Source organism: Pseudomonas sp. 3A(2025) (assembly GCF_054589175.1).
Genome location: NZ_BAAILM010000048.1, coordinates 1 through 46,137, shown reverse-complemented (window position 1 = coordinate 46,137; position 46,137 = coordinate 1). Strand labels below are relative to the sequence as shown.

At 60.9% G+C, this 46,137-nt stretch carries 40 protein-coding genes; 13 read left to right on the top strand and 27 right to left on the bottom strand.

Annotated elements, in window-relative coordinates; translation table 11 throughout:
• Positions 1 to 124: 124 nt before the first annotated feature.
• The 8 genes from ACYP2A_RS18015 to msuE all read right to left on the bottom strand — a co-directional run bounded on the left by ACYP2A_RS18015 (position 125) and on the right by msuE (position 7,860).
• On the bottom strand, positions 125 to 865 hold the full coding sequence (locus tag ACYP2A_RS18015; RefSeq protein WP_459747014.1) for an ABC transporter ATP-binding protein: 741 nt from the start codon (positions 863 to 865) through the stop codon (positions 125 to 127).
• A 52-nt stretch (positions 866 to 917) separates the two neighbouring features.
• Entirely contained in the window at positions 918 to 2,240 is a 1,323-nt protein-coding gene (locus tag ACYP2A_RS18010) for an ABC transporter substrate-binding protein (RefSeq protein WP_459747013.1), read from the bottom strand.
• A 73-nt stretch (positions 2,241 to 2,313) separates the two neighbouring features.
• On the bottom strand, positions 2,314 to 3,381 hold the full coding sequence (locus ACYP2A_RS18005; RefSeq protein WP_459747012.1) for a branched-chain amino acid ABC transporter permease: 1,068 nt from the start codon (positions 3,379 to 3,381) through the stop codon (positions 2,314 to 2,316).
• A 12-nt stretch (positions 3,382 to 3,393) separates the two neighbouring features.
• Positions 3,394 to 4,275 (bottom strand): branched-chain amino acid ABC transporter permease, encoded by an 882-nt coding sequence (locus tag ACYP2A_RS18000; RefSeq protein WP_459747010.1) that lies wholly within the window; start codon positions 4,273 to 4,275, stop codon positions 3,394 to 3,396.
• Between the two features lie 13 nt (positions 4,276 to 4,288).
• The gene (locus tag ACYP2A_RS17995) at positions 4,289 to 5,062 is read right to left on the bottom strand and encodes an ABC transporter ATP-binding protein (RefSeq protein ID WP_459747008.1); all 774 of its coding nucleotides are present in this window, start codon (positions 5,060 to 5,062) and stop codon (positions 4,289 to 4,291) included.
• Entirely contained in the window at positions 5,059 to 6,183 is a 1,125-nt protein-coding gene (locus ACYP2A_RS17990; RefSeq protein WP_459747006.1) for an AMP-binding protein, read from the bottom strand. The genes ACYP2A_RS17995 and ACYP2A_RS17990 overlap by 4 nt, the downstream gene beginning before the upstream one ends.
• The gene (gene sfnG / locus ACYP2A_RS17985) at positions 6,183 to 7,283 is read right to left on the bottom strand and encodes a dimethylsulfone monooxygenase SfnG (protein ID WP_459747355.1); all 1,101 of its coding nucleotides are present in this window, start codon (positions 7,281 to 7,283) and stop codon (positions 6,183 to 6,185) included. Before sfnG ends, ACYP2A_RS17990 begins: the two co-directional genes overlap by 1 nt.
• Before the next feature lie 22 nt (positions 7,284 to 7,305).
• Positions 7,306 to 7,860: an FMN reductase gene (msuE, locus tag ACYP2A_RS17980; protein WP_459747005.1), complete on the bottom strand. Its 555-nt coding sequence runs from the start codon at positions 7,858 to 7,860 to the stop codon at positions 7,306 to 7,308.
• Between the two features lie 352 nt (positions 7,861 to 8,212).
• Here msuE and ACYP2A_RS17975 point away from each other — a divergent pair, with 352 nt between their 5' ends.
• A complete protein-coding gene (locus ACYP2A_RS17975) occupies positions 8,213 to 9,469 on the top strand; it encodes an acyl-CoA dehydrogenase family protein (protein WP_459747004.1) in 1,257 nt (418 codons plus the stop codon).
• A gap of 36 nt (positions 9,470 to 9,505) precedes the next feature.
• On the opposite strand, the gene ACYP2A_RS17970 is transcribed toward ACYP2A_RS17975, so the two are convergent.
• Positions 9,506 to 10,864, bottom strand: coding sequence for an MFS transporter (locus tag ACYP2A_RS17970; RefSeq protein WP_459747003.1), 1,359 nt, complete (start codon positions 10,862 to 10,864; stop codon positions 9,506 to 9,508).
• A gap of 69 nt (positions 10,865 to 10,933) precedes the next feature.
• On the bottom strand, positions 10,934 to 12,214 hold the full coding sequence (gene salA / locus ACYP2A_RS17965; RefSeq protein WP_459747001.1) for a salicylate 1-monooxygenase: 1,281 nt from the start codon (positions 12,212 to 12,214) through the stop codon (positions 10,934 to 10,936).
• A 124-nt stretch (positions 12,215 to 12,338) separates the two neighbouring features.
• On the opposite strand from salA, the gene ACYP2A_RS17960 reads away from it, so the two are divergent.
• From ACYP2A_RS17960 to ACYP2A_RS17950, 3 genes are all read left to right on the top strand, one after another.
• Positions 12,339 to 13,238, top strand: coding sequence for a LysR family transcriptional regulator (locus tag ACYP2A_RS17960; protein WP_459747000.1), 900 nt, complete (start codon positions 12,339 to 12,341; stop codon positions 13,236 to 13,238).
• Positions 13,239 to 13,360: 122 nt separating this feature from the next.
• The gene (lldD, locus tag ACYP2A_RS17955) at positions 13,361 to 14,497 is read left to right on the top strand and encodes an FMN-dependent L-lactate dehydrogenase LldD (protein WP_459746999.1); all 1,137 of its coding nucleotides are present in this window, start codon (positions 13,361 to 13,363) and stop codon (positions 14,495 to 14,497) included.
• Positions 14,498 to 14,566: 69 nt separating this feature from the next.
• Positions 14,567 to 15,253, top strand: coding sequence for a hypothetical protein (locus tag ACYP2A_RS17950; RefSeq protein WP_459746998.1), 687 nt, complete (start codon positions 14,567 to 14,569; stop codon positions 15,251 to 15,253).
• A 33-nt stretch (positions 15,254 to 15,286) separates the two neighbouring features.
• On the opposite strand, the gene ACYP2A_RS17945 is transcribed toward ACYP2A_RS17950, so the two are convergent.
• The 9 genes from ACYP2A_RS17945 to ACYP2A_RS17905 form a co-directional block, all read right to left on the bottom strand.
• Entirely contained in the window at positions 15,287 to 16,222 is a 936-nt protein-coding gene (locus ACYP2A_RS17945) for a LysR family transcriptional regulator (RefSeq protein ID WP_459746997.1), read from the bottom strand.
• Between the two features lie 84 nt (positions 16,223 to 16,306).
• Positions 16,307 to 17,647: a CitMHS family transporter gene (locus tag ACYP2A_RS17940; RefSeq protein WP_459746996.1), complete on the bottom strand. Its 1,341-nt coding sequence runs from the start codon at positions 17,645 to 17,647 to the stop codon at positions 16,307 to 16,309.
• A 58-nt stretch (positions 17,648 to 17,705) separates the two neighbouring features.
• Positions 17,706 to 18,449: an acetoacetyl-CoA reductase gene (phbB, locus tag ACYP2A_RS17935; RefSeq protein ID WP_459746995.1), complete on the bottom strand. Its 744-nt coding sequence runs from the start codon at positions 18,447 to 18,449 to the stop codon at positions 17,706 to 17,708.
• Positions 18,450 to 18,619: 170 nt separating this feature from the next.
• A complete protein-coding gene (locus ACYP2A_RS17930; RefSeq protein ID WP_459746994.1) occupies positions 18,620 to 19,345 on the bottom strand; it encodes a transporter substrate-binding domain-containing protein in 726 nt (241 codons plus the stop codon).
• Between the two features lie 21 nt (positions 19,346 to 19,366).
• Positions 19,367 to 20,620 (bottom strand): OprD family porin, encoded by a 1,254-nt coding sequence (locus ACYP2A_RS17925; protein ID WP_459746992.1) that lies wholly within the window; start codon positions 20,618 to 20,620, stop codon positions 19,367 to 19,369.
• A 92-nt stretch (positions 20,621 to 20,712) separates the two neighbouring features.
• The gene (locus ACYP2A_RS17920) at positions 20,713 to 22,038 is read right to left on the bottom strand and encodes an MFS transporter (protein WP_459746991.1); all 1,326 of its coding nucleotides are present in this window, start codon (positions 22,036 to 22,038) and stop codon (positions 20,713 to 20,715) included.
• Between the two features lie 61 nt (positions 22,039 to 22,099).
• Positions 22,100 to 23,152 (bottom strand): lactonase family protein, encoded by a 1,053-nt coding sequence (locus ACYP2A_RS17915; protein ID WP_459746990.1) that lies wholly within the window; start codon positions 23,150 to 23,152, stop codon positions 22,100 to 22,102.
• A gap of 47 nt (positions 23,153 to 23,199) precedes the next feature.
• Positions 23,200 to 25,878 (bottom strand): aconitate hydratase AcnA, encoded by a 2,679-nt coding sequence (acnA, locus tag ACYP2A_RS17910; RefSeq protein ID WP_459746989.1) that lies wholly within the window; start codon positions 25,876 to 25,878, stop codon positions 23,200 to 23,202.
• A 140-nt stretch (positions 25,879 to 26,018) separates the two neighbouring features.
• The gene (locus ACYP2A_RS17905; RefSeq protein ID WP_459746988.1) at positions 26,019 to 26,915 is read right to left on the bottom strand and encodes a LysR substrate-binding domain-containing protein; all 897 of its coding nucleotides are present in this window, start codon (positions 26,913 to 26,915) and stop codon (positions 26,019 to 26,021) included.
• 152 nt (positions 26,916 to 27,067) lie between these two features.
• Between ACYP2A_RS17905 and ACYP2A_RS17900 the strand changes: the two genes are divergently transcribed.
• The gene (locus ACYP2A_RS17900) at positions 27,068 to 28,138 is read left to right on the top strand and encodes an isocitrate/isopropylmalate dehydrogenase family protein (protein WP_459746987.1); all 1,071 of its coding nucleotides are present in this window, start codon (positions 27,068 to 27,070) and stop codon (positions 28,136 to 28,138) included.
• A gap of 14 nt (positions 28,139 to 28,152) precedes the next feature.
• On the opposite strand, the gene ACYP2A_RS17895 is transcribed toward ACYP2A_RS17900, so the two are convergent.
• Positions 28,153 to 29,094, bottom strand: coding sequence for a GntR family transcriptional regulator (locus ACYP2A_RS17895; protein ID WP_459746986.1), 942 nt, complete (start codon positions 29,092 to 29,094; stop codon positions 28,153 to 28,155).
• Between the two features lie 273 nt (positions 29,095 to 29,367).
• On the opposite strand from ACYP2A_RS17895, the gene ACYP2A_RS17890 reads away from it, so the two are divergent.
• The 6 genes from ACYP2A_RS17890 (at position 29,368) to ACYP2A_RS17865 (ending at position 34,877) form a co-directional block, all read left to right on the top strand.
• On the top strand, positions 29,368 to 30,666 hold the full coding sequence (locus ACYP2A_RS17890; protein ID WP_459746985.1) for an MFS transporter: 1,299 nt from the start codon (positions 29,368 to 29,370) through the stop codon (positions 30,664 to 30,666).
• 17 nt (positions 30,667 to 30,683) lie between these two features.
• Positions 30,684 to 31,868 carry an L-rhamnonate dehydratase gene (gene rhmD / locus ACYP2A_RS17885; protein ID WP_459746984.1) on the top strand — a complete coding sequence of 395 codons (1,185 nt, stop codon included), beginning with the start codon at positions 30,684 to 30,686 and terminating at the stop codon, positions 31,866 to 31,868.
• Positions 31,869 to 31,903: 35 nt separating this feature from the next.
• Positions 31,904 to 32,704: an aldolase/citrate lyase family protein gene (locus tag ACYP2A_RS17880; protein ID WP_459746982.1), complete on the top strand. Its 801-nt coding sequence runs from the start codon at positions 31,904 to 31,906 to the stop codon at positions 32,702 to 32,704.
• Between the two features lie 16 nt (positions 32,705 to 32,720).
• Positions 32,721 to 34,145 carry an aldehyde dehydrogenase gene (aldA, locus tag ACYP2A_RS17875; protein ID WP_459746980.1) on the top strand — a complete coding sequence of 475 codons (1,425 nt, stop codon included), beginning with the start codon at positions 32,721 to 32,723 and terminating at the stop codon, positions 34,143 to 34,145.
• Between the two features lie 155 nt (positions 34,146 to 34,300).
• Positions 34,301 to 34,624, top strand: a complete 324-nt coding sequence (locus tag ACYP2A_RS17870) for a hypothetical protein (RefSeq protein WP_459746978.1) — start codon at positions 34,301 to 34,303, stop codon at positions 34,622 to 34,624.
• 4 nt (positions 34,625 to 34,628) lie between these two features.
• Complete coding sequence (locus ACYP2A_RS17865) at positions 34,629 to 34,877, top strand: hypothetical protein (protein ID WP_459746977.1); 249 nt, start codon at positions 34,629 to 34,631, stop codon at positions 34,875 to 34,877.
• Between the two features lie 20 nt (positions 34,878 to 34,897).
• Here the strand turns inward: ACYP2A_RS17865 and pgm are convergent, their stop codons facing one another.
• The 5 genes from pgm to ACYP2A_RS17840 form a co-directional block, all read right to left on the bottom strand.
• Positions 34,898 to 36,544 (bottom strand): phosphoglucomutase (alpha-D-glucose-1,6-bisphosphate-dependent), encoded by a 1,647-nt coding sequence (gene pgm / locus ACYP2A_RS17860; RefSeq protein WP_459746975.1) that lies wholly within the window; start codon positions 36,542 to 36,544, stop codon positions 34,898 to 34,900.
• A gap of 113 nt (positions 36,545 to 36,657) precedes the next feature.
• Positions 36,658 to 38,946 carry an ATP-dependent DNA helicase gene (locus tag ACYP2A_RS17855; RefSeq protein ID WP_459746974.1) on the bottom strand — a complete coding sequence of 763 codons (2,289 nt, stop codon included), beginning with the start codon at positions 38,944 to 38,946 and terminating at the stop codon, positions 36,658 to 36,660.
• Positions 38,947 to 39,038: 92 nt separating this feature from the next.
• The gene (locus ACYP2A_RS17850) at positions 39,039 to 40,433 is read right to left on the bottom strand and encodes an aminotransferase-like domain-containing protein (RefSeq protein ID WP_459746972.1); all 1,395 of its coding nucleotides are present in this window, start codon (positions 40,431 to 40,433) and stop codon (positions 39,039 to 39,041) included.
• A 93-nt stretch (positions 40,434 to 40,526) separates the two neighbouring features.
• Positions 40,527 to 42,029 (bottom strand): hypothetical protein, encoded by a 1,503-nt coding sequence (locus tag ACYP2A_RS17845; RefSeq protein WP_459746971.1) that lies wholly within the window; start codon positions 42,027 to 42,029, stop codon positions 40,527 to 40,529.
• A 546-nt stretch (positions 42,030 to 42,575) separates the two neighbouring features.
• Positions 42,576 to 43,598 (bottom strand): zinc-dependent alcohol dehydrogenase family protein, encoded by a 1,023-nt coding sequence (locus tag ACYP2A_RS17840; protein WP_459746970.1) that lies wholly within the window; start codon positions 43,596 to 43,598, stop codon positions 42,576 to 42,578.
• A 341-nt stretch (positions 43,599 to 43,939) separates the two neighbouring features.
• On the opposite strand from ACYP2A_RS17840, the gene ACYP2A_RS17835 reads away from it, so the two are divergent.
• Complete coding sequence (locus tag ACYP2A_RS17835) at positions 43,940 to 44,854, top strand: LysR family transcriptional regulator (RefSeq protein ID WP_459746967.1); 915 nt, start codon at positions 43,940 to 43,942, stop codon at positions 44,852 to 44,854.
• Between the two features lie 96 nt (positions 44,855 to 44,950).
• Positions 44,951 to 45,394: a DUF3224 domain-containing protein gene (locus ACYP2A_RS17830; protein ID WP_459746966.1), complete on the top strand. Its 444-nt coding sequence runs from the start codon at positions 44,951 to 44,953 to the stop codon at positions 45,392 to 45,394.
• On the opposite strand, the gene ACYP2A_RS17825 is transcribed toward ACYP2A_RS17830, so the two are convergent.
• Both ACYP2A_RS17825 and ACYP2A_RS17820 read right to left on the bottom strand, forming a co-directional pair.
• Positions 45,391 to 45,906 (bottom strand): DUF1697 domain-containing protein, encoded by a 516-nt coding sequence (locus ACYP2A_RS17825; protein WP_459746965.1) that lies wholly within the window; start codon positions 45,904 to 45,906, stop codon positions 45,391 to 45,393. The two genes, ACYP2A_RS17830 and ACYP2A_RS17825, sit on opposite strands and share 4 nt — an antisense overlap.
• A 139-nt stretch (positions 45,907 to 46,045) precedes the next feature.
• Positions 46,046 to 46,137: transposase domain-containing protein (locus tag ACYP2A_RS17820; protein WP_459743587.1), on the bottom strand; the 92-nt coding region annotated here is incomplete at its 5' end.

The following is a 46,137-nucleotide window of genomic DNA, read 5'->3' as shown; positions in this document are numbered from 1 at the left end:
GGCCCATTCGCCAGCAGAGCTGCCTCCTACAGGTTGACGTAGACCAATCAATCCTGTGCCTGCCACATCATCTGTAGGAGGCAGCTCTGCTGGCGATTGCTGGGGGGTACAAGCACCGCAGATGTTACGCAGCGCCGCCCAGATAAAAATCGTGCATGTCTTCGCGCGCGGCCATTTGCCGTGCTTCGCCCTGGTCCACCACACGCCCTCCTTCCATCACGTAGGCGTAATGCGCGTGACGCAAGGCGACGTCGATGTTCTGTTCAGCCAGCAGAAAGCTCACGCCTTCGCGGGTATTGAGTGCGGCGACGATGTCGAAGATCTCGTCGACCAGTTGCGGCGCCAGGCCCATGGACGGCTCGTCGAGCAGCACCAGCCGTGGGCGAGAGATGAGTGCGCGGCCCAGCGCGACCATTTGCTGTTCGCCGCCGGAGGTGTAGCCGGCCAGGCTCTTGCGCCGGGTTTGCAAGCGTGGAAACCAGTCGTAGATGCGCGCCAGTTCGTCGCGCAACTGGCCGCGTGACATGCGTGGCCCGGCGAAAGTGCCGGTCAGCAGGTTTTCTTCGACGGTCAGGTGCGCAAAGCAATGCCGGCCTTCGAGTACCTGCACCAGCCCGTCACCGGCCAGGGCCTGGGGCGAGCGGCGGGTGATATCGCTGCCCTGGTAATGCACGCTGCCGCGCACCACCTCGCCGCGTTCGGCACGCACCAGGCCAGTGATGGCCTTGAGCGTGCTGCTCTTGCCGGCGCCATTGGCGCCGAGCAAGGCGACTATCTGGCCTTGCCCGACCTTCAGCGACACACCGGCCACGGCGAGCATCACCTGTTCGTACACCACTTCAATATTGTCGACTTGCAGGATCATCCTCACCTCCAGCACAGGGGCCGGGAATAACGCTCGGCCGGTTAAACGGCGATCAGCCTTCCTTGCTGCAATCGCGCGGGGTGATGCCCTTTTCCTGGGCGTACTTGTGCGACGAGGCCTCGATGATCGGCCGCAGCAGCGCGCGGTCAGCCTGTACCCAGTCGCTGATCAGGTTCCATTTCTCGCCGTCCCACTGCTGAAAGCGCACCGCGCCACCGCCTTCATGGTCGGCGCACGACAGTTGCAGCGGCTGTACCAGGCCCTTGGCGCCCAGCGCTTCGAGGCGTGCATCGTCGAGTTTCAGGTGCTCGAAGCCCCAGCGAACCTGCTCGCCGGTCAGCGGCTGTTTACCGAACTTCTCTTGGGCGATGCGCAGCGCTTCGATATTGAGAATGCCGTTGACCACGCCAAGGTTGTAATACACGGTGCCGAAGCGCTTGGGGTCGGCCAGATCGCCCTGCCCTTTATCGACCACTTGCTGCTTGATGCCTTGCAGCACCGGGAAGGCGGTGCCGGACGGGTGCGTGGTGATCGCGATAAAGCCTTTGGCCGCGCCGCCCGCTGGCGTGGCGTCTTCTTCGGAGTTGCTCCAGATATTGCCGATGATGTGATCGGCCGGGTAACCGACCTTTTGCGCGGTTTTCAGCGCTACCGGGTTCATCACGCCCCAGCCGCGCAGGATCACCCAGTCGGGCTTGATACGGCGGATGTTCAACCACTGCGATTGCTGCTCGTTACCGGGGTGCGGCACCTCCAGCAAGGTCAGCTCGAAGCCGTACTTGTCGGCCAGGGTCTGCAACACTTCGTTGGTTTCCTTGCCGTACGGCGAGCCGTGGTACAGCGTGACGATCTTCTTGCCCTTGAGCCCGGCCAGTCCGCCGCTCTTGTCGGCGATCCAGTTGATGATCGCCGACACCTCGGAGTACGGGTTCAACTGCAACGGGAAGGCATAAGGGAAAACGCTGCCATCGGTGGAGTCGGTACGCCCGTGGTTGATGGTGATCAGCGGCAGTCTGTCGGCGGTCGAGCGCTCCAGCGTGGCATAGGCGATGCCCACCGACAGCGGGTTGGTGGCGGCAGCGGGCGCGCCATTCAGGCCTTTTTTCAGGCGCTCGTAGCATTCGACGCCCTTCTCGACTACGTACTCGGTTTCGCACTCGCTCCAGGTGAGCTTCACGCCGTTGACCCCGCCATTGGCGTTGACGTACTTGAGGTAGTCGATAAAGCCACCGAAAAAGCCGGTGCCGCCGGCGGCATACGGGCCGACCCGGTAGCTTTGCAACGGAAAGTATTGTTCGCCCTCGGCTTGCGCCGAAAAAGACGCAGCAAGGCCCAGCGCCAGGGCGAGGCCGCCGGCGATTACGTGTTTGATCATGGTTGAATCCTTGTTCGAATGAGTTGGCAGACAGGGTGCGGCAGACAACGTGGGCCAATGCCCAAAGGTTCGCTCAGTAGCGCAGCGGCCAGAGCCGTGCACGCTCGCGGAATTTCTTCCAGAGGCGCGCCAGGCCCTCTGGTTCTTTGATCAGAAACAGGATGATCAGCGCGCCGAACGCCATCTTCTGCAGGTTCTCCAGTTGCCCTGCGGCGATCAGTCCGGCTGGCAGCAGCGTGGCCAGGTTGGACAGCAACAAGGGAAACAGCACGATAAAGGCCGCCCCCAGGAAGTTGCCGAGAATGCTGCCCAGCCCGCCGATAATGATGATGAACAGAATCTGGAATGAGCGGCTCAGGTCGAAACCGTGGGGCTCCACCGTGCCCAGATAGGTGAACGCCCACAGAGCGCCGGCAATGCCGAGGTAAAAGCCGCTGATGGCAAAGGCCAGCAGCTTGGTCTTGAGCAACGGAATGCCGATCACGGCCGCAGCGGTGTCCATGTCGCGCACCGCCATCCAGTTACGCCCCAGCTCGCTGCGCACCAGGTTGCCTGCCAGCCAGAACAGCGCCAGCACCACGCCGAGGGTCAACAGGTAACGGCCGGCCGGCGAGCCAAAGTCGACGCCGGCAATCTGCAACGGCGGCGCGCTGATCACCCCGGAAGCATTGTCATTGGAAAACCAGCTGAACCGAGTCAGCGCCCATTGCACGAAAAACTGCGCCGCCAGGGTCGAGACCAACAGGTAAAAGCCCTTGATGCGCAGACTCGGCAAGCCAAAGACAATGGCCACCGCCGCCGCTGTCAGGCCACCCAGCAGCAGGCTCACCAGCAACGGCAGGCCCGGCACCCGCAGCTCGACGTTGTAGGTGGCAAACGCGCCCACCGCCATGAACGCTGCCGAGCCGAGCGATAATTGCCCGGCATAACCGGTCAGCAGATTAAGCCCAAGGCCGGCCAGCGACAGCACCAGAAACGGGATCAGAATGGCGCTGAACCAGTAATCATTGCCCAGCCAGGGCACTACGGCAAAGGCCGCAAGCACCAGCAGCGCCACGCTAATGCGGTCCTGACGCAAGCGAAAAAAGCGCCGATCCTCACGGTAAAGGGTGCTGAACTGGCCGGCTTCTCGGTAGAACATCGTCACTACTCCTTACACGCGCTCGATGGCGCGTTCACCGAACAAACCTGCCGGACGCACCAGCAAGAACAACAGCGCCAACACATAGGGAAACCAGTTTTCCAGACCGCCGCCGATCACCGGGCCCAGATAGACCTCGGCAAGCTTTTCCGAGGCGCCGATGATCAGCCCACCGACAATGGCGCCGCTGATCGAGGTAAAACCGCCGATGATCAGCACCGGCAGCGCCTTGAGCACGATCAGCGACAGTGAAAACTGCACCCCCAGCCGCGCACCCCACAACAGGCCAGCCACCAGACCGACAAAACCCGCCACCGCCCAGACCACCACCCAGACCCGTTGCAAACGAATGCCCACCGCCTGGGCGGCCAGCGGATCGTCGGCCACCGCGCGCAGGGCCAGGCCCATGCGAGTGCGGTTGAACAGCAGCGACAGGCCAACCACCAACACACCGGCGGTGGCCGCCGCGAACAGGTCGAAGGCCGACAGCAGCATGCCGTGCAGTTCCAGCGGCTCGTCGCTGATGCCCAGCTCCAGCCCATGCACCTGCGCGCCCCATAGCGCTTGCGCGGCACCCTCAATGACGTACGACAGGCCCAGCGTGGCCATGAACAAGGTGATCGGCGGGCGATTGACCAATGGCCGCAGCACCACACGTTCGACCACTACCGCCAGGGCCAGCATCACCGCCAGGGTGATCAGCAGCGCCAGCCAGAACGGCACGCCACGTTCCAGCAGGCTGACGAAGGTCAACGCAGCGAACAGCACCATGGCGCCCTGGGCAAAGTTGAACACCCCGCTGGCCTTGTAGATCAGCACAAAACCGATGGCGATCAGCGAATACATCACTCCCGCCAACAGGCCGCCAATCAGCACCTCGAAGAAAAATTCCATGGTTGTTTTCCAGTCAGTGGCGGGCGCCGAGGTAGGCGGCGATGACGTCCGGGTTGCGCCGCACTTCACTCGGTGATCCGTCGCCGATCTTGCGTCCGTAGTCGAGCACCACCACATGGTCGGACAGGCTCATCACCACGCCGATGTCATGCTCGATCAACACCACCGTGGTGCCGAACTCGCGGTTGATGTCGACGATAAAGCGGCTCATCTCGGCTTTTTCTTCGGCGTTCATGCCCGCCATCGGCTCATCGAGCAGCAACAGGCGCGGCTCGGCAGCCAGGGCACGGGCCAGCTCGACGCGCTTTTGCAGGCCATACGGCAGCTTGCCGACAATCGCATCGCGCCACGGCTGAATACGCAAGAAGGCCAGCACCCGCTCGGCCGCTTCGCGCTGTCGATCGTCTTCAGCCGGCGCCCGACCGATGCGCAGCGCCTGTTCCACCCAACTGGCGCGGCGCTTGAGGTTGCGCCCGGTGAGCACGTTGTCGAGCACGCTCATGCCCTTGAACAAGGCAATGTTCTGGAAGGTGCGGGCAATGCCCTGTTGCGCCGCCTGGTTGGGCCGCATCACCCGCCGGGTCTGACCGGCAAAGCGAATGCTGCCCTGCTGCGCCTGATACACCCCGTTGATCACATTGAGCAACGAGCTTTTGCCCGCGCCGTTGGGGCCGATCAGCGCACAGATCTCGCCCTCGGCCACGGTAAAACCGATGTTGCTGATCGCCTTGACGCCCTTGAACGACAGCGAAATACCCTGCAATTCCAGCAATGGCTGCGTATTCATATCGCCACCGACACGCCAAGGGGTTGATCGACGGTGTGCGACGCAAATGCCGGCACCGGTTCGCTGCCGGGCCAAACCAGAACCTGCACGCCCAGCACGGCAAAAAAACGCTGCGCCCGCTCATCCAGCGGCTGTCCCACCAGCAGCGCCACTCTGAGACGGCCAAAGCCCAGCACATCGCGCAGTGGCCGGCGAATCAGCACCTCGCCGATTAGCCCGCCAAACCGACCCGCGCCGTCACGCAACGCCCAGTCGAGTAAGCGCCGGTGCCAAGTGCCCGGCAACGGCAGGCGTTGCAGCACCCGAGCATACAACCGCCCGTAGGTTTCACGGGTGCCCAGCACCAGCGTCGGGCCCAGCTCGCGGCGGTCCTGATCGCGGGTTTCCAGGCGCTCAGGGAAATTCAAGGTAAAGCCGGCCAGCAGCCAGGGCGCTAGCAGATAACGCGCCTGGCCACTGGCGGCAAAGGCCCGTGCGGCCAGTGCTTCTTCGTGATCGCTCAGGCCTTGCTGTTCGACCAGTGGCCGGGCCTCTTTAAGTAATTGCGCATGGCTGAACAACTGCCGTTCCAGCCCGTTGGCATTCAGGTGATAGAACGCAAAGGCGATGTCTACCGCCTGCGCCTGCACCGCGATGGTCGCAGCGCTTGCAGCCGGTAAACGGGCGTAATCCTGCGCATTGCCGCGCGACAACTCATCCACCAGACCACGCGGGTCGGCATACACCAGCCAGCTCGGTTCCAGCCGCCAGTCACGCAGGCGGTTGATTTCCTCCAGCCCTTCGGCCAGCACGAATTCGACCGGCAACTGGCGCAGCACTTCGCCTTGGGCGCCAGCATCGTCCAGCGGGTCGATCAACACTGCCACGCCGCCCAGCCATTGCGCGGCCATGGCGGCAATCAGCGCTTCGGGGCGTGGCCGGCTGAGAATCAGCAGCTGTTTGCCGGCCTCGAAACCGCTGGCCTGCAAACTGGCCGCCACCTGCTGCACCTGCTGCTGAAGCTGCGCCCAGTTGAGTGCTTGCCAGATGCCAAGGGATTTGTGGCGCAAGGCAATCGCCTGCGCACGCGCGCCGGCCTGGTGCGCCAGCCATGCGGGTAACGTCAGCGCGCGTGCACTCATCAAGCGACCGCCTTGTCGGCCAGTTTCTGTGCTTCCAGCTCACGCACCAGCGGCAGCACGTGCTGGCCGAAGTACTCGACTTCTTCATGGAAGTGCAAGAAGCCCGAGAGAATCAGGTCCACGCCGACGGCCTTGAGCGCCACGATGCGTTCGGCGATCTGTTTCGGCGTGCCGATCAGGTTGGTCTTGAAGCCGTCGTTGTACTGCACCAGGTCTTCGAAGGTCGACTTGGCCCAGTTGCCCTCGCCTTCAGGGCTGGCCGCACCGGCATTTTTCACTTCGCTGCCGAAGGCATTGACCGCCTCGGGGTTGGCCTGATCGATGATGTCGCGCAGCACCGCCTGGGCTTCCTGCTCGGTGTCGCGGGCAATGATGAAGGCGTTGACCCCGACCTTCACCGAGTGACCGTTGGCCGCCGCCTTGGCGCGGATGTCATCGACCTGGGCCTTGATGCCTTCGACCGTGTTGCCGTTGGTGAAATACCAGTCCGACACCCGCGCCGCCATGTCGCGTGCGGCACGCGAGCTGCCGCCCTGGAAGATTTCCGGGTGCGGCTGCTGCAACGGCTTGGGCTTGAGGGTGTAGTTGCGAAACCGATAGAAATCACCGTTGAAGGTGAAGTTGTCCTGGGTCCAGATGCCTTTGAGGGCACGAATGAATTCTTCGGAACGGCGATAACGCTCGTCGTGCTCCAGCCACGGCTCGCCAATCGCATGAAACTCGCCCTTGAACCAGCCCGACACCACGTTGATGGCGACACGGCCGTTGGTGAACTGATCGATGGTCGCCAGTTGCTTGGCCGCCAGCACCGGGTTCCATGGGCCGGGCAGAATGGCCGCGATGACTTTCAGTTTTTCAGTGGCGGCCAACAGTGCGTGGCTGATGGTCACCGACTCGTGCTGGAATTCGGCGCCGTAGCCTGCGGTAAAGCGGATTTGCGACAGGGCGTAATCGAACCCCGAGCGCTCGGCGATTTGCGCCAGTTTGCGGTTGTAGTCGATGTCCCAGCTGGTGCGCTGTTCGATGTTGCTGACCACCAGGCCACCGCTGACGTTGGGCACCCAATAGGCGAATTTGATCGGTTGTTGGCTCATGTCGATAACTCCTCGAAGGTTTTGAATATCAGGCGGCGCTGAGCGCTGCGTGTTGAAAAAAGGCCACGGCGGGGTCCAGCGCCCGCTCGATGCGCGCCAGGTACGCGGCATCGACAAGCTGGTAATCGGTAAAGGCGTCGGCAGCGGCATACAGGCCATACGGCAAGGTGTGCGCCTGGAAGAAACCGAACAGCGGACGCAGTTGATGATCGATGACCAGTGCATGCCGATCGCTGCCACCGGTGGCAGCCAGCAACACCGGCACGCCTTTGAGCGACTGGTGATCGACCAGGTCGAAGAAGTGCTTGAACAGCCCGGTATAAGAGGCGCGGTACACCGGGCTGCCAGCGATGATCAGGTCGGCGTTTTCAATGGCCTGCAGGTGCGGCAACAGTGCCGGTGACGCGCTGTCGCGCTCCAGAGAACCGGCCAGCGTGCTGCCCAGCTCAGCGATACGCACCCAGTGCAACTCGACCGGCAAGCGTTGTTGCAGTTGCTGTACCACCGTATGCAACAGGCTGTGGGTGCGCGAGGGATTGCGCAGGCTGCCGGATACCACTACCACCTTGATGGGTTTGCTCATTTCGTCCTCTTCGGCGTTCGCCTTGATACAGGACGTAGAGCAGCAACCGTGCCAACCAGAAAATTTGTTTTAAATCAAATAGATGGGAATTAAATACTGTGAACGAACGATGTCCATTCAACAGCAAGGTGTTAAACAACTGTTGATAGCCGAACAGTTGGATAGGGCGTTTCGTAGGGATCAGCATCGACGTTGCTGTAGGCCAGTCAACAGCAGATCAGCAAGCTGTCGTGGCGGGCACATCGAAGAAAGCGTCCATAAACAACATAAGCCATTGATTTAAATGAACCTATCAGTCAGGCACGGAGTTTGCGATAGCACCGGTATCACTCATTGATCCCGGAGATAGCCAATGTCTGTCCAGCAGCACCTGCCCCAGCTTTCCACCGGCACTGACTACGAGTCGCTTGCCAACACATTCCGCCCGGTGTTTGCGCGCATTGCCGAGACCGCGCTGGAGCGCGAACTCACCCGCACCCTGCCCTTTGAGCCGATTCGCTGGCTGAAGGAAGCAGGCTTTGGCGCCGTACGCGTACCGCGTGAACACGGTGGCGACGGCGCTTCGCTGACGCAACTGTTGCAGTTGCTGATCGAGCTGGCCGAGGCCGACTCCAACATTCCCCAGGCGTTGCGTGGTCACTTCGCCTTTGTCGAAGACCGCTTGAATGCCCATGCCCACAGCGACCAGAGCGTGTGGTTCGAGCGCTTTGTCAAAGGTGAACTGGTGGGCAATGCCTGGACCGAAGTGGGTAACGTCAAGATTGGCCAGGTGATCACCCGCGTCTCGCGCCTGGGTGAAGGTGCAGAGGAGCGCTGGGTGGTCAATGGCACCAAGTACTACAGCACCGGCAGTATCTTTGCCGACTGGATCGACCTGTACGCCCAGCGCGACGACAGCGGCGAAGACGTGATCGCCGTCACCCGCACGGCGCAAGCGGGCGTGACCTTGCAGGACGACTGGGACGGTTTCGGCCAGCGCACCACCGGCAGCGGCACCTCAAGCTTTGTCAATGCCGAGGTGGCCGAGCACGACATCCTGCCGTTCGCCGGGCGCTTCAAATACCAGACCGCCTTCTATCAACTGGTGCTGCTCGCGGTGCTGGTCGGCAGCGGTCGCGCGGCAGTGCGCGATTTTGCCCGTCAGGTCAGCCAGCGCACCCGGGTGTTCAGCCACGGCAACGCCTCTTCGGTGGACCGCGACCCGCTGGTGCAGCAAGTGGTCGGTCGCGCCTCGGCCCAAGTGTATGCCGCCGAGGCCACCGCCGTGCGGGCGGCACAGGCTTCGCACGCGGCTTATCTGGCGCATTTCGGCACCGACAGCGAAGCCGAACGCCAGGCCAATCTGCAGGCCGAGCTGGAATCGGCCCAAGGTCAGGTGGTGATCAGCGATCTGATCCTGCGCGCCACCAGCGAGCTGTTCAACGCCCTCAGCGCCTCGGCCACCAGCAGCGCCAAACAGCTCGACCGCCACTGGCGCAACGCCCGCACGGCCGCTTCGCACAATCCGCTGATCTACAAGGAACGGATCATCGGTGACTGGGAGATCAATGGCACCGAGCCGCCGTACATCTGGCAAATCGGCGGCGGCTCGAAAGCTTCGCAAGGCTAAAGTCGCTTGCGTAGGAGCGGCTTTAGCCGCGAAGGGTCAAACCGACGGCGCCTGGTTCGCCGCTGAAGCGGCTCCTACGGGGGGTGTTGCGGGAAGCTTTGGCTTGTTGAGCAAAAACACCAGCACCGCCAGCGCACCCACCAGCCCCGGCAAGGCAAAGGCCAGAAAACTGGCCTGCAACGGCAACCCGCTGGCGTGCAATGCACCGCCCAGCAACGGGCCGATTATTGCGCCGGTGCGACCGATGCCCATGGCCCAACCCAGCCCGGTACTGCGAATCTGCGCCGGGTAATACTGCACGGCACAGGCATTGGCCAGGATCTGCGTGCCGATGGTGCAGGCGCCGGCAATCGCCACCAGCAAATACAGCACCGCCAGCGGTGCCTTGAACGCCAGCAGGCTTAGCGCCAGCGCACCACAGGTGAAAAACGCCAGCAACACCTTGCCCAACCCCACACGGTCGCCCAGCCAGCCGCCACCAATCGCACCGATGATTGCGCCGACGTTGAGCACCAGCAGAAAGGTCAGGCTGGAATTGAGACCGTAGCCTGCACTGCTCATCAGCTTGGGCAGCCACGAACTCAGGGCATAGACCATCAGCAGGCAACAGAAGAACGCCAGCCACAGCATCAGCGTATTCAGGGTACGACCTTCGCGGAACAGTTCGCTGATCGAGACATTGGCGTTGCGGCCCGAGGCCTGCTCCAGCGCATCACCCGGCGCGGGCTGATAATCGGGTATCGCCTGGTCGAGAATGGCTTTGGCGCGCTCGGTCTGGCCGCTGCGCAGCAGATAGTTCATCGACTCCGGCAACTGGCGCACCAGCAGCGGCAACGCCAGCAAGGGAATCGCCGCCACGTAAAACACCGCCTGCCAGCCCCATTGCGGAATCAGCAACATGCCCAGCCCTGCCGAGAGCATACCGCCCAGTGAATAGCCACTGAACATGATCGCCACCAACGTGCTGCGCGATTGTTTGGGCGAGTATTCATTCATCAAGGCCACGACATTGGGCATCACCCCGCCAATGCCCAACCCTGCGATAAAGCGGCAGATCCCGAACACTTCCGGGCTTTGCGCCAGGCCATTAAGCGCCGTGACGCCGCTGAACAGGATGACGCAAAAAGCGATGGTCTTGCGCCGGCCTATCCGGTCCGACAACGAGCCGAAAAACAGCGCGCCGAACATCATGCCCACCAGCGCGCAACTGCCCAGCGCCCCGGCCTGCAATGACGTCAGCCCCCATTCGGCCATCAACGAGGGCAGCACCACGCCGTAAATCACCAGGTCGTAGCCGTCGAAGATAATGATCAGCGCGCACCACAGCAGTACGCGAGCATGAAAGGCATTGAAACGAACCCCGTCCAGCAGGGCTGTCACGTTGATTGTGCGCATGGCATGGCTCTATTTATTGTTGTTATTCAAACCGCAGGCGTGGGCCTGCGGGGTGTGCAAGGTCTTGTTTCAGGCCGCCTGCAACCAACCGAGCCGCTGCTGCGCCTGACGCAGTTCGCCATCGAAGTCGTGGTCCCAGAGCCAGGCGAAACGCTCGGCCAGGGTCTGCCCCAGCAAGCCTTCGTCGGCGGCCGTCCTTTGATCGCGCAACTCGTACAACTCTCCGGCCTGATGCGAAGTGCGCTGCACCCGGCAGGCGCGCGGCCGGCGAATCGCGTCATACGCCTCAAGCACCTTCGGCAGCGGCGCGTCGAGTACCTGCGGGTCGGCCAGTAGACGCGCCAACAGCCAGGCATCTTCCAGCCCCTGGCCGGCACCGGCGCCCTGGTGTGGCAGCATGGCGTGGGCAGCATCGCCGATCAACGCCACGCGGTCATGCACGTAGCCTGGCAATTCATCGAGTTCATGCAGCGCCCACAGGGTCGGCGCCGGAATGCATTCGAGCAGAATCCGCGCGGCATCGCCCCAGCCATCGAAGGCCTGAAGCATTTCAGCCTGGCTGGTGGTGCGCACCCACGGCTGGTCAGCCGGCCACTGCGGATCGGGCTGGCTGCGGTCAGAGACAAACGCCACCACGTTGATCAAACGCCCCTGTTTGACCGGAAAGGTCAGGATGTGCGCGTCGAGGCCCAGGTACATCTGCGGTACATCCAGCAGGTGTTCGTCTACACCGCGTTCACGGTAGGCGGCGCGCAGGGTGTCGCTGTCGATCAGGCCGCGATAGGCACAGGTGCCGCTGAAACGCGGGCTGGCCAGCGGCTGACCGAGACCGCCGAGCACGTGATCGCGAATCGAAGACTTGATGCCGTCGGCGCCGATCAGCAGGTCGCACGCATGCTCGGTACCGTCGGTAAAAGTGATGTGCACCTGTTCAGCATCCTGGCGGACGCTGAGTGCACGTTTGGAGAACTGCGCGATGCCGTCGGGCAACTGGCTAGCCAGCGCATCGAGAAAGTCAGCACGGTGCACCGAAGACTGGCCGACACCCGCCGCGACACTGGCGCTCAGGTAACCGGCATCCACGCCCCGACGCCATTCGAACCAGACATCCTGCCAAGGCGCTGGCGTCTGATCGGCGATCTGCCGATAGGGCTCGGCAATGCCCAGCCCGGCAATGGCGCGCACGGCATTGGCGCCGAACGACACGCCAGCACCCACTTCGCCAAAGGCGGCGGCGGCTTCAAAGAGGGTTACATCGAGGTGAGCATGGCGGCACAGGTCGATGGCCAGGGCCACGCCAGCGATACCGCCACCGACGATGGCAATGCGCAAGGAAGAAGGGTTTTGCATGGAAAGGCACTCCATCGGGCTGATTGTTTTTGGTATGAGCGCATGGTGGGGGCAAATACATTATTGATAAATACAGCGAATCGAATAGAAACTATCACCAACGTGAATAACCGGATCTTTCTGGATGAACCTGCGCACTCTCGACCTGAATTTGCTGCTGGTGCTGCATCAACTGCTGATCGACCGACAGGTATCAGTAGCGGCCGAGCACCTGGGCCTGACCCAACCGGCGATGAGCAACGCCCTCAAGCGTCTGCGTACAGCCCTGGATGATGAGCTGTTCGTGCGCACCGGGCGTGGCATGCAGCCCACCCCTTATGCCGCCAGCCTCGCGGAGCCGGTGGCACAAGCGCTTGCCCTGCTCGGCCAGGCGCTGCAACCCAAGGTGGCGTTCGACCCGGCGCACAGTCAGCGGCGTTTCACGTTGGCGATGACCGATATCGGCGAAATCTGGTTCATGCCACGCCTGATCGAAGCGCTTCTGCAACGCGCGCCCGGCGTGTCGGTAACCACCGTGCGCAGCGATGCGCAGTTGTCCGAAGCACTGGCCGACGGCAGCATCGATCTGGCCGTCGGCCTGCAACCTGATCTGCAACACGGTTTTTACCAGCGCCGGCTGTTTATCCATCGCTATGTCTGCCTGTGCCGACGCGATCATCCACTGGCTCACCAACCGATGAACACAGAAAACTTTTGCAACCACGCCCATGTGCATATCGCCGCCACCAGCACCGGCCACGGCGAAGTCGAACACTACCTGCGCCGTGCCGGCTTGCATCGCGATATACGCCTTGAAGTACCGCACTTTGTCGCGGTCGGGCATATATTGCAGCGCAGTGATCTGGTGGCCACGGTGCCGGAGCGTTTCGCCTCGACCTGCATAGGACCCTTCCAACTGGTCGCCCTGCCCTTGCCGGTGCCTCTACCGGAAATCGCCATCAACCTGTTCTGGCACACGCGCTATCACAAGGACCCGGCGAATCAGTGGTTTCGCGATTTGATGTTTGAGTTGTTCAGTGATTGAGGCAACACACATACATACCCGCAAGGTATCGCAGCCTGCCTAAAACGGAATAGTCCTGCATGACTCCTGCCGTCTAGACTGGCCAACAATGCACGCCAGACAACAAGAGAGAACGTCCCGCCATGATCATTTCGGCCTCTACCGACTACCGCGCCGTTGCGCAACGCAAGCTGCCGCCGTTCCTGTTTCATTACATCGATGGCGGCGCGTATGCCGAACACACGTTGCGGCGTAACGTCGCCGATCTGGCCGACATCGCGCTGCGTCAGCGGGTGCTACGCAATATGTCGGAGCTGAGCCTGGAAACCCGTTTGTTCGGTGAAACCCTGACGATGCCGGTGGCCCTGGCGCCGGTTGGCCTGACCGGCATGTATGCGCGGCGTGGCGAGGTGCAGGCGGCGAAGGCCGCCGATGCCAAGGGCATTCCGTTCACCTTGTCGACGGTGTCGGTGTGCCCGATCGAGGAAGTGGCACCGGCAATCAACCGGCCCATGTGGTTCCAGCTGTATGTGCTCAAGGACCGCGGCTTTATGAAAAACGCGCTGGAGCGTGCTAAAGCCGCAGGTGTGACCACATTGGTGTTCACCGTCGATATGCCGGTGCCCGGCGCCCGCTATCGCGATGCGCACTCGGGCATGAGCGGCCCGAACGCGGCGTTCAGGCGCATGTTGCAAGCCTTCACCCACCCGACATGGGCCTGGGATGTGGGGATCAACGGGCGGCCGCATGACCTGGGCAATATCTCGACGTATCGGGGACACCCGACAGGCCTGGCCGATTACATCGGCTGGCTGGGCAATAACTTCGATCCGTCGATTTCGTGGAAAGACCTGGAGTGGATTCGCGAGTTCTGGCAAGGGCCGATGGTGATCAAAGGCATTCTGGACGCTGAAGATGCCCGCGATGCGGTGAGCTTCGGCGCCGATGGCATTGTGGTGTCCAACCACGGCGGTCGGCAGCTCGATGGCGTGCCGTCCACCGCGCGCGCCCTGCCGGCGATTGCCGATGCGGTGAAGGGCCAACTGGCGATTCTGGCCGACTCGGGTATCCGCAATGGCCTTGACATCGTGCGCATGATTGCCTTGGGCGCTGACACCGTGATGCTCGGCCGGGCGTTTATCTATGCGCTGGCAGCGGCCGGTGGCCAGAGCGTCAGCCACCTGCTGGAGCTGATCGAAAAGGAGATGCGCGTGGCCATGGTCCTGACCGGCGCCCGCTCGATCAGCGAGATCACCCGTGAGTCGCTGGTGCATGCCTGACCGGCGGCCCTACAGTTTTTACCTGTCCGGCCGATCAGTTCCTTACAAGTAAAATCACGGACTGATGAAATGGATATCTCTTTGAATACCGCCCTGAGCCCGCAACTGACGTTGTCGACCGCGTCGATCAAGGCGACAACCGAGGCTCTGGACCCTGCAACGACGAAGACCTTTGACACCCCTGCCGCGGTCTATCATCCCAGCGCAGAGGCCACTGCACTCAGCCAGGCCAGCGCGGCCGGTAACAATTGGGTGGGCAAGCCCGACTATGCCGACTTCCCGGCCATGGTCGCCAGGCACCAGGCTGCCCACAACGTATTGAAGGCCTCGTTCGACGAGTTCAAGTCGGCGCTGGCCTATGCGTTTCCCGATCTGGCCGAGAAAAAGTTCGGCTTTACCATCGACGAGGACGGCAACCTCAAGGCGCTGAACACCACCGGTGAGCTAAGCGGCAAGGACCTTGAGCAGCTCGACACGCTGTTGAACGCTTCAAGCGCGCTGAAACGCTCGGCCGAGGCTTATCGCGATGCGTCGATCGACATGGTCGCGGCAGAGTCGCCATTGAGCGCCAGCCTGTACAGCGAATATGTCCTGAACAAGGAAAACTTCGCCAAGACCATCGATCTGGCTGACTTGTTCATCGAAAGAAAAGACAAAGAGCTCAGCAGCGAAAAAGTGGCCGGCTGGTTCAATAGCCAGCTGTGGCGCAAAGGCGAGTACGTTCCGGCGCAGTATGGCGTCGTGGAGCAAGCCTAGTCAGGCGCTGACGCATCCACGCCTTGACACCCTTTACCCCTCACCTTCCTGGCTGCGCTTGCGCAGCAGATCAATGAACAACTGCAATTCACGACTGATCGGTTCATTTTTACGCCGCAACAACCCGAACGGCGCCATTTGCGCGTCGATGCTGACCGGCAGGGCCTTGACCAGGCCCATTTTCAGGTAGTCGCGCATCGCTGACTCCGACAGCACCATCACCGCATCGGTCAATTGCACCAGTTGCTGCATGGAGTACACCGAACTGCATTCGATGATATCGGCCGGCATCGGCAGCTCGTGCCGCAGCAACGCTTGCTCGAAGGCCGCCCGTGCCGGGCTCGATTGCGGCTGCAGGATCCATGGCCAGTCGCGGACCAGTTCGTGCCACTGCAAGGTCGGCCGGTCAGCCAGTGGATGGCCGCTGTGGACCACGGCGATCAAGCGTTCGTTGCCCAGCGGCTCGAACTCGTATTGCTCGCGGTCATTGCTGATGTCGCGCCGGGCCACGGCGATGTCGACGCGGCCCTGCTCCAGCAACTGCACCACCTGATCGCTAGTGTCGCCCATGATGCGCAAGCGCAAGCGCGGGTTGAGCGCCTTGATTTCAGCCACTGCGTGCATCACCAGATCCGGGGCAGCGCCCATGATCGTGCCAACCGACAAATAGCCATAACCGCCCTGCTTGCGTGCTTCCAGATCCGCCGCGCAACGGTCGAGGCCGCTCAAGGCGGCCTCGGCGAAACGCAGCAGCTCGCGGCCCAGCGCAGTGGGCTGCATGCCGCGCGGCAAGCGCTCGAACAGCTCGCAGCCGAACATGTCTTCGATCTCTTGCAGCATGCGGCTGGCAGCCGGTTGCGACATGTTCATGCTTACCGAGGCGCGGTGCAGATTGAGGCTGGAGCCCAGCATCATCAGCATCTGCAGGTGCTTGTAACGTAAACGGCCGAACAGGTGATGGTCGCTCATGCAGTCCTCTTTAGACCGATACCCTCAAGGCATCGGCTAACAGCTTATCTTCTTTGGACCTGCATCATAGTGCATGCGAGACCGTCAGGCCGCCGTGGAATACCAGGGATACAAACCAAAGACCATCGACGCCGCCATGATCACCAGGCATAACAGCATTGACCATTTGAAGGTGTATTTCTGATGGTCGCTGAACTCGACCCCCGCCAGCCCGCACAACAGATAAGTTGACGCCACCAATGGGCTGAGCAGGTGAACCGGCTGACCGACCATCGATGCCCGACCGATTTCAGCTGCGCTGATGCCATAGGCTTCGGCAGCATGCGCCAGCACTGGCAGGACACCGTAGTAGAAGGCGTCGTTGGACATGAAGAACGTGCCCGGAATACTCAGGATCGCCGTGATCGGCGCCAGGTACGCACCCCAGCTTTGCGGCAAGGCCCACAGCAGGGTTTCCGACATGGCCTTGACCATTCCGGTGCCGGAGAGAATGCCGGCAAAAATACCTGCCGCGAGAAAGATCGCAATCTGGTTCAGGGCGGTCGGCGCATGCGCGGCGATACGCCGGCGCTGGTCATCCATGCCCGGATAGTTGATGACCAGTGCAATGGAGAACGCCAGCATGAACAGAATAGGCAGTGGTAACACTTCAACGACCAGGCTACCCATCAGCACCAGCGTCAGAACAGCGTTGAGCCAGAACATCTTCGGCCGGCGCAGCTCTGCATTTTCATCGCTCAAGGTCAGCAGGTCGCTCATGTCTTCGTCGGGCAGGCTTGCGTGCCGACGATGATCACCCGGCAAGCTCAGCACGCCCAGGCGCTTGCGCTCTTGCAGCCCCAGGTAAAACGCCAGTGCCAGGACACTCACGAAGGCAATGACCATCGCCGGAATCAAGGGCAGGAACAGCTCGGTAGTTTCCACCTGCAAAGAGGCCGCAGCACGTGCCAGCGGCCCGCCCCATGGCAACAGGTTGGTGACACTGGCGGCGAGGATAACCACACACGGCAAGATAAGCGGGTTGATCTTCAAACGTTTGAACAAGGGCAACATGGCGGTCAACGTGATCATGTAGGTGGTCGAACCGTCACCGTCCAGCGACACCATCCCCGCCAACAACGTGGCAAACAATACCGCTTTGGCCGGATCGCCCTTTATAAGACGAATGAACGTACGAATAATAGGATCGAACAGGCCGGTATCGAACATCATGCCGAAGTACAGAATGGCAAACATGACCATGACCGCCGTTGGCGCTACTTTGCGCAAACCGTCGATCATCATCAGGCCCATGTCTGCGCTAAAGCCACCCAGTATCGCGAACAGAATAGGAATGGTAGTCATTGCAACCAGCGGTGCCAAACGCTTGGTCATGATCAACGACATGAACGTAATGATCATGCCATAGCCAAGTATGGATAACATTGAAGACCCTCAGCAGAACTTAGTTATTATTGGACGTCGTGCTTATATGAGCAGCTGATCAGCTCATGTGCAGACCGCCATTAATGGCGAAGTCTGCACCGGTGGCGAATGATGATTCTTCAGAGGCAATCCAGGCACACATGGCGGCGACCTCTTCCGGCGTTCCCAGGCGCTTGACCGGAATATCCTGAATCACCTTGTCCATACGCTCACAGGAGGTAATGGCCTTGAGGCGCTCGGTTCCGATATAGCCTGGCGATACGGTATTGACCGTCACCCCGCGTGCAGCCACCTCACGGGCCAGCGCCCGGGTAAAGCCGCGGATCGACGATTTGGCGGTGGCATAGTTGACCTGGCCGACATGCCCGAGTTGAGCATTGACCGTGGAGATATTGATCACCCGTCCCCAGCCCCGGGCCGACATATCGTCGATGACCTGCCGGGTAACGTTGAACAGGGAGTTGAGGTTGGTATCGATCACGGTTTGCCAGTCGGCCGGGACCATGTCGCGAAACAGCACATTGCAGACCGTACCTGCGTTATTGACCAGCACGTCGATTGGACCGACCTGCTGTTTGACGTTGTCGAAGGCCTTCACGGTAGAGTCCCAGTCGGCGACATTCCCTTCGCAGGCAATGAAATCGAACCCGGCACTTTTCTGTTTCTTTAGCCATTCAGCGCGAATAGGAGAATCGGGACCACAACCGGCCACGACAATAAACCCGTCTTTTGCCAGGCGCTGACAAATAGCCGTGCCAATACCGCCCATGCCGCCAGTGACAAAAGCAACTTTCTGAGTCATGACCTGGTTCCTTATAGTTGTTATCGAGTCGTCATCAACATGAAGTTCGGCCAGGCCGTGAACTTCATGCAGACGCTCATCCTAGAAAGGTGTTCGTGAAATTAAAATTGGTGTTTGAGCAAGGCTGCGTTCACCATCAGAGAACGCAGGTCGTTTTTTAGAGGCACCGCTCAGGGTGCAACGGCGACATCCGCCTGGCCACTCTCGGCCAGGGCGGTCGCCACGAAACCTTCGGCTTTCTTGCGTTCGATGAATGCGCGTACATAGGCTGCGCCCGCATCGCGACCGCGTGGAACGGCCATGGCTTGACGGATGGCGGTGAACGCCCCGTCGACAACCCGAAAACGTGGGTCGGCGACCGCCACTTTTTCCAGGGGTTGGCGCACACCGGCTGCCGCATCAAGTTGCTGCTCGATAAACAGGTCAACGGCGCCAGCCGAGGTTTCGGCCCGCTTCAGTTGCGCATGCTGCAGGGTCCGGCTCAGGAACAAGTCATAGGCTGCGCCCTGGCCGACCGCCAGGCGCAGACCGGGCTGGTCGAGTTCATCCACCACCTGATAGGGCGCGTCTGTTCGTACCAGGTAAGTGCCTTCGATGATCACGTAAGGCTCGCTGAAAGCAATCTGCGCCTCCCGGACCGGCTCGATGGCCAGAAACGCCAGGTGCCAGGCGCCCTGCTCCAAGGCAGAAAAGACTTTGCCTGCCGCATCGAAGGTGCGCATTTCCAGCGCCACGTCCAGCTCTGCGGCCAGGGCTTTGGCCAGTGCCACCGACACACCCTGGGGGCTACCGTCAGCGCCACGTTGAGCCAGCACCGGGTTACCAAAATTGATCGCAGCGCACAGGGTGCCCTCGGGCGCGAGGTCGGCGATAACCGCAGGGGTGATCTCACTCATGGGAATACTCCAGCAATGGCCTTACCAGATGGGCAAGGTGTAGGAAAGGATCAGGCGATTTTCATCGGCGTCGCGCGCAAAACTCGACCGGTAGGCCGCGTTGCGCCAGCGAATGCCGACGTTCTTCAGTGCACCGGTCTGGATGATGTATTGCAGTTCTATGTTGCGTTCCCACTCATGCCCGGTGCGGGTCGCGGTGGCGGCGTCGGCCTGGTCGCCGCTGACGTAACGCGTCATGAAGGTCAATCCCGGCGCGCCGATCGCCGCGAAATCATAGTCATAGCGCAACTGCCAGGAACGCTCGCCCGGTTCGGCAAAGTCGTTGATCTGGATGTAGTTGGTCAGGTAGGGATCGGTTCCGTTAATGAACGGCATCGAAGTGGAGCCATTCATTTTTTGCAGGCCCAGACCGAAGCCGTGACCATTGAGGCTGTAGGTGAACATGGCACTCAATGCGCCGCTGTCGATCGCGCCACCGCGAGCGGCGCCAGCATCATCGCTGAGCATGTAGCGCAGGTCGCTTTTGAGCTTGCCCGGGCCCACCGCCCAGGTGTGATTGAGGCCAAAGAAACTCTGGCGATAAACGTCCTGCAACTGCGCGTACTGGTAGCTGAGCGAGAGTTGCTTGCCAATGGCGTAGTCGGCGCCTCCCACCCAGTAGTCCTGACCTTCGGCAACTGCCGCAAAACGACGGTTCTTGTTATTCAGGGTCAGGTCTACAGCGTTGGTCGAATCCCGATCGGTCATGCGCACAAAGCGCGCGCCCACGATGTTCAGGCCGTCAATCTCCTTGACGTTGAGCAAACCGCCCTCGAATGTCTGCGGCAGGATACGGCCGGTGTTGGCCTGCAACGTCGGTAGCTTGGGTATCAGGGTGCCGTACTTGAGTTCGCTGTTGGACACCTTGACCTTGCCGGTCAGGCCCAGACGGCTGAATTCATCGGCAGCGCGGCCATCGCCGTGGGTGGGCAACAGCCCCGAGCCGGTACGATCAGGACTGGAGTCGAGCTTGACGCCCAGCATCCCCGTGGCGTCCAGACCGAACCCCACAGAGCCTGGGGTGTAGCCGGAGCGCACATCGAGAGTGAAACCCTGGGCCCACTCCGCACGTTTGGACTGCGCCGCGCCGTCGCGAAAATCGCGGTTGAAGTAATAATTGGACAGCCCCAGCGTGGCCTTGCTGTCTTGCACAAAGCCTTCGGCCTGGGCCAGACCGCCGAGCAGGCAGGGTGAAACGCAGATAAGGGTGTGTAGTTTGTTTTTATTGTTATGCATGAAACAGCTCCACTACGGCGACAGAAACCCTTGCGGTCCGCCGCAGCGGCCGCTCGGGCAATCAGGTATCGGGAAAGCGCTACGGGGCGGGGTCAGTGAGTCTGCTGGCTCGCAGCGGCGATGGGCTCTTCGGGGTCCTTGTTGGTCACGCGCATCAGCACGGTCATCAGGAAAGCGATCAGCAAGAGTGCGCTGAGAAACAGCAGGCCGGTCGAGGCACTCTGGCTGTTGCCCTTGACGATGCCGATCAACGAGGGACCGACAAAGCCACCCAGGTTACCGATCGAGTTGATCACCGCAATCGACACCGCAGCGGTGGCGCGATTGAGGAACAGCGTCGGCAAGGCCCAGAACGGTGACTTGAAGCTGTACAACCCGGACAGCGCCACACAGATCATGGCCATCGCCAGGTACGGAATGCCGAGCATCCCGGCCCCGACCAGGCCCAGCGAGGCCACCAGCAATGGAATCGCCGAGTGCAGCTTGCGCTCGTTGCGCTTGTCGGAGCTGCGCGACCACAACACCATTGCCACGGTGGCAACGATGTAGGGCAGCATGGCGATCAGGCCGATCTGGGTGTGGCTGAGCTTGTCGGAAAAGCCCTTGATGATCTGTGGCATCCAGTAACCGACGCCCAGGCTGCCGCACTGGTAGACGAAGTAGATGAACGACAGGTACAGAACCTTGGGGTTGGTCATGGTTTTGTAGACGCTCAGGCTCTTGACGTTCTTGCGGCTCTGGCGGTCGCGTTCCAGCTCGGCCAGCAGCCACTCCTTCTCTTCGGGCTTGAGCCATTTGGCCTGCTCAGGCTTGTCGGTCAGAAAGAAGTAGCAGGCAATACCCAGAAAGACGGCCGGGATGCCTTCCAGAAACAGCATCCAGCGCCAGCCACTCCAGTCGAACCACTTGACGTTGTCCATGATCCAGGTGCTTAACGGCGCACCAATGATGTAACTGACCGGGATGGCGGCCGTAAACAGCGCCACGGTGGTCGCCAGTTCACGGGAACGGAACCAGAACGTCAGGTAGACAATGATGCCAGGGAAGAAACCGGCTTCGGCCACCCCCAGCAAAAAGCGCAGTACGTAAAGCTGATTGGCCGTCTGGGCGAACGCGGTCAGCGCTGCAATAAATCCCCAGGTGACCAGGATGCGGGCAATCCAGACCCGCGCGCCAAACTTGTTGAGCATGACGTTGCTCGGCACTTCGAACAGAAAGTAGCCGATAAAGAAAATTCCGGAAATGAAGCCGAAGGCCTCGCTGGACAGCGCCAGCTCCTTGTTCATCTCCAGTGCCGCGTAACCGATGTTGGCCCGGTCGAGGTAGGAGACGATGTAAAGCAGGAACACAAAGGGGATGATCCGCCAGGTAATCTTGCGGACTATCGCGTGCTCATCAGGTGTCTTGTTTTTATTCATGGTGACCTCACACGGAACCCGCTCAGGCCGGCTCCTTTCATTTTTATGGTTGCAAAGCGGTTCAGGCAGAAAAAACCATGCATACCGGACTGCCGGCGCACATCGAGAAACCGGTGCTGCTTAACGTGCCGTGTTGCGGGTCGACAGCCATGCAGACGATGGTGTCGCTGTCCTCATTGAGCGCGAACAAAAAGCGCTGATTGGGCGTCAGGGCGAAGAAACGTGGGGTCTTGCCCTGCGTGGGCACAAACGCCACCGGGCTCAACAGGCCACTGTCGGGGTCAATGGCGAACACCGCGATGCTGTCGTAGCCACGGTTGGAGACGTAGAGATAACGCCCGCTGCGATCGATCTCGATCTCCGAGGCACGGCTGTTGCCTGTGTAGGTTTCAGGCAACGAAGGCAGGACCTGTATCGGCTGCAACGCACCGCTGAGGGGGTCGAATCGATAGCTGGTGACGCTGGAGTCGAGTTCGTTGATCACGTAGGCGAATGCAGCCTTCGGATGCATCGCGATATGGCGCGGACCGGCACCTTCACGGCTGGCCACAGAGGGCTGCGCGGCCGGATACAACTTGCCGTTATCGAAGCGGAAGCTGAACACTCTATCCAGGCCCTTGTCCGGCACCAGCACAAACTGGCCGCTGGCATCGAATGGATTGAAGTGCGGTTTGGCAAACGGTTGCTCGACACGATGCGGTCCCGGCGTTCCCTCAAGCTCAAGCAACTGATTGACACTGCCCAGCGCGCCATTTTCAGCGACATTGAGCACGGCCAGGGTGCCGCTGATGTGGTTGGACACCACCAGAAAGCGCTCACTGGGGTCCAGCGCCAGATGCACCGGGTTCTTGCCGGCGCAGCTCTGCCGATTGAGGAACGTCAGCTGGCCGCTGGCCTTGTCGACACACAAGGCACTGACTTCATCCTGATCACCGTGAACGGTGTACAACCGGTCACCGGCGCGGTTCAGCGCCAGGAAAGAAGGGTTGATCAGGTCATCGACCACCTGCACCTGTTCCAGTGTGCCGGCCTGCTGATCCAGCCGATAGACCGTGATGCCGTCACCTCGGGCATTGCGCTCACGGGTTGTGCGCGATCCGACATACGCAAACATAGGGATTGTTCTCCCGCGGGTAGAAAGGGTTGAGGATCGCTGCACTGTCAGCGACGAGTACGGGCGACGACTTTACGAATCACGAACGGCAGCACCCCGCCATGGGTCAGGTAGCGCACTTCCTGTTGGGAATCGACCCGCGCGATGACCTCGACCTCATCACAACGTCCATCGGCGCGGCGAATGGTCAGCGTGACCGGGTTCTCACCGACCACCAGGTCATCGAGGCCGAGGAAATCGAACTGCTCCGTGCCATCGAGCTGCAGGTCGTCGACGCCCTGCCCTGGCGTGAACACCAGAGGCAGTACGCCCATGCCAATCAGGTTGCTGCGGTGAATACGCTCGATACTCTGCGCGACCACCGCCTTGACGCCGAGCAACGCTTGCGCCTTGGCCGCCCAGTCGCGGCTGGAGCCGGCGCCATAGTTGATACCAGCGAACACCACCATGGGCGTTTGCTGTACGGCATAGCTTTTGGCGGCTTCGTACAGCGGCAGGCACTCGCTGTGATCGGCATTCCAGGCCCAGGCGCCAAGGCCTGGCTGTTGCTCGCCAAGCAGGCGGTTTTTCACGGTTTTGTTGGTAAAGGCGCCCCGCAGCATCACTTCATGGTTGCTGCGCCGGGTCGAATATTGATTGAGGTCCTGCGGGTCTTCGCCGCGCGCCAGCAGCCACTGGCCAGCCAGGCTGTCAGCGGGGATCGCACCGGCCGGCGAGATGTGATCGGTGGTGATGTTGTCGCCAAGCACCATCAGTGTGCGGGCAGCATTTATCGCCAGAGAAGCCTTGGGCTCGGCCTGGATATCCGCCAGGTATTGCGGGCGCCGCAGGTAAGTGGACTCGGGACTCCATGGAAACTGCACGCTGCCCTCGGCCGACAGCGCCTGCCAGTGATGGGTACCGTCCCAGACCGTCGCCAGGCGCTGCTGGAAGAACTCGGGTTTGACGACCAGGGCAACTTGCGCGGCGATGTCGGCATCGGACGGCATCAGGTCATGCAGATAGACCGGCTGCCCGTTGCTATCCTGGCCCAGCGGTTGCGAGGTCAGGTCGATGTCGATCGTGCCGGCGATGGCGTAGGCCACACAGAGTGCGGGCGATGCCAGGTAACCGGCCGGCACCTTGGGGTTGACCCGCCCTTCGAAGTTGCGGTTGCCCGACAGCACCACGACACCCTTCAGGCCCTGGTCGGCAAAGGCTTCGACGTGCTCTTCGAGCTTGCCGGAGTTGCCGATGCAGGTCATGCAACCGAAGCCTGCCAGATCGAAGCCCAGCGCCGAGAAGTCGTCCAGCAGGCTGGCTTCGGCCAGGTAATCGGCCACCACTTGCGAGCCGGGCGAGAGCGAAGTCTTGACCCACGGCTTACGCTGCAAACCCAGGGATCGCGCCTTGCGTGCCAGAAGACCGGCCTGAATCATTTGCGCTGGATTGGCGGTATTGGTGCAACTGGTAATGGCCGCCATCACCACGGCACCGTGAGTGATCGACTGGCCGAACGACGGCTCGTGGAAGCTTTGCTCCTGCGGCGCGTTGATCAGTTTGCCGCCCCCCAGGACTTCATCACGAAACGAGACGGCTGCCTTGGACAAGGGCTGGCGCTGGTGCGGCTGATGCGGACCGGCAACGCTTGGCTCGATGCTGGCCAGGTCCAGTTCAATCAACTCGTCAAACACCGGTTCGGCCAATTCGTCACGGCGCCATAACGGTTGCGCGCTCATGTAAGCGACGACCTGTTCACGCAATGTCTGCGAACGACCACTGAGTTCCAGGTACGCCAGGGTTTCGTTGTCGAACGGGAAAAACACCACGGTCGCGCCGTACTCAGGCGCCATGTTCGACACCGTGCCACGCGCCGCCCAGCTCAGGGTCGACAAGCCTGGGCCGGTAAACTCGACAAACTTGCCCACCACCGAACGCTGACGCAGGATTTCAGCCACGTGCAGCGACAGGTCGGTTGCGGTGACACCTGGGCGCATGACGTTGCTGACACGAATACCGACCACTTGCGGAAAACTGATCGGCACAGGCTCACCGACCATGGCGGCCTGCCCTTCCAGACCGCCAACTCCCCAGCCCAGTACGCCGATAGCGTTGATCATGGGGGTGTGGCTGTCGGTCGCGACCATATCGTCCGGGTGCAACAGGCGCTCGCCGTTTTCGCCTCGGCTTTCCCAGACCACCCGGGCCAGGGCCTCCATGTTCATCTGGTGAATGATGCCGGTGCCCGGTGGAATGACACCAAAGTTGTCGAGGCTTTTCTGCGCCCACTTGATGAAGCGATAGCGCTCGCTGTTGCGACGAAAATCGATATCCAGGTTCTGCTCGACGGCATCCGCCTCGGCATAGCGCTCGACGATCACCGAATGGTCGATGGTCAGCACGGCCGGAATCAACGGGTTCATCGCCTGGGGATCACCGCCCAGCTCGGCCACGACATCGCGCATGCCGGCAAAGTCGGCCAGGGCCGGCAGGCACGTGGTGTCGTGAAACATCAGCCGGTTTGGCTGAAACGGTACTTCGCAATCAGGGCCCTGGCCGATTGCCCGCGCCAGTACCGACGGCAAGGCCTGTGGCGAGCAACGCGCAACGTTCTCCAGCAGGATGCGAATGGAGTATGGCAGCCTGGCCAGTTGCTCGTGATCGAGCATCTTGCGCAGATCGACAATGGTGAATGCATTGTCATTGATCACCAGGGGGCTGAAGAGGTCGCAGGCAGTCTCGGTCATGCTTCTATCGCTCGGCTTCTTATAGTGTTCACTGGCGTGACTCAGGCGGTCAGCGCGGTGTATGAGCGGATACTAAGAGCAGCCTGCCTGGATGAAAATTGGTCAATTACCACAGCAGCGTTCTCCAAACGAGAACGCTGCTAAGCCTCTGTGCCGGGCAGTTTGAGATGATCGATGAACGTTTTAAGCGTCGGCGAAGCGCTATCGTACTTGCGCACGGCCAACAGCAGCGTCCGCTGCGCCCACGACTCATCCAGCGTCACGGCTTTGAGCTTGTGGCTGCGCAGATACTGATTGATGACACTGCGAGGCAGCACGGCAATACCCAGTCCGTTCGAGACCATGCGGCACATGCAGTCGAAACTGCTGATACGAATGCGCAACTTGAGGGCCAGGCCAAGTTTTGTCGCTTCGCCAGTCAGCAAGGTATGCATCGAGCTTTCAAGATGCGGACCGACAAACTCGTGCTCCAGCACCTCAGTGAAACGGATCGACTTGAGCGCGGCCAACTCATGCATGACCGGCACGACCAGCGTCAGTTCGTCATGGCGGTAGACCAGCGTTTCAAGCCCTTCGGCCGCCGTCTGCGCGGCGATGATGCCCAGGTCGGCTCGCCCGTCCGCCACGGCACGGATCACCGCCGACCCGACCCGTTCCTCGATATCGAATTTGATCTGCGGATACAACCGGGCAAAGCCTGCGACGTCCTGAGGCAGAAACTGTGACAGCGCAGAGGTAATCGAATGAATGCGTATATGCCCCTTCACGCCGCTGGCGTAGCCGCTCAATTCGCTGTCGAGCTGGGCCATGGTCTGCTTGAGCTGGCGGGCATAGAACAACAGCGATTGTCCCGCCGGTGTCAGCTCGACCCCACGCGCATTGCGCAGCAGCAGCGGTGATCCGACCTGCGCTTCAAGCTCGGTGATCCGCTTGCTGATCGCCGAGACCGCCATATGTTTGATGCGCCCGGCACGGGTGAGATTGCGCTCTTGAGCGACAGTGATGAAAAGATCAAGGCTGGTGAGGTCGTAACGCATCGAAAACTCCTGGTAGCGATGGGGCCAGCAGCGCAATTGCACGAGAACACAAAATTACATTTATTGGATTTTAAATCAACAAAATGCAATATAGGGGCGCACCTCGGAGGTGCTCCCTTGAAATCCACGGGCTATTCGCCCAGGAGAATGTGATGCGTATTCTGGTTCTTCCCTGCGACGGTATCGGCCCCGAAATCGTCGACTCCACGATGCAGGTTCTGCACGTCGTCAATCAAAAATTCGGGCTTGGGCTGAGCTTCGACTATGACGATGTCGGCTTTGACAGCCTGCAAAAGTACGGCACCACGCTGCGTGATGAGGTGCTGGAAAAGGCCAGAGGCTATGACGGAATCATTCTTGGCACGCAGTCCCATGCCGATTATCCGGCCCCGGAAGAAGGCGGTCGCAACGTCTCGGCAGGTTTTCGTATCGGCCTGGATCTTTACGCCAATGTCCGCCCGGCGCGCACGCGCGATTTTATCGAGTCGAACATGAAACCCGGCAAGCGCATGGACCTGGTGATCATGCGTGAGGCAACCGAAGGCTTTTACCCGGACCGCAACATGACGCGCGGCTGGGGTGAGGTCATGCCCTCGCCCGACATGGCGCTATCGACCCGCAAGATCACCCGTCATTGCAGTGAGCGCATCGCCCGACGCGCCTTCGAACTGGCCATGAAACGCAACCGCAAGGTCACGGCCATCCACAAAGCCAACAGCTTCCACATGACCGACGGCCTGTTTCTTGAATGTGTGCGTCACGTCGCCAAAGACTTCCCTGAAGTGCAACTGGACGATTTGCTGGTCGATGCCTCTACTGCGCACTTAGTGCGCAACCCGGAACGCTTCGACGTGCTGGTCGCCACCAACTTCTATGGCGACATCATCAGCGACCTTGCCAGCGAACTGTCTGGCAGCCTGGGTTTGGCAGGTTCGATCATGGCCAGCGACACCCACTGCTGCGCCCAGGCCCAGCATGGTTCTGCACCGGACATTGCCGGGCAGGACAAGGCCAATCCGGTGTCGATGATCCTATCGGTGGCCATGCTGTTGCAGTGGATGGCCGGGCAATACGGTAAACCGGCACTGGCCGCAGCCGGCAAGATGATTGAACAGGCCGTGGACACGGTCCTTGAAATCCCGGACAAGCGCACTGCCGACCTCGGCGGTCAATCGGGTTGCCGTGCCTTCGGCAAGGCCGTGGCGCAAGTGATCACCGGGTAACACCCCGCGGATGTTCACTCGTTGATCGAGGGCACCTGCGTCATGAGCTGTGCGGGCGCCTTGCCGCTGCTTCGCCGATCGAGAATCGGCGATTTGCGGGCCAGCGATCCGCTGAGGTGGCGTGTCATCAGGTTCGCCGCCTCAAGATTGTTGCCGGCCATCACCAGCTCCACGATCCGCCAGTGTTCCGTGCACTGGGAGTACAAACGCTTGCGGTCAATCATCGAGCGGTATTCGATCAACCGGCGCATGTTGTTGAGTTGCGTGAGGATCATCAGGTACAGCGGATTGCCGGACAGTTTGATCAACTCTTCATGAAAACGGATACCCGCCTTGAACAGCACGTCGGCGGGCAAGGTATCAATGCCTCCGGCCAGCAGATCCTGTTGCTCTTTGCCAAGGCGCTGAAGCACCTCCTGGTCATGATTGAAGTGGCTCTCGAGCAGTGCCGCAGGCTCGATCAACGAACGGACCTTGTAGATCTGCTCCAGTGCCTCGGGCGTCTTCGCGACATCAAGAAAGCGCCAGCCATAACCGGGCTTGGGCTCTGCCCAGCCGACCTTTGCGGCGCGGTTGAGGATATCGATCACTTCAAATCGGGTCAGGCCGTAGCGTTCGCGCAGGTATTTTTCGGTCACTTGAGCGGGAATGGCGTCGTTGAGCCAGTCTTCGGAAAGACGGTAATACTCGGCGGGCTCCTCCAGCGGAATGATCTCGTCAGTCTGCTCGACCTCTACATTGGAGAATCCGACCACGAAGAAACCCCGGTTCGGAATTTGCTCCAGCACCCCTTGCTCAGCCAGCAACGCCAATGCTTCGCGGGCAGGCGAACGCGACACCTGGAAAACATCGGCCACTTTCTGAGCGCTCATGTGTGCGCCAGGGCTGAGCTCGCCACTGAGAATCTTCTGCCCGATTTCGGAAACAATTCGCTGAACCAGTACGCTGAATGCCATGCCTTGGAACCAAGAGAATAAGGGCGCCGACCTGATCGAGTGCAACTTGCAGAGACTCTGGCCGGGCCAGCATTGTACGCCAGAGTCAACACCGGTCGTTATCGCGGTATCGCGTATGTAGCATGCCTTTAGACCGATACCCTCAAGGTATCGACTAACAGCTTATTTCGATTAGTCACGCATCATAAGTACGCAGTAGAGTTTGTTCCACAAGAGAATCAATACGCTCTTTAGCTGTTACATCAGTCAAATAATTCCAAAAAGGAAACTGACGTGAACACACTCCCTGCCTCGTTGCTGGCCAAGGTCTCTTGGCGGCTGCTGCCTTTTCTGCTGTTGATGTACATCATGGCGTTCCTTGACCGCGCCAACGTCGGCTTTGCCAAGCAGGCCTTCCAGGCCGACACCGGCATCAGCGACGCGGCCTTCGCGTTTGGCGCCGGGGTGTTCTTTGTCGGTTATGCGCTGCTCGAAGTGCCCAGCAACCTGATCATGCACCGCGTCGGCGCCAAGCTGTGGATGTGCCGGATCATGGTCACCTGGGGCCTGGTCTCGGCGGCCATGGTCTTTGCTCATAACGAAATGACCTTCTATGTGCTGCGCTTCTTGCTCGGCGTCGCGGAAGCCGGCTTCTTTCCCGGCGTCATCCTCTACCTCACCTACTGGTTCCCCAGCGCCGCACGTGGCAAGGCGATGGGCTTCTTCTACTTTGGTGCGCCGCTGGCGTTTATTTTCGGCAGCCCGCTGTCAGGCCTGTTACTGGAACTGGATGGCGTGCTGGGCAGCCATGGCTGGCAGTGGCTGTTCGCGGTCGAAGGGCTGATGGCCAGTGCGGTCGGTATCTGGGCGTACTTTTACCTGGACAACCGCCCCGCCGATGCCAAATGGCTGACCGTGCAGGAACGCACCCAGCTGCAAAGCGTGCTGGATGCCGAAGACAGCCAGAAACAAAGCCATGGCAGCGTGTTCAAGGTCTTGTGCCAGCCGGCAGTGCTGTACCTGTGCCTGATCTACCTGCTGATTCAGGCCAGCGTCTATGGCGTGGTCTTCTACCTGCCCACTCAGGTTGCCGGCCTGCTGGGCACCAAGGTCGGCCTGATGGTCGGCATCGTCGGCGCCATCCCGTGGGTCTGTGCCCTGCTGGCGGCCTGGAAGATTCCGGGCATTGCCGACCGCACCGGCCAGCGCCGCACCGTGGCCGCCCTGACGCTGGTGGTCTCGGGACTGGGCATCGCCGCTTCGGTCACCTTCGCCAACCCGGTGCTGGGCATTCTGGCGCTGTGCTTTGCCGCCTCCGGTTTTATTGCTGTGCAGCCGGTGTTCTGGACCTTTCCGGGCAGCTTTCTGGCGGGCTCTGCCGCCGCCGGTGCCATCGCGCTGATCAACTCGTTCGGCGCCCTGGGCGGGTTTATCGCGCCGATCCTCAAGAACTGGGCTGAAAACGCCTTTCAATCACCGGCCGCAGGCTTGTACCTGCTGGCCATGACCACCTTTGTCGCCGCCGCGCTGGTGATGGGTATCCGTGCGCCACGCACCGCCCAACCCCATAAACAGCCCACCTTTCAGCATTGATCAAGAGGCATACAACAATGGCCACTCCAACCATCAAGCACGTTCGCGCCTACGTTTTGCGAGGCGGCGGTGCCGACTACCACGATCAGGGCGACGGCCACTGGATCGATGATCACATCGCCACGCCAATGAGCAAGTACCCGGAATACCGCCAGAGCCGCCGCAGTTTCGGCATCAATGTGCTGGGCACACTGGTGGTAGAGGTCGAAGACTCCGACGGCAATATCGGCTTTGCGGTGACCACCGGCGGCGAACCGGCCGCGTATATCGTCGAAAAGCACCTGGCGCGCTTCGTCGAAGGCGCCAGGGTCACCGACATCGAGCGCATCTGGGACCAGATGTATTTCTCATCGCAGTACTACGGCCGCAAGGGCCTGGTGATCAATACGATTTCCGGCATCGACCTGGCGCTGTGGGACTTGCTCGGCAAGGTCCGCCAGGAGCCGGTGCACCAGTTGTTGGGCGGTGCGGTACGTGATGAATTGCAGTTCTACGCCACCGGCGCCCGCCCGGACCTGGCGCAGAAGATGGGCTTTATCGGCGGCAAGCTGCCGTTGCACCACGGCCCGGCCGAAGGCGAAGAAGGCCTGCGCAAGAACCTCGAAGAACTGGCGGTGATGCGCGAGCGGGTCGGCAAGGATTTCTGGCTGATGCTCGACTGCTGGATGAGCCTGGACCTCAACTACGCCACGCGCCTGGCCCAGGGCGCCCACGAGTTCGGCCTGAAATGGATCGAAGAGGCGCTGTCGCCCGACGATTACTGGGGCTACGCGGCGCTTAAGAAAAACGTACCGACCGGCATGCTGGTCACCACTGGCGAACATGAAGCAACGCGCTGGGGCTTTCGCATGCTGCTGGAAATGGGCTGCTGCGACATCATCCAGCCGGATGTTGGCTGGTGCGGCGGCATCACCGAACTGATCAAGATCTCGGCACTGGCCGATGCGCACAGCGCGATGGTCGTGCCGCATGGCTCATCCGTGTACAGCTATCACTTTGTCGCCACGCGTACCAACAGCCCGTTCGCCGAGTTCCTGATGATGGCGCCCAAGGCCGACGAGGTCGTGCCGATGTTCCACCCGCAACTGCTCGGTGAGCCAGTTCCCGAAAACGGCCGCATGCGCTTGTCGAAACTCGATAAACCGGGCTTTGGCGTCGATTTGAACCCTGAGTGCCAGTTGCATCGGCCGTATCAGCACTGATCACTTTTTGTTCACGCCCGACAGGAGCCCTTTTCATGAACATGCCCCACAACGCATTCAAGGCCGCGCTGGCCAAAGGCGAGCCGCAATACGGCATCTGGGCCGGTTTCGCCACCGGCTACGGTGCGGAAATCACCGCCAGTTTCGGTTACGACTGGATGCTGATCGACGGCGAACATGCGCCCAACACCGTGCCGTCGATCCTCGCCCAGTTGCAGGCGGTCGCGCCTTACTCGACGGCACCGGTGGTGCGCGCCGTGGGTCATGACCCGGTGCTGATCAAGCAGTTGCTGGACATCGGCACGCAGACCTTGATGATCCCGATGGTCGAAACCGCCGAGCAGGCGCGTGCGCTGGTGCAAGCCATGCGCTATCCGCCGCATGGTATCCGTGGCGTCGGCGGCGGCCTGACCCGCGCCACGCGCTGGGACGCGGTGCCGAACTACATCAATACCGCCCATGAGCAGTTGTGTCTGATCGTGCAGGTGGAATCGCGGGCCGGCATTGAAAACGTCGCGGCCATTGCTGCGGTTGAAGGCGTCGATGCGGTGTTTATCGGCCCCGCCGACCTGTCCACCGGGCTGGGCCATATCGGCAACCCGTCGCACCCCGAGGTGCAGGAAAAGATTCGCTACGCCATCGACGCCACCCTGGCGGCCGGCAAGATCAGCGGCATTCTGGCGCCAGCCGAAGACGATGCGCGGCGCTACCAGAGCTGGGGCTGCCAGTTCATTGCGGTGGCGATCGATATCAGCCTGATGCGCCAGGCCGCACTGAGCAATCTGGCGCGCTACCGGGAGCCGGCCGAACAGCGCCCGGCCTCGCGCACCTACTAATAAAAGGATCTGGACCATGACTGCTTATAAAAACTACATCAACGGCCAGTTTGTCAGCAGCACCGAGCACCTGGACGTGTTCAACCCGGCAACCGGCGCGTTACTGGCCAAAGTTCCGGCCTCGGATGCCAGCCAGGTCGAGGCTGCGCTCACGGCAGCGCGTGCGGCACAGCCTGGCTGGGCCCGGCGTACGGCCAATGAGCGCGCAGGTTTCTTGCGCAAGATTGCCGGCAAGCTTCGCGAAAACGTCGCGCATCTGGCGCGCACCATTACCCTGGAACAAGGCAAGATTTCCGCGCTGGCTGAGGTCGAGGTCAATTTCACTGCCGATTACCTCGACTACATGGCCGAATGGGCGCGGCGCATCGAAGGCGAGATCATCACCAGCGACCGGCCGGGCGAGAATATCTTTCTGTTTCGCAAGCCACTGGGCGTGGTCGCCGGGATTTTGCCGTGGAATTTTCCGTTTTTCCTGATCGCCCGCAAGATGGCGCCAGCGCTGCTGACCGGCAACACCATCGTCATCAAGCCCAGTGAAGAAACCCCGAACAACTGCTTCGAGTTCGCCCGCCTGGTGGCTGAAACCGACCTGCCACCGGGCGTATTCAATGTCGTCTCCGGCGATGGCGGCGTGGGCGCAGCCCTGACGGCGCACCGTCAGGTCGACATGATCAGTTTTACCGGCAGCGTCGAAACCGGCTCACGGATCATGAGCGCGGCAGCGGCCAACATCACCAAGCTCAACCTGGAACTGGGCGGCAAGGCGCCGGCCATCGTGCTGGCCGATGCTGACCTGGAACTGGCGGTCAAAGCCATTCGTGACTCGCGGATCATCAACACCGGCCAGGTGTGCAACTGCGCCGAACGGGTGTATGTCGAGCGCAAGGTGGCCGATCAATTCATCGAGAAAATCAGCGCCGCGATGGCCGCGACCCGCTATGGCGACCCGTTGGCCGACAGCAGCATCGAAATGGGCCCGTTGATCAATCGCCAGGGCCTGGACAGCGTGGCGGCCAAGGTCAGCAAGGCCCAGGCACAAGGCGCGCAACTGATCACCGGCGGGCAGATTGCCGACCTCGGACAAGGTTTTCATTACCAGCCAACGGTACTGGCCGGCTGCAGCGTGGACATGGAGATCATGCGCAAGGAGATTTTCGGTCCGGTGCTGCCGATCCAGATCGTCGACGATCTCGATGAAGCCATCGCACTGGCCAACGATTGCGAATACGGCCTGACGTCATCGCTGTACACCAAGGACCTGAGCAAGGCGATGCACGCGATACGCGAAATCGATTTTGGCGAAACCTACATCAACCGCGAGAACTTCGAGGCCATGCAGGGCTTTCATGCCGGGGTGCGCAAATCCGGAGTCGGCGGCGCCGATGGCAAACATGGGCTGTACGAGTACACCCATACGCATGTGATTTATTTGCAGGCTTAAGCGTAAGAACTCAGCGAACAGGACGCCGCCCGGAGACTGCCAAGCGGCGTCCATTCGTCGTGGCCCGGTAATCTTTTTCAAACTTTATCCGTCTGATTTCTTTCCCAACCTCATGAGTGACCGGTCTTTTCCGGTTTCGATCAAGAGGTACACCCATGAAAACTTCATTGCGTCACGCCGTAGCAATGGCCGCTCTGACGGGCGTTTTGAGCGTTCCGGCGCTGGCCGCGACTGTACCTGCAGCGGCAGTCAGCGATATTCCAGCCGGCGCGGGTCAACCGATGGCACCCGGCGGCTCTGCGCTACCACCTGGAACATTGCCTGCGCAGCCAAGCGATAAAGTGCGTCCGGAAACGCTCATGACCCCTGACAGCGATGAGAATCGCGCTAAAAAACCTGCCGTCGAGCGCATTGATCCCACAAAGCACCAGCCCTCAACGCCCGATCCGAAGCCAGATACCCAGAAGGACAGTCACTGATCAGATGTGGGTCGATTTGATTCAATGGCCTGCAATGGCCATTACCGTTCTGGCAGCGTGGTTCACCGGCTCGCACTTACCGCGCAGACGCATGATCGGTTTCTGGTGTTTCTGCCTGAGCAATGTGCTGTGGGTGATCTGGGGCGTGCATGCCAGCGCCTGGGCGCTGATTGTGTTGCAGGTGATGTTGGCGGGATTGAACATTCGCGGCTTCATGAAGAACCGCCGACAAAAGCGCGCTCCTGCAGAGTAACCCCTGCAGGAGCGCAATCCTCAGCGTGGTGCGATGGCTGCATCCACCAGGGTTTGTGCTTCACCGACCAGACGCTGCAAGTGCTCATCGCCAATAAAGCTTTCGGCGTAGATCTTGTAGATGTCTTCGGTACCCGATGGGCGTGCGGCGAACCAGCCGTTTTCGGTCATGACCTTCAAGCCGCCAATGGCCTGGTTGTTACCCGGTGCGTGGCTGAGTACGCGCTGGATCGCTTCGCCTGCCAGCTCGGTGGAGGTCACCTGCTCTGGCGACAGTTTGCCCAGTGCCGCTTTTTGCTGCGGGTTGGCCTTAGCGTCGACGCGGGTCGAGAACGGTTCGCCCAGTTCAGCGGTCAGTGCACTGTAGCGCTGGCTTGGGTTGAGACCGCTGATTGCCGTCATTTCGGCGGCCAGCAGCGCAGGAATCAGACCGTCCTTATCAGTGCTCCAGACGCTGCCATCGCGACGCAGGAACGAGGCGCCGGCGCTTTCTTCGCCGCCAAACCCCAACGAGCCTTCGAACAAGCCCTGCGCGAAGTATTTGAAGCCAACCGGCACCTCAAACAGCGTGCGTCCCAGGCGCGCAGCCACCCGGTCGATCAGGCCGCTGCTGACCACGGTCTTGCCCACGGCGGCATCGGCACGCCATTGCGGACGGTTCTGGTACAGGTAATCGATGGCCACCGCCAGATAGCTGTTAGGCGTCATCAGCCCGCCGGTTGGCGTGACGATGCCGTGGCGGTCGTGATCCGGGTCGCAGGCGAAAGCGATCTGGTAGCGGTCTTTCAGGCCGATCAGGCTTTGCATCGCATAGCTGGAGGATGGGTCCATGCGAATCTGACCGTCCCAGTCGACGCTCATGAAGCGGAAGGTCGGGTCGACGTGCGGATTGACTACGTCCAGGTCGAGGTTGTAGTGCTCACCGATGGCCTGCCAGTAGCGCACGCCTGCCCCGCCCAGCGGATCGACGCCCAGTTTCAGGCCCGAGCTACGGATCGCGTCGAGGTCAATGACGCTTTTCAGGTCGGCGACGTAGGTATTGACGTAGTCATGGCGATGGGTGGTGTCGGCGCGCAGCGCCTGTTCATGGCTGATGCGCTGAACGCCCGCCAGCTTGGCGGCCAGCAGTTCGTTGGCCTTGTTCTCGATCCACTTGGTGACATCGCTGTCGGCCGGGCCGCCGTTGGGCGGGTTGTATTTGAAGCCACCGCTTTGCGGCGGATTGTGCGACGGGGTAATGACGATGCCATCGGCCAGGCCGCTACTGCGACCACGGTTATAGCAAAGGATGGCGTGCGACACCGCTGGCGTCGGGGTGTATTCGTCGCCTGCCGAGATCATCACCTGCACGCCATTGGCGGCCAGCACTTCCAGCGCGGTGGCGCTGGCCGGCGTGGACAACGCGTGGGTGTCGGCACCGAGAAACAGCGGACCGTCGATGCCTTTGCTCTGACGGTACAGGCAGATCGCCTGGCTGATGGCCAGAACGTGCCATTCGTTGAAGCTCAGTTCAAAAGAGGTGCCACGATGCCCGGAAGTACCGAAAGCCACACGCTGGATCGTCACCGAAGCATCCGGCTGGCCGGTGTAATAGGCGGTGACCAGCCGTGGGATATCAACCAGCAAATGCTCGGGTGCCAGCTTGCCGGCGAGGGGACTCAGACTCATGCGACCTCCATAAAATTAAAAATCCGTGCCTGACTTTTCACAAAAACCAGAGCAGCGGCAGTTTACTGGCACTTTGACTGTTGTGCTTGGCTTTGATTCCCCAAGCCCTTGAGTTAGTTGAGCCGCCACCAGCGCGGAAAAAGGCGCTGGACCCTGGGCTCGGCAAATCGGTCGTCGATCAGCACCACCACGCCCTGATCATTCTGGGTGCGAATCACCCGCCCCGCAGCTTGCACCACTTTTTGCAGCCCCGGATACAGGTAGGTGTAATCGTAGCCCGCGCCGAACAAGGCAGCCATGCGCTGCTTGAATTGTTCATTGACCGGGTTGAGCTGTGCCAGCCCCAGCGTGGCAATGAATGCACCGATCAACCGCGCGCCCGGCAGGTCGATACCCTCCCCGAACGCGCCGCCCAGTACGGCAAAGCCTATGCCCTGCCCCGTGGGCGTGAAACGCTTCAGAAACGCGTTTCGGTCGGCCTCGCTCATGCCTCGCGCCTGGCTCCATAGCGGCACGTGCGGGTGCGTCTGGCGCATGAGGTCGAGCACTTGTTGCAGGTAATCGAAGCTGCTGAAAAACGCCAGGTAATTGCCCGGCCGCGCCTGATACTGCTTGGCCAGCAGCTCGACGATGGGCGCCAGCGAGGCCTGGCGATGGGTATAACGGGTCGAGATGCGGCTGATGATGCGCACCTCAAGCTGCTCGTGGTGAAACGGCGACTCGACATCGATCCACACCGTACTCGCCGGTAACCCGAGCAGGTCGGCATAGAACGCTTGCGGGGTCAGGGTCGCAGAAAACATGACGGTACTGCGTGCAGCGGTCAGGCGCGGGCCGATAAAACGGGCCGGCACCACATTGCGCAGGCTCAGGCGCGAACGGCTACGCTGGCGGCCGATATCGCGGCGCGTCACATCGAACAGAAAATGCTCATCGAACAACTCGGCGATACGGGTAAAGCCGATCAACTCAAGATAAAGGCTTTGCAACGCGCCATCCGGAGCCTGTTGCGGATGATCGTTAAAGTAGTCGCCCAGCGCGGTGATGCAACCACTCAGGCTCATCAGTAATTTGCCAGGCACTTGCTCGTGCGCCTGATAGGCCTGGGTCTGCTCTTTATTCAGGGCATTCCATTGCCGGTTCAGGCGCTGCAAGGCTTTTTTCACTGGATCTGGCGCGGTGGTGATGACCTCGGCCAATGCCTGCTGGTCGAGGCTGGCGCTATACATCTGCCGGCAGCGCTCGACCATGTTGTGCGCTTCGTCCACCAGCACCGCGACCTGCCACTGGTTGAGCTGCGCCAACCCGAACAGCATGGCGCTGAGGTCGAACCAGTAGTTGTAGTCGGCGATAACCGCATCGGCCCAGCGCGCCAGCTCCTGGCTCAGGTAATACGGGCACACCCGATGCGCCAGCGCCACTTCACGCACCCCAGCCTGATTCAGCCATCGGCTTTGCACGGCGGCCGCACGGGCGGCCGGCAGGCGATCATAAAACCCTTCGGCCAGCGGGCAGGATTCACCATGGCAGGCTTTGTCCGGATGCTCGCAGGCCTTGTCACGCGCGACCATCTCCAGCACCCGCAGGGGCAGCTCCTGCGCGTGCCGGTTCAAGGTCGCCAGGGCATCGAGGGCCAGTTGCCGACCCGGCGTTTTGGCGGTGAGAAACAGCACCTTGTCCAGGCCGCGAACCGGCATGGCCTTGAGCAACGGGAACAGCGTGCCGAGGGTCTTGCCGATGCCGGTCGGTGCCTGGGCCATGAGGCAACGGCCCGTGCTGACCGCTTTATAGACCGACTCGGCCAAAACCCGCTGACCAGTACGAAACTCAGGGTGCGGGAAGCTCAAGCCAGCCAGCGCCCGGTTGCGCTCACCGGTGTGCGCCAGCTCTTGCTCGGCCCAGTGCAGGAACAGCGAACACTGACGAATGAAGAACGCGTGCAGCTGGTCGCGGGTGGTTTTTTGCCGAATCAGCGTTTCGCGCTCGGTGGTCACATTGAAATAGACCAGCGCCAGGGTGACGTCCTGCAGGTCCAGTTGCTGGCACAACAGCCAGCCATAGACCTTGACCTGTGCCCAGTGCAATTGACGATGGTTATCGGGCATGGCGTCCAGTTCGCCGCGATAGGTCTTGACCTCTTCGAGCTGGTTGAGCGCGGCGTCGTAACCATCGGCACGCCCACGCACGGTCAAGGCGCCATATTCACCCGACAGCGACACCTCGGCCTGATAATCGGCGCCACGCCGTGACGCCACGGTGCGATGCCCGAGCATGCCTTCCAGGGCGGTGGGCGACGGCGTAAAGCGCAGGTCCAGATCGCCGGCCTTGGCGGTGAACTCGCACAACGCCCGTACCGCCACGGTATAGCGCACAGGCGCCGGTAAAGGATTGGGGAGGGTCACTGCGCGGTTTAACCATCGGCAAAGGAATACTGGATGGCCGCACAGTAAACAGCCTGCCCCGTACTGGCAAATGGAAATGGATCGGTGGCAACCTAGCGCCGGGCTTGTTTCAGTGCCTCGCCCACGGTTTCCAGCACCGCCGAGACATCCTGATGCCAGTCGATGGCGTAGCTGATGCGCAGGTACTGGCGGTGCAGCCCGCTCAGGCTGAACAGTTCGCCGGGAGCGATGACCAGGCGCTGGCTCAGCAGGGTTTCGAACACCTGGCGCATGTCCACGCATTGCTGGCTCTCAGCCCAGATGCCGCTGCCGCCTCTGGGCATCTCAAAGCGTACCCAGCGGCCCAGATGCTGGTCCATCAACAGCCCCATGTCGTGCATGCGCTGTTCAAGCAGGCTGCGCAGCTCGGCGCTGTGCTGATCCAGACGCCCGCTGTTGCACAGTCGGGCAATGGCTTTCTGGCGCACTGGCGGCAGGTCGAAGGCGCGCAGCAGAAAATACGCTTGCCACTGCGTTTCGAAATGCTTGCACAACAGATAACCGTAGGGCGCTTCAGGCCCCAGTACCTTGTCGAAGCTGCCAAGGATCAACAGCCGCTGCGGATCAATCAGTTCGCGCAGGCAGCAACCACGTGTATCGAACGCCAGTTCGCCATGGCTGTCGTTTTCCAGCACCCAGATCCGGTAACGATTGAGCAGGTGCGCCATGGCCTGGCGATTGTCCTGCGGCGCGACGCTACCGCTCACCGGGTTGAGCCGGGACGGCAGGATGGCCAGACCGATGTTGTGCTCCAGCAGCAGATGATCGAGCTCGGCCAGGCGCACGCTGCCGTCCAGGTCCAGCGGCATTTCTACCACTTGCACATTCAACGATTGCAGCAGGCGCAATTGCGTCCAGGCACAGGGCGACTCGACCAGCACACTGCTGCCCGCCAGGCGCAAGGTATGCACCACCGCCTTGAGCATGCCGAGCAAGTCGGGGCCGATGTAGACCTGTTCGGCATGCCAGCAATCCTTGGCATCGAGGGTATAACGCGCGGCCAGGGCGCTGCGCAGTTCCATGTCGCCAAACGGCTGAAAGCCGGTGTCCAGCGGTTGCGGGTACTGGCGCACCAGTTCGCGCTCCATGCCCAGCAGTACGCTTTGCGGCGCCAGCAGCAGGCTTGGCTCATCGCCCGACAGCATGCTCACGCCTGGCCGGCGCACATTGCGGTAAAGCGTGTCGAGTACGCTGTCACCCTCGCCCGTCGACAGTTCTTCAGCGCTGGCGGGCAAGGCGTAATAGCCCGACTTGGGCACCGAACAGATTCGCCCCTCTTGCTCCAGCAACGAGTAGGCGCTCTGGATGGTCGAGATCGACACCCGCAGGCGCCGTGCCAGTTGGCGCAACGAGGGCATTTTCAGGGTTGAATCGGTCTGCACTTCATTGATCAGGCGAACGAGATAGCGATACACCGACTGATAGGCGAAATCGTTTTTATCTTTCATGGCAGGTAACCGGGGCATGGAGCATGAACATCAACAGCCGGGCAATCGCTTTCAGGCATCAGCCCGGCATCGGGATAAAACGCAAGGTGGCGGTCAGCGGCCGGAGAGCCTGACGATGCGCGGCTGACCGCTGACCGGATCGAGCCGTCGGATACGGCATTGATCGGGGTCGGCCAAGCGGATACGGGCGATGATCGATTTCGGATCGGCAAAGTCCACCGGCTGCCGGGCGTACAGGCCCTGAAGGCCTGGCAAGCTCAAACCGCTGATTTCCACCAGCCACAGCAAGACTTGTTCCGGGGCGTTCTGCCCGGCCAGTGCACGGTGCAAATCGGCCAGGGCTACGAGCATGCCGGGGTGGCAACGACGCAGAAACGCCTCAAGCCCAGCGCCCTGATCCACGAACGGCGAAAACAGCATGCACACCAGTTGCGCCTCGCTCAGGCCATAGGCGTCCTGGGCAAAATCGGCAGCCATCTCTCGCCGCACGTCGATGCGCTGCTGGCCGTCGTAGGCGGCCATGGCCTGGTCGATCAGTCGCGCGGACATTTGCTTGCTACGCATTAGGCCGCGCGCCAGCATCAGGTAGTCGGCAATGCCGTCGGCATACTCGCGCTGCTCGATCCATTGCGCCCGCAATCCCTGCATGTGCGCCATCAACAACGGGTTGGCGCAGTCCGACTCGCTGAAACTGAAGGCCAGGTCGTCGAAGCGAAACGATAAAAACTCGGTCAGCAGGTTCCAGTGCTCATCGAGCTTGCCGCAGATCAGGTCGTTGATCACCACAAACGTCGGGTTCAGCGGCTTGCCGGGCGGTGACAGCGGGCGGATACAGGCAGCGCCCTCTTCGCCTTCGCCATACAACTCTTGCAGCCAGGCCTGACCGATGTGCTCAAGGCTGCGCATTACCGTTTGCAGGTTCTGGTTGCGCCAGTGGCCGGTGTGCAATCCGCTGTGCTGGGCCAGGCGCATCAGCCAGGTGATGTACAGCTTTTGTTCTTTGCGCGAGTCGCCACTGAGCACCGCGTCCGAGCCATCGCCCCAGGTGACAGCGCGGCCCATGAACTGCGCCAGCCCCAGGTGACAGCTATTACAGAATGTGGTGCGCGCATCGCCCGCCGAGAGGTGCCCGGCCTGCAACATGTCACTGCGGTTCTGTTCGCGCCCGGCGCTGGAAAACGGCAGGTCCGGCTCGAAGGCGTGGGTGTATTGGTTGTCGAAGACCAGCGTCTCGACGCGCGGGTCGTCATACAGAAACAGCGCCGAATAGACCCGGTGGATGTTACCCATGACTGCAGGTGTCATGCCCGCATGGCGCATGGTTGCCACACGGATGTTGAAGGTGCCCGGCGCCCTGCCAGCGATGCTCAATTGCGCAGCGCGCAGCAGGGCCACCGTGTAGGCGCTGTCCTTGCCGCCGCTGAAGGGGATCATGACCTTGAAGCTGCTGATACGTTCGATCCCGCCAGCGGCCACGATCAAACGCTGGATGAGCAGTTGCAGGGCGGTGCGTTCAGCACGGGTGAAGTAACCGAGCAGGCGTTGCAACACCTGCTGGTAGACATAATTCATCGCTTGCTCATGAATGGCACTCATCATGCTGGCCCTGCCCACTGCGAAGTTGGATCGGTCCCTCTGGCAACAAGGGGCAGACAATGGATTCGAAAAACAAACATGGCTCATTCCTTGAGTAGTAATTATCAAATCATTATCGGTATCGATATCGCGATTACAAGTGACCCACTCAGGGCGAAAGACCAACACTACAGCGCAATTAAACAACTTGAATTAAACATTAATTCAATATTTCAGCGCACTTTAAACATGTTCAGCGGCGGCATCCGCCAGCCTTGCCGTACCCCTTGACACCGCGCCAGCCCAGACGGGCCGTGCCATTCATCCACTGCCGATACAGGCACAAGGTGTATGCCATCGGGCGCTCAACACAGTGTCCGATACTGGCCGTATGGCGCAAGCAGTATAATCGCCCGAAGAAATGCCAGACACCGACCCTATTTATTAGCGAACTTTCCTACAACATGAACCGCATGTTGTAGGCCCCAAAAGCAAAAAAGGCATTGATTGGAAACAATCAATGCCTTGACGATGTAACTATATCAGGAAGCTGGTTTTAGATCAGTCTCACTCCGCCGTCAGTTCCAGTACCGCACGCCCGCCAATCGGGCAGCCGTCCATATAGCGGTGCGCCTGCACCACCTGCTCGAACGCGAACGGGCGGATCGCCAGAGGTTGCAGCACCCGGTCTGCCGTCAGCTGGTTGATCTCGCGCAGGGCACGCCGCAACGACTCGGCATCCTGATCGATCCCCAGTTCCGGCTTGCCCGTGAAATTACCCAGGCAGTGCACATAGAACTGGATGTTTTTCTGAAACGCCGCACAGGCCGGGAACGGTGTCTGGTTACCGCCTTGCAGGCCATACAGCACCAGACTGCCACGCGGTGCCAGCACATCGCCCATCAGCGACATCTGCGGGCCACCGAGACCATCGAAGACCACATCGACCCCGCGATTGGCGGTGTATTTGTTGATGGCCATCAGCAGGTCCTGTTCCTCGGTGACCACCACCTTGTCGGCGCCCAGCGATAACAGATACTCGCGGGCATCCTCGGTCTTGGTCGCCGCAATCACCTTGACGCCCAAGGCCTTGCCCAGTTGCACGAAGCACGGTCCGGCGCAATGGCTGGCATCGGTGACCAGCACGGTCTGCCCGGCCTTGATGCGCGCCAGATCGACATACGCAAAATAGGCAATCAGCAAGGGCGTGTAGTGCACGCTGGCCTGAGACGGTGTGAGTACATCGGGATAACGGGTCAGGGCTGTGCGCGGCAGCACGATGACTTCGCCGTACACCGGATGCTGGTTGGGGTCGGCAGCCGGAAAGCTGGCCACCTTGTCACCCACCGCCAGATCGTCGACGCCTGCACCCAGCGCAGTCACGACACCAGCCATTTCATAGCCAAGACCGGCAGGCAGACGCGCCCTGGAGCTGGCCAGGTTCTGTCGCCAGAGAACGTCATACCAGCTGATGCCAATCGCCTGGACGCGGATTTGCACTTCGCCAGGCGCAGGCAGCGCCGCTGGGTGCTCTTCGAGCTTGAGCACCTCAGCCGGGCCAAACTGGTGAAAACGGATCGTGCGGGACATTGAGAACCTCGCCTTGTGAACCTAGATGCCATGCACTTTATCCGGGCTTTCCCGGCAGAACCAGTCAGTGGCTGTTAATAGTCGACATGCCTGTCATCGATTCGCAATAGATCGAATCAGCTGTCGAGACGTTCCATCCTTGCGCGATGCGGCGGCCATTGTTCGCATCTGGCCGACACTTTGCAACTGCGGGAGCCCCAAGACAGGCCTGCACAGGGTGCAATTAATCATTCCGCCACCTGATGGTTTGCCCGTACTATGCGCACCGGTGTCGCTACAAGGCGTTTTCCTGCAGCCTGTAGCGACATGCCCGAATCGACAAATGGCACGAGCCCCCACGTATGAACCGCAATGACCTGCGCCGCGTTGACCTCAACCTGCTGATCGTCTTCGAAACCCTGATGCACGAACGCAGCGTGACCCGTGCCGCCGAGAAACTGTTTCTCGGCCAGCCGGCGATCAGCGCCGCACTGTCGCGCCTGCGCGGTCTGTTCGACGATCCGCTGTTCGTGCGCACCGGGCGCAGCATGGAGCCCACCGCCAGAGCCACGGAAATCTTCAGCCTGCTGTCGCCGGCACTGGACTCGATCTCTACAGCCGTCAGCCGCGCCTCGGAATTCGATCCCGCAACCAGCAACGCAGTGTTTCGTATCGGCCTGTCCGATGAAGTCGAATTCGCCCTGCTGCCCTCACTGCTCAAGCGCCTGCGCTCCGAAGCTCCCGGCATCGTGCTGGTGGTGCGCCGCGTCAACTACATTCTCATGCCCGCGCTGCTGGCCTCCGGCGAAATCTCGGTGGGTGTCAGCTACACCAGCGACCTGCCGGCCAACGCCAAGCGCAAAGTCCTGCGCCGCAGCCGTCCACAAGTGTTGCGCGCCGATACGATTCCGGGCCCGCTGAGCCTGGACGACTTCTGCGCCCGCCCACATGCACTGGTGTCGTTTGCCGGTGACCTGTCGGGGTTTATGGACGAATACCTGGAAAAGCTGGGGCGCAAGCGCCATGTGGTGCTGGCCGTGCCGCAGTTCAACGGGTTGGCAACGTTGTTGGCCGGTACTGACATCATCGCCACCGTGCCCGATTATGCGGCTGAGGTGTTGACCGCCAATGGGGGTGTAAGGGCTGAGGATTTGCCACTGGAGTCGCAGACGTTCGAGCTGCACATGGCCTGGCGCGGGGCGCAGGATAATGATCCGGCGGAGAGGTGGTTGCGGTCGCGGATTCAGATGTTTTTCGGGGATCCGGATAGTCTTTGAACCGCACGTTTGGACGAGAAATGTCATGCACGCAGATTACCTGGCCTTCAGCGATCAACCGGGATAAGGGGTGTCGCCATGTAGCCACCTTTTGAGGTGTCCGGGCACATTAGGCCACTACCATTCGACGTAGTTTTCGACGATGACTCAGCCGACGAGGCTGCAGATCTGGTTTGCCTCAAGGAGGAACACGCGCCGATTGGGGCCGGTGACGCCCCGATCGGCAGCATGTCGATCGACAAAATGTTTCATGGTGACTTACAAGGCGTCAGCGCCGGACAGATGCTGGCGTTGCGCAGTGGTGTCGAAGGCTCAGCCGGCTACGTCGCGATGGAACGTGTGACTGCTACCTTGGGAGGCCGGCAGGGTTCATTCACGCTCCAGCATAGCGGACTCATGGACAAGGGCACACAATCGCTGACGGTCATAGTCGTACCAGACTCCGCGACAGGGGGTCTGTTGGGACTGACGGGGACGATGAACATCGTCGTCACGCCCGGAAGGCACGATTACGAATTTCGCTACACACTACCCGCCTAAGCGAGAGCGGCCGTCATTTCAGCCAGCTTGGCGACGGTATTCATGTTTCGCGCCGTGCCTTGCTTCTCGCTGGGTATGCGCAGCCGTGTGGTCGCCATGCCGCCCGGGTAGAGGATGAACAATTCGCGCTTTCCCAAGTGTATCTGCTCGTTCTTGACGCCGGTTACTCCGTCGAGTGGATCGTTCGGGAGCGCTTCATCGACGAACAGCGCCATGACGCGGTTGCCGGGCGAGTCCGCGAAGGGATTACGAGCAAGCGCGTCGGCGATTTCGGAGGCAGTTCGCACAACCACACCTACATTCTTCCCTGCATAGGTGCGTAGCCGGTCTTCAAGGGCGGAACGGACTTGATCCTCGGCGCCGTCGCTTCGAAAAACGACGTTGCCGCTCGCAATATAGGTTTGCACCTGAATGAACCCCGCTGCCTCGCACATTTCGGCCAATACGGTCATCGGTAACTTCCCTGTACCGCCCACATTCACGGCCCGAAGCAGGGCCACGTATCCCGTCATCTTGCCTACTCCAGCAAAGGTAGTCGGCGCCATCGCCGACGATCAGTATCCGCTCAAGCCTGTTTTACCGCCAATGGTGGTTCAAGAGTAAGTTTTTGACGGTAAAGGGTAAGCGGCCAGCGAACACACCTTGCACAGATCAGGCAGGTATCCACTGATGCGGCAGCAGTCGCTCGATCTCGCTGGCCCGCTGCGTTGGCAGTCGCATCAGCACATCTTTGAGATAAGCAT

Bases quoted from the DNA above. Each gene is read 5' to 3' on its own strand.
- ACYP2A_RS17960 (WP_459747000.1), top strand. From the start codon at position 12,339: ATGAACCTGCGCACTCTCGACCTGAATTTGCTGCTGGTGCTGCATCAA.
- ACYP2A_RS17970 (WP_459747003.1), bottom strand. From the start codon at position 10,864: ATGCGCACAATCAACGTGACAGCCCTGCTGGACGGGGTTCGTTTCAAT.
- ACYP2A_RS18000 (WP_459747010.1), bottom strand. From the start codon at position 4,275: ATGGAATTTTTCTTCGAGGTGCTGATTGGCGGCCTGTTGGCGGGAGTG.
- ACYP2A_RS17915 (WP_459746990.1), bottom strand. From the start codon at position 23,152: ATGTTTGCGTATGTCGGATCGCGCACAACCCGTGAGCGCAATGCCCGA.
- ACYP2A_RS17930 (WP_459746994.1), bottom strand. From the start codon at position 19,345: ATGAGTGAGATCACCCCTGCGGTTATCGCCGACCTCGCGCCCGAGGGC.
- ACYP2A_RS17870 (WP_459746978.1), top strand. From the start codon at position 34,301: ATGAAAACTTCATTGCGTCACGCCGTAGCAATGGCCGCTCTGACGGGC.
- phbB (WP_459746995.1), bottom strand. From the start codon at position 18,449: ATGACTCAGAAAGTTGCTTTTGTCACTGGCGGCATGGGCGGTATTGGC.
- ACYP2A_RS17920 (WP_459746991.1), bottom strand. From the start codon at position 22,038: ATGAATAAAAACAAGACACCTGATGAGCACGCGATAGTCCGCAAGATT.
- rhmD (WP_459746984.1), top strand. From the start codon at position 30,684: ATGGCCACTCCAACCATCAAGCACGTTCGCGCCTACGTTTTGCGAGGC.
- ACYP2A_RS17850 (WP_459746972.1), bottom strand. From the start codon at position 40,433: ATGAAAGATAAAAACGATTTCGCCTATCAGTCGGTGTATCGCTATCTC.
- ACYP2A_RS17925 (WP_459746992.1), bottom strand. From the start codon at position 20,620: ATGCATAACAATAAAAACAAACTACACACCCTTATCTGCGTTTCACCC.
- ACYP2A_RS17905 (WP_459746988.1), bottom strand. From the start codon at position 26,915: ATGCGTTACGACCTCACCAGCCTTGATCTTTTCATCACTGTCGCTCAA.
- ACYP2A_RS17975 (WP_459747004.1), top strand. From the start codon at position 8,213: ATGTCTGTCCAGCAGCACCTGCCCCAGCTTTCCACCGGCACTGACTAC.
- acnA (WP_459746989.1), bottom strand. From the start codon at position 25,878: ATGACCGAGACTGCCTGCGACCTCTTCAGCCCCCTGGTGATCAATGAC.
- ACYP2A_RS17865 (WP_459746977.1), top strand. From the start codon at position 34,629: ATGTGGGTCGATTTGATTCAATGGCCTGCAATGGCCATTACCGTTCTG.
- ACYP2A_RS18010 (WP_459747013.1), bottom strand. From the start codon at position 2,240: ATGATCAAACACGTAATCGCCGGCGGCCTCGCCCTGGCGCTGGGCCTT.
- ACYP2A_RS17950 (WP_459746998.1), top strand. From the start codon at position 14,567: ATGGATATCTCTTTGAATACCGCCCTGAGCCCGCAACTGACGTTGTCG.
- ACYP2A_RS17990 (WP_459747006.1), bottom strand. From the start codon at position 6,183: ATGAGTGCACGCGCGCTGACGTTACCCGCATGGCTGGCGCACCAGGCC.
- ACYP2A_RS17995 (WP_459747008.1), bottom strand. From the start codon at position 5,062: ATGAATACGCAGCCATTGCTGGAATTGCAGGGTATTTCGCTGTCGTTC.
- lldD (WP_459746999.1), top strand. From the start codon at position 13,361: ATGATCATTTCGGCCTCTACCGACTACCGCGCCGTTGCGCAACGCAAG.
- ACYP2A_RS17880 (WP_459746982.1), top strand. From the start codon at position 31,904: ATGAACATGCCCCACAACGCATTCAAGGCCGCGCTGGCCAAAGGCGAG.
- ACYP2A_RS17845 (WP_459746971.1), bottom strand. From the start codon at position 42,029: ATGAGTGCCATTCATGAGCAAGCGATGAATTATGTCTACCAGCAGGTG.
- ACYP2A_RS17940 (WP_459746996.1), bottom strand. From the start codon at position 17,647: ATGTTATCCATACTTGGCTATGGCATGATCATTACGTTCATGTCGTTG.
- msuE (WP_459747005.1), bottom strand. From the start codon at position 7,860: ATGAGCAAACCCATCAAGGTGGTAGTGGTATCCGGCAGCCTGCGCAAT.
- ACYP2A_RS17835 (WP_459746967.1), top strand. From the start codon at position 43,940: ATGAACCGCAATGACCTGCGCCGCGTTGACCTCAACCTGCTGATCGTC.
- salA (WP_459747001.1), bottom strand. From the start codon at position 12,214: ATGCAAAACCCTTCTTCCTTGCGCATTGCCATCGTCGGTGGCGGTATC.
- ACYP2A_RS17825 (WP_459746965.1), bottom strand. From the start codon at position 45,906: ATGACGGGATACGTGGCCCTGCTTCGGGCCGTGAATGTGGGCGGTACA.
- ACYP2A_RS17895 (WP_459746986.1), bottom strand. From the start codon at position 29,094: ATGGCATTCAGCGTACTGGTTCAGCGAATTGTTTCCGAAATCGGGCAG.
- ACYP2A_RS17900 (WP_459746987.1), top strand. From the start codon at position 27,068: ATGCGTATTCTGGTTCTTCCCTGCGACGGTATCGGCCCCGAAATCGTC.
- pgm (WP_459746975.1), bottom strand. From the start codon at position 36,544: ATGAGTCTGAGTCCCCTCGCCGGCAAGCTGGCACCCGAGCATTTGCTG.
- ACYP2A_RS17840 (WP_459746970.1), bottom strand. From the start codon at position 43,598: ATGTCCCGCACGATCCGTTTTCACCAGTTTGGCCCGGCTGAGGTGCTC.
- ACYP2A_RS18015 (WP_459747014.1), bottom strand. From the start codon at position 865: ATGATCCTGCAAGTCGACAATATTGAAGTGGTGTACGAACAGGTGATG.
- ACYP2A_RS17945 (WP_459746997.1), bottom strand. From the start codon at position 16,222: ATGAGCGACCATCACCTGTTCGGCCGTTTACGTTACAAGCACCTGCAG.
- aldA (WP_459746980.1), top strand. From the start codon at position 32,721: ATGACTGCTTATAAAAACTACATCAACGGCCAGTTTGTCAGCAGCACC.
- ACYP2A_RS18005 (WP_459747012.1), bottom strand. From the start codon at position 3,381: ATGTTCTACCGAGAAGCCGGCCAGTTCAGCACCCTTTACCGTGAGGAT.